The sequence below is a fragment of the Dactylosporangium aurantiacum genome, from assembly GCF_000716715.1.
In the GTDB taxonomy this organism is placed as follows: domain Bacteria; phylum Actinomycetota; class Actinomycetes; order Mycobacteriales; family Micromonosporaceae; genus Dactylosporangium; species Dactylosporangium aurantiacum.
On sequence record NZ_JNYJ01000024.1, the window covers coordinates 55,293 to 112,082 of the forward strand.

54 protein-coding genes and 1 pseudogene (2 of these 55 running past the window's edge) are annotated in these 56,790 nt (G+C 73.7%); 26 read left to right on the forward strand and 29 right to left on the reverse strand.

Features of this window, described 5'->3' with window-relative positions:
- On the reverse strand, window positions 1–26 hold the 5' portion of the coding sequence (locus OP18_RS26270; RefSeq protein ID WP_033361713.1) for a lysozyme. Its footprint begins 703 nt before the window's first position; only the first 26 of its 729 coding nucleotides appear in the window; its start codon is at window positions 24–26; the stop codon falls past the left edge of the window.
- 225 nt (window positions 27–251) lie between these two features.
- Here OP18_RS26270 and OP18_RS26275 point away from each other — a divergent pair, with 225 nt between their 5' ends.
- The 4 genes from OP18_RS26275 (at window position 252) to OP18_RS26290 (ending at window position 4,748) form a co-directional block, all read left to right on the forward strand.
- The gene (locus tag OP18_RS26275) at window positions 252–887 is read left to right on the forward strand and encodes a peptidoglycan recognition protein family protein (RefSeq protein WP_033361714.1); all 636 of its coding nucleotides are present in this window, start codon (window positions 252–254) and stop codon (window positions 885–887) included.
- A gap of 80 nt (window positions 888–967) precedes the next feature.
- Window positions 968–1,552: a PadR family transcriptional regulator gene (locus OP18_RS26280; protein ID WP_033361715.1), complete on the forward strand. Its 585-nt coding sequence runs from the start codon at window positions 968–970 to the stop codon at window positions 1,550–1,552.
- Window positions 1,549–2,274 (forward strand): ABC transporter ATP-binding protein, encoded by a 726-nt coding sequence (locus OP18_RS26285; RefSeq protein ID WP_033361716.1) that lies wholly within the window; start codon window positions 1,549–1,551, stop codon window positions 2,272–2,274. The genes OP18_RS26280 and OP18_RS26285 overlap by 4 nt, the downstream gene beginning before the upstream one ends.
- On the forward strand, window positions 2,271–4,748 hold the full coding sequence (locus tag OP18_RS26290) for an FtsX-like permease family protein (protein ID WP_063745592.1): 2,478 nt from the start codon (window positions 2,271–2,273) through the stop codon (window positions 4,746–4,748). The genes OP18_RS26285 and OP18_RS26290 overlap by 4 nt, the downstream gene beginning before the upstream one ends.
- Here OP18_RS26290 and OP18_RS26295 read toward each other — a convergent pair.
- A complete protein-coding gene (locus tag OP18_RS26295) occupies window positions 4,733–7,558 on the reverse strand; it encodes an AfsR/SARP family transcriptional regulator (protein WP_033361717.1) in 2,826 nt (941 codons plus the stop codon). The two genes, OP18_RS26290 and OP18_RS26295, sit on opposite strands and share 16 nt — an antisense overlap.
- Window positions 7,559–7,757: 199 nt before the next feature.
- On the reverse strand, window positions 7,758–7,952 hold the full coding sequence (locus OP18_RS57575; protein WP_156089795.1) for a hypothetical protein: 195 nt from the start codon (window positions 7,950–7,952) through the stop codon (window positions 7,758–7,760).
- Between the two features lie 133 nt (window positions 7,953–8,085).
- On the opposite strand from OP18_RS57575, the gene OP18_RS26300 reads away from it, so the two are divergent.
- From OP18_RS26300 to OP18_RS26330, 7 genes are all read left to right on the forward strand, one after another.
- Entirely contained in the window at window positions 8,086–9,756 is a 1,671-nt protein-coding gene (locus tag OP18_RS26300; RefSeq protein WP_156089796.1) for an NB-ARC domain-containing protein, read from the forward strand.
- Complete coding sequence (locus OP18_RS26305) at window positions 9,753–10,256, forward strand: TlpA family protein disulfide reductase (protein WP_052387348.1); 504 nt, start codon at window positions 9,753–9,755, stop codon at window positions 10,254–10,256. Before OP18_RS26300 ends, OP18_RS26305 begins: the two co-directional genes overlap by 4 nt.
- Complete coding sequence (locus OP18_RS26310) at window positions 10,253–12,052, forward strand: ABC transporter ATP-binding protein (RefSeq protein WP_033361718.1); 1,800 nt, start codon at window positions 10,253–10,255, stop codon at window positions 12,050–12,052. Before OP18_RS26305 ends, OP18_RS26310 begins: the two co-directional genes overlap by 4 nt.
- Window positions 12,049–12,525: a signal peptidase I gene (gene lepB / locus OP18_RS26315; protein WP_081971129.1), complete on the forward strand. Its 477-nt coding sequence runs from the start codon at window positions 12,049–12,051 to the stop codon at window positions 12,523–12,525. The genes OP18_RS26310 and lepB overlap by 4 nt, the downstream gene beginning before the upstream one ends.
- Entirely contained in the window at window positions 12,522–13,076 is a 555-nt protein-coding gene (locus tag OP18_RS26320; protein ID WP_033361719.1) for a MauE/DoxX family redox-associated membrane protein, read from the forward strand. Before lepB ends, OP18_RS26320 begins: the two co-directional genes overlap by 4 nt.
- A 64-nt stretch (window positions 13,077–13,140) precedes the next feature.
- Window positions 13,141–13,893 (forward strand): SDR family oxidoreductase, encoded by a 753-nt coding sequence (locus OP18_RS26325; RefSeq protein WP_033361720.1) that lies wholly within the window; start codon window positions 13,141–13,143, stop codon window positions 13,891–13,893.
- Between the two features lies 1 nt (window position 13,894).
- The gene (locus tag OP18_RS26330; RefSeq protein WP_156089797.1) at window positions 13,895–14,902 is read left to right on the forward strand and encodes a sigma-70 family RNA polymerase sigma factor; all 1,008 of its coding nucleotides are present in this window, start codon (window positions 13,895–13,897) and stop codon (window positions 14,900–14,902) included.
- Here OP18_RS26330 and OP18_RS26335 read toward each other — a convergent pair.
- The gene (locus OP18_RS26335) at window positions 14,873–17,860 is read right to left on the reverse strand and encodes an AfsR/SARP family transcriptional regulator (RefSeq protein WP_052387349.1); all 2,988 of its coding nucleotides are present in this window, start codon (window positions 17,858–17,860) and stop codon (window positions 14,873–14,875) included. The genes OP18_RS26330 and OP18_RS26335 overlap by 30 nt on opposite strands.
- A gap of 109 nt (window positions 17,861–17,969) precedes the next feature.
- On the opposite strand from OP18_RS26335, the gene OP18_RS53050 reads away from it, so the two are divergent.
- The 9 genes from OP18_RS53050 (at window position 17,970) to OP18_RS26380 (ending at window position 26,274) form a co-directional block, all read left to right on the forward strand.
- Complete coding sequence (locus tag OP18_RS53050) at window positions 17,970–19,847, forward strand: serine/threonine protein kinase (RefSeq protein ID WP_081971131.1); 1,878 nt, start codon at window positions 17,970–17,972, stop codon at window positions 19,845–19,847.
- Window positions 19,844–22,192, forward strand: coding sequence for an FHA domain-containing protein (locus tag OP18_RS26345; RefSeq protein WP_033361722.1), 2,349 nt, complete (start codon window positions 19,844–19,846; stop codon window positions 22,190–22,192). Before OP18_RS53050 ends, OP18_RS26345 begins: the two co-directional genes overlap by 4 nt.
- Window positions 22,193–22,215: 23 nt before the next feature.
- Entirely contained in the window at window positions 22,216–22,872 is a 657-nt protein-coding gene (locus OP18_RS26350; RefSeq protein WP_211273678.1) for a hypothetical protein, read from the forward strand.
- A gap of 78 nt (window positions 22,873–22,950) precedes the next feature.
- Window positions 22,951–23,412, forward strand: a complete 462-nt coding sequence (locus OP18_RS26355) for an SRPBCC family protein (RefSeq protein ID WP_033361723.1) — start codon at window positions 22,951–22,953, stop codon at window positions 23,410–23,412.
- Entirely contained in the window at window positions 23,409–23,762 is a 354-nt protein-coding gene (locus OP18_RS26360) for an ArsR/SmtB family transcription factor (protein WP_033361724.1), read from the forward strand. Before OP18_RS26355 ends, OP18_RS26360 begins: the two co-directional genes overlap by 4 nt.
- 2 nt (window positions 23,763–23,764) lie before the next feature.
- Window positions 23,765–24,202, forward strand: a complete 438-nt coding sequence (locus OP18_RS26365; RefSeq protein ID WP_033361725.1) for an SRPBCC family protein — start codon at window positions 23,765–23,767, stop codon at window positions 24,200–24,202.
- 132 nt (window positions 24,203–24,334) lie between these two features.
- Entirely contained in the window at window positions 24,335–24,937 is a 603-nt protein-coding gene (locus OP18_RS26370; RefSeq protein ID WP_033361726.1) for a hypothetical protein, read from the forward strand.
- 110 nt (window positions 24,938–25,047) lie between these two features.
- A complete protein-coding gene (locus OP18_RS26375) occupies window positions 25,048–25,521 on the forward strand; it encodes a response regulator (protein WP_052387350.1) in 474 nt (157 codons plus the stop codon).
- Window positions 25,522–25,605: 84 nt separating this feature from the next.
- On the forward strand, window positions 25,606–26,274 hold the full coding sequence (locus tag OP18_RS26380; protein ID WP_033361727.1) for a VOC family protein: 669 nt from the start codon (window positions 25,606–25,608) through the stop codon (window positions 26,272–26,274).
- 4 nt (window positions 26,275–26,278) lie between these two features.
- On the opposite strand, the gene OP18_RS26385 is transcribed toward OP18_RS26380, so the two are convergent.
- Window positions 26,279–26,674: a RidA family protein gene (locus OP18_RS26385; RefSeq protein ID WP_033361728.1), complete on the reverse strand. Its 396-nt coding sequence runs from the start codon at window positions 26,672–26,674 to the stop codon at window positions 26,279–26,281.
- Window positions 26,675–26,777: 103 nt separating this feature from the next.
- Here OP18_RS26385 and OP18_RS26390 point away from each other — a divergent pair, with 103 nt between their 5' ends.
- Window positions 26,778–27,764, forward strand: coding sequence for a helix-turn-helix transcriptional regulator (locus OP18_RS26390; RefSeq protein ID WP_033361729.1), 987 nt, complete (start codon window positions 26,778–26,780; stop codon window positions 27,762–27,764).
- A 129-nt stretch (window positions 27,765–27,893) separates the two neighbouring features.
- Entirely contained in the window at window positions 27,894–28,304 is a 411-nt protein-coding gene (locus OP18_RS60850; RefSeq protein WP_063745594.1) for a hypothetical protein, read from the forward strand.
- Window positions 28,305–28,368: 64 nt separating this feature from the next.
- On the opposite strand, the gene OP18_RS26400 is transcribed toward OP18_RS60850, so the two are convergent.
- Together OP18_RS26400 and OP18_RS26405 are read right to left on the reverse strand one after the other, a co-directional pair.
- Window positions 28,369–28,743 carry a MerR family transcriptional regulator gene (locus tag OP18_RS26400; protein WP_033361730.1) on the reverse strand — a complete coding sequence of 125 codons (375 nt, stop codon included), beginning with the start codon at window positions 28,741–28,743 and terminating at the stop codon, window positions 28,369–28,371.
- A gap of 26 nt (window positions 28,744–28,769) precedes the next feature.
- Window positions 28,770–29,528 carry an SDR family NAD(P)-dependent oxidoreductase gene (locus OP18_RS26405; RefSeq protein WP_211273679.1) on the reverse strand — a complete coding sequence of 253 codons (759 nt, stop codon included), beginning with the start codon at window positions 29,526–29,528 and terminating at the stop codon, window positions 28,770–28,772.
- A 575-nt stretch (window positions 29,529–30,103) separates the two neighbouring features.
- On the opposite strand from OP18_RS26405, the gene OP18_RS26410 reads away from it, so the two are divergent.
- Window positions 30,104–30,310, forward strand: coding sequence for a hypothetical protein (locus OP18_RS26410; protein ID WP_033361732.1), 207 nt, complete (start codon window positions 30,104–30,106; stop codon window positions 30,308–30,310).
- A 154-nt stretch (window positions 30,311–30,464) separates the two neighbouring features.
- A complete protein-coding gene (locus OP18_RS26415; RefSeq protein WP_156089798.1) occupies window positions 30,465–31,250 on the forward strand; it encodes a hypothetical protein in 786 nt (261 codons plus the stop codon).
- A gap of 101 nt (window positions 31,251–31,351) precedes the next feature.
- Here the strand turns inward: OP18_RS26415 and OP18_RS26420 are convergent, their stop codons facing one another.
- Window positions 31,352–32,242: a septum formation family protein gene (locus OP18_RS26420; RefSeq protein ID WP_081971132.1), complete on the reverse strand. Its 891-nt coding sequence runs from the start codon at window positions 32,240–32,242 to the stop codon at window positions 31,352–31,354.
- A gap of 35 nt (window positions 32,243–32,277) precedes the next feature.
- On the opposite strand from OP18_RS26420, the gene OP18_RS26425 reads away from it, so the two are divergent.
- Window positions 32,278–32,529: a hypothetical protein gene (locus OP18_RS26425; RefSeq protein WP_033361735.1), complete on the forward strand. Its 252-nt coding sequence runs from the start codon at window positions 32,278–32,280 to the stop codon at window positions 32,527–32,529.
- 164 nt (window positions 32,530–32,693) lie between these two features.
- Here the strand turns inward: OP18_RS26425 and OP18_RS26430 are convergent, their stop codons facing one another.
- The 13 genes and pseudogenes from OP18_RS26430 to OP18_RS62610 all read right to left on the reverse strand — a co-directional run.
- The gene (locus OP18_RS26430) at window positions 32,694–33,425 is read right to left on the reverse strand and encodes an SDR family NAD(P)-dependent oxidoreductase (RefSeq protein ID WP_033361736.1); all 732 of its coding nucleotides are present in this window, start codon (window positions 33,423–33,425) and stop codon (window positions 32,694–32,696) included.
- Between the two features lie 20 nt (window positions 33,426–33,445).
- Window positions 33,446–34,123, reverse strand: a complete 678-nt coding sequence (npdG, locus tag OP18_RS26435; RefSeq protein WP_033361737.1) for an NADPH-dependent F420 reductase — start codon at window positions 34,121–34,123, stop codon at window positions 33,446–33,448.
- 85 nt (window positions 34,124–34,208) lie between these two features.
- A complete protein-coding gene (locus OP18_RS26440; protein WP_033361738.1) occupies window positions 34,209–34,523 on the reverse strand; it encodes a VOC family protein in 315 nt (104 codons plus the stop codon).
- Entirely contained in the window at window positions 34,520–35,503 is a 984-nt protein-coding gene (locus OP18_RS53055; protein WP_052387351.1) for an LLM class flavin-dependent oxidoreductase, read from the reverse strand. The genes OP18_RS26440 and OP18_RS53055 overlap by 4 nt, the downstream gene beginning before the upstream one ends.
- Window positions 35,500–36,477, reverse strand: a complete 978-nt coding sequence (locus tag OP18_RS26450) for an enoyl-CoA hydratase/isomerase family protein (protein WP_033361739.1) — start codon at window positions 36,475–36,477, stop codon at window positions 35,500–35,502. The genes OP18_RS53055 and OP18_RS26450 overlap by 4 nt, the downstream gene beginning before the upstream one ends.
- 10 nt (window positions 36,478–36,487) lie before the next feature.
- Window positions 36,488–37,477 (reverse strand): LLM class flavin-dependent oxidoreductase, encoded by a 990-nt coding sequence (locus OP18_RS26455; RefSeq protein WP_052387352.1) that lies wholly within the window; start codon window positions 37,475–37,477, stop codon window positions 36,488–36,490.
- Window positions 37,474–39,006: a class I adenylate-forming enzyme family protein gene (locus tag OP18_RS26460; RefSeq protein WP_052387353.1), complete on the reverse strand. Its 1,533-nt coding sequence runs from the start codon at window positions 39,004–39,006 to the stop codon at window positions 37,474–37,476. The genes OP18_RS26455 and OP18_RS26460 overlap by 4 nt, the downstream gene beginning before the upstream one ends.
- Window positions 39,003–39,995: an LLM class flavin-dependent oxidoreductase gene (locus OP18_RS26465; protein WP_033361740.1), complete on the reverse strand. Its 993-nt coding sequence runs from the start codon at window positions 39,993–39,995 to the stop codon at window positions 39,003–39,005. The genes OP18_RS26460 and OP18_RS26465 overlap by 4 nt, the downstream gene beginning before the upstream one ends.
- Window positions 39,992–41,092: an LLM class flavin-dependent oxidoreductase gene (locus tag OP18_RS53060; RefSeq protein ID WP_052387354.1), complete on the reverse strand. Its 1,101-nt coding sequence runs from the start codon at window positions 41,090–41,092 to the stop codon at window positions 39,992–39,994. Before OP18_RS53060 ends, OP18_RS26465 begins: the two co-directional genes overlap by 4 nt.
- Before the next feature lie 84 nt (window positions 41,093–41,176).
- Window positions 41,177–42,136 carry an acyl-CoA dehydrogenase family protein gene (locus tag OP18_RS26475; RefSeq protein ID WP_033361741.1) on the reverse strand — a complete coding sequence of 320 codons (960 nt, stop codon included), beginning with the start codon at window positions 42,134–42,136 and terminating at the stop codon, window positions 41,177–41,179.
- Window positions 42,137–42,148: 12 nt separating this feature from the next.
- Window positions 42,149–43,315, reverse strand: coding sequence for an acyl-CoA dehydrogenase family protein (locus tag OP18_RS26480; protein WP_033361742.1), 1,167 nt, complete (start codon window positions 43,313–43,315; stop codon window positions 42,149–42,151).
- Window positions 43,302–43,811 (reverse strand): AMP-binding enzyme, encoded by a 510-nt coding sequence (locus OP18_RS59810; protein ID WP_052387355.1) that lies wholly within the window; start codon window positions 43,809–43,811, stop codon window positions 43,302–43,304. The genes OP18_RS26480 and OP18_RS59810 overlap by 14 nt, the downstream gene beginning before the upstream one ends.
- Before the next feature lie 127 nt (window positions 43,812–43,938).
- Window positions 43,939–44,775, reverse strand: a pseudogene (locus OP18_RS62610) (AMP-binding protein); the annotation flags it as partial.
- 68 nt (window positions 44,776–44,843) lie between these two features.
- Between OP18_RS62610 and OP18_RS26490 the strand changes: the two are divergent.
- The gene (locus OP18_RS26490) at window positions 44,844–45,845 is read left to right on the forward strand and encodes an MBL fold metallo-hydrolase (RefSeq protein ID WP_081971134.1); all 1,002 of its coding nucleotides are present in this window, start codon (window positions 44,844–44,846) and stop codon (window positions 45,843–45,845) included.
- Between the two features lie 118 nt (window positions 45,846–45,963).
- Here OP18_RS26490 and OP18_RS26495 read toward each other — a convergent pair whose 3' ends face one another.
- The 8 genes from OP18_RS26495 to OP18_RS26530 all read right to left on the reverse strand — a co-directional run.
- Window positions 45,964–48,591: a discoidin domain-containing protein gene (locus OP18_RS26495; protein ID WP_033361744.1), complete on the reverse strand. Its 2,628-nt coding sequence runs from the start codon at window positions 48,589–48,591 to the stop codon at window positions 45,964–45,966.
- 398 nt (window positions 48,592–48,989) lie between these two features.
- Entirely contained in the window at window positions 48,990–50,537 is a 1,548-nt protein-coding gene (locus tag OP18_RS26500; RefSeq protein WP_052387357.1) for a class I adenylate-forming enzyme family protein, read from the reverse strand.
- A gap of 53 nt (window positions 50,538–50,590) precedes the next feature.
- The gene (locus OP18_RS26505) at window positions 50,591–52,111 is read right to left on the reverse strand and encodes a class I adenylate-forming enzyme family protein (RefSeq protein ID WP_052387358.1); all 1,521 of its coding nucleotides are present in this window, start codon (window positions 52,109–52,111) and stop codon (window positions 50,591–50,593) included.
- A complete protein-coding gene (locus OP18_RS26510) occupies window positions 52,111–52,605 on the reverse strand; it encodes a VOC family protein (RefSeq protein ID WP_033361745.1) in 495 nt (164 codons plus the stop codon). The genes OP18_RS26505 and OP18_RS26510 overlap by 1 nt, the downstream gene beginning before the upstream one ends.
- Window positions 52,605–53,519 (reverse strand): SDR family NAD(P)-dependent oxidoreductase, encoded by a 915-nt coding sequence (locus tag OP18_RS26515; protein ID WP_033361746.1) that lies wholly within the window; start codon window positions 53,517–53,519, stop codon window positions 52,605–52,607. The genes OP18_RS26510 and OP18_RS26515 overlap by 1 nt, the downstream gene beginning before the upstream one ends.
- Window positions 53,516–54,700 (reverse strand): acetyl-CoA acetyltransferase, encoded by a 1,185-nt coding sequence (locus tag OP18_RS26520; protein WP_033361747.1) that lies wholly within the window; start codon window positions 54,698–54,700, stop codon window positions 53,516–53,518. Before OP18_RS26520 ends, OP18_RS26515 begins: the two co-directional genes overlap by 4 nt.
- Entirely contained in the window at window positions 54,700–56,103 is a 1,404-nt protein-coding gene (locus OP18_RS26525; protein WP_033361827.1) for a zinc ribbon domain-containing protein, read from the reverse strand. Before OP18_RS26525 ends, OP18_RS26520 begins: the two co-directional genes overlap by 1 nt.
- 17 nt (window positions 56,104–56,120) lie before the next feature.
- Window positions 56,121–56,790: the 3' portion of an ABC transporter ATP-binding protein gene (locus tag OP18_RS26530; protein WP_052387360.1), read on the reverse strand. It continues 170 nt past the right edge of the window; the window shows 670 of its 840 coding nt (coding positions 171–840); its start codon lies off the right edge, out of view; the stop codon is at window positions 56,121–56,123.

A 56,790-nucleotide genomic window follows, 5' to 3' on the forward strand; every position in this document is an offset into this window, starting at 1 on the left:
AGTGCGCCGAGCCGTCGTTTGGACACGGTGCGCCTCCTTCGGGGGGTGTGCTCCGGGGTTGGCAGATAGCTTCGCCGATTAGCTCACGACCGTCGGAAACTTTCAATAGGTGAGCGTCGAACTCCGCCGAGAATTTACAGTGGCTTCGATCGATGGACACAAGGCCGTGACCAGGTGTAGCGTGCCCCGCTGCAAGAAGTTTACAAACTTCTATGCGGACCGAAAGTTGGCACCGACAGCCGGAGGCACTCATGGTCACTCGTCGCGGCGTCCTGCGTGGCGCCGTCCTGCTCGGCGGCGCCGCGCCGCTGCTCGCCACCGCCGACCCGGCCGCCGCCGCGGTCGAGCAGCCCTCGATCGCCAGCTGCGGCGCCTGGGGCGCCCGCCCGCCGGCGGGCGCGGTCACCGTCGACCAGCACCGGCCGAACAAGATCATCGTGCATCACACGGCGATGGCCAACTCGACGGACTACTCCCAGGCGCACGCCTTCCAGAACTCGCGGGACATCCAGGACCTGCACATGGACGGCAACGGCTGGCTCGACAGCGGCCAGCACTTCACCAACAGCCGCGGCGGCTGGCTCACCGAGGGCCGCCACGGCAGCCTGTACGCCCTGCTGCACGGCCAGACCATGGTGCAGGGCGCGCACTGCAAGGGCCAGAACGACCAGGCGATCGGCATCGAGAACGAGGGCACCTACCTGACCGTGCAGCCGCCGGCCGCGCTGTGGAACAGCCTGGTGGCGTTCTGCGCCTTCACCTGCCAGCAGTACGCGATCCCGGCCACCGAGATCTACGGCCACAAGGACTTCAACGTCACCGAATGCCCGGGGCTGCTGCACGACCGGCTCCCGGAGCTGCGGGCCGCCGTGGCCGCCGCCCTCTGACCCTGGCACCTCGCAGCGGGCCTCGACAGACGGAGTATACCGAGTATTATACCCGTCATGATATCGAGGAAGGTAGCGCCATGAGCATCCGGCACGCGTTGTTGGCCCTGCTCAGTGAGGGTCCGAAGTACGGGCTGCAGCTGCGCGAGGAGTTCGAGGCGCGCACCGGCGACGTGTGGCCGCTCAACGTCGGGCAGGTCTACACCACCCTGCAACGGCTGGAGCGCGACGGGCTCGTGCAGTCCGACGACGACGCCGAGCCCGGGCCGCAGCGGGGCTTCCGGATCACCGCCGAGGGCGCGCAGGAGCTGGACGGCTGGCTGCGCACCCCGCCCAACCTGGAGTCGCCGCCCCGCGACGAGCTGGTCATCAAGGTCCTCGTCGCGGTGCGGCTGCCCGGCGTCGACGTCCACGAGGTCATCCAGACGCACCGCCGCTACCTGGTGGAGCTGATGCAGCAGTGGACCCGGCTCAAGGAGGAGGAGGGCGACCTCGACCTCGGGCTCGCCCTGGTGGTCGACGCCGAGCTGTACCGGCTGGACTCCGTCGTGCAGTGGCTCGACACCGCCGACGGGCGGCTCAAGCGCGCCGCCCTCGAGCCTCCCCCGCCGGCGCCGTCGCCGGCCACACCCCAGATCCGCCGCCGGACGGGGGTGCGGCGATGAGCGCGGTCCTGGTCATGCACGAGGTGTCCAAGACGTACCTCGACGGCGCCGACGAGGTGCACGCCCTGCGTGACGTCGAGCTGACCGTCGAGCCCGGCAGGATGGTCGCGGTCATGGGCCCCAGCGGATCCGGCAAGAGCACCCTGCTCACCATCGCCGGCGCCCTCGAGTCACCGACCAGCGGCGAGGTGCACGTCGCCGGGCAGCCGCTCGCGACCCTGTCCCGCGACGAGCGCAGCCGGCTGCGGCGCCGCGCCATCGGGTACGTCTTCCAGGACTTCAACCTGCTGCCCGGCCTCACCGCCGCGGAGAACGTGGCGCTGCCGCTGGAACTGGACGGGACCGGCGCCGGCAAGGCCCGCGCCGCCGGCATGCGGGCACTGGAGGAGCTGGGCCTGGCCGACCGGGCCGCGCGCTTCCCCGACCAGCTGTCCGGCGGCGAGCGGCAACGCGTCGCCATCGCCCGCGCCGTCGTCGGCGACCGGCGGCTGCTGCTCGCCGACGAGCCCACCGGCGCCCTCGACTCGACCAACGGCGAGGCGGTGATGCGGATGCTGCTCGCCGCCTGCAAACGCGGGCTCGCCGCGGTCGTCGTCACCCACGACGCGCAGCTCGCCTCGTGGGCCGACCGGGTCGTGTTCATCCGCGACGGGCGCATCGTGGACCGCACCTCGCCCCGCCCCGGCCCGGAGTCCCTGCTCACCGGCGAGCCGGCCCGGTGAGCGTCGCAGTGCAGGACCGGCCGCTGGTCCTCGGCACCGGCCACGGCGGGCTGCCCGCCCGGCGGGCCGTGATCCGCTGGGCGTGGCGGCTGTTCCGCCGCGAGTGGCGGCAGCAGTCGCTGGTACTGACGCTGGTGCTGCTCGCCGTCGCGGCCACCACGGTCGGTCTCGGGTTCGCCGGCAACGCGATCGACCCGCAGGCCGCCACGTACGGCACCGCCAACCGCATCGCGACGCTGCGCAGCACCGGCGCGCAGGCCGACGCAGACGTCGCCGCGCTGCGGGCCGCCTTCGGCACCGCCGAGGTCATCGACCACCAGAGCATCCCGCTGCCCGGCTCGGCGAGCGGGATCGACCTGCGGGCGCAGGACCCGGCGGGTCCCTTCGGCTGGTCGACGCTGCGGCTGCGCACCGGCCGCTACCCGCAGGGCCCGGCCGAGGTCGCAGTCACCGAACAGGTCGCGGCGCTGTTCCGGCTGACCGTCGGCGGCACCTGGGAGCAGGGCGGCCGCCGCCGCACCGTGGTCGGCCTCGTCGAGAACCCGCTGAACCTGCGGGACCGCTTCGCGCTCGTCGCCCCCGGCCAGGCCACCCCCGCCGAACGCTCCACCGTGCTGCTGCGGGTCACCGACGCGCAGTTCCGCAGCGTGTCGCGGCCGGACGGGATGTCGACCACGGTCCGCAACGAGGAGCAGGACCCGGCCACCATCGGCGTGCTCGTGCTCGCCACGATCGGGCTGCTGTTCGTCGGCCTGCTCGCCGCGGCCGGGTTCACGGTCATGGCGCAGCGCCGGATGCGCTCGCTCGGCATGCTCGGCGCGATCGGCGCCAGCCACCGGCACGTCCGGCTCGTCGTCGTCGCCAACGGCGCCGTCATCGGCGTCACCGGGGCGCTCGCCGGCGCCGCCGCCGGGTTCGCCGCCTGGGCGGCGTTCGGCCCGCGGATGGAGCCGCTGCTCGCCCACCGCATCGACCGGTTCGACCTGCCGTGGCTGCCGCTGCTGGGCATGGTCCTGCTGGCGATCGTCACCGCGATCGGCGCCGCGTGGTGGCCGGCCCGCACCGCCGCCCGGATGCCGGTCGTCGCGGCCCTGTCCGCGCGGCCCGTGCCGCCGCGCCCCGCGCACCGCTTCGCGCTGCCGGGCGTGGTGCTGCTGGCCGCCGGGCTCGGCGCGATCGTCGCCTCCCGCGGCCACCGGGCGCCGTACATCGTCGGCGGGGTCCTCGGCATCGCCGCCGGGCTGCTGCTGCTCGCCCCGACGGGCATCGCCGCCGGCGGCCGGCTGGCCCGGTTCGCTCCCCTGGCGCCCCGGCTCGCGCTGCGCGACCTGGCCCGGTACCGGGCACGCTCCAGCGCGGCGCTCGCCGCGATCGTCCTCGCCGTCGGCATCGCCGCCGCCATCGCGCTCAGCGCCGCCGTCGCCGTCGCCAAGGCCGCCGCGCCGACCGGCGGCAACCTGCCCGCCGACCAGCTGATCGTCTGGGTCGGCCCGTCCGGCCTCGACGGGCCCGTACCGTCGCTGACCCCCGAACAGGAGACCGCCGCGCGGCAGCAGGTCGACGCGATCGCCGCCGCCCTGCACGGCACGTCGGTGCTGCCGCTGCACGCCGCGCTGGACCCGGACACCCCCACACCCGGCGGCGCCGAGGGCGGGCGGCCGGTGCAGCAGATGGGCCGGCCGACCATCGAGACCATCGACGGGCGCACGCGGCACCGGTACAGCAGCGACGACGCCGACCCGCTGTTCGTCGCGACGCCGGAGCTGCTGCGCCACTACGGGATCGACCCGGCCGGCATCGCCGCCGACACCGACCTGGTCAGCTGGCGGGCCGGCTACGACGGGTACGACATCTTCCCCAACCGCCGGTCCGGCTGGCGGCCCAAGGTGCAGCAGGCGGACCTGCCCACCTACACGTCACTGCCCGGCACCCTGATCACCGCCCACGCCATGGAGACGCTCAAGCTCACCGAGATCCCCGGCGGCTGGCTGATCCACGCCCCGGCCAGACTCACCCAGGAGCAGATCGACCGGGCGGAGCGGGCCGCCTCCGCGGCCGGCCTCAACGTCGAGGCCCGCCCCACCGGCGCCGACACGGCCCGGGTCGCCGCGTACGCGACCGGGACCGGCATCGCGCTCGCCCTCGGCGTGCTCGCGATGACCGTCGGGCTGATCCGCGGCGAGAGCGCCCGCGACCTGCGCACCCTGACCGCGACCGGGGCGCCGCGGCGCACCCGCCGGGCCCTCACCGCCGCGACCGCCGGCGCCCTGGCCCTGCTCGGCGCGGTCATCGGCACCGGCGGCGCGTACCTGGCCCTGCTCGCCTGGCACGTCCGCGCACCGCACTGGCTGGGCCACCCGCCGGCGGCGAGCCTGCTCGCCATCCTGGTCGGCCTGCCGGCGGTGGCGTACGCGGGCGGCTGGCTGCTGTCCGGGAAGGAGCCGCCGGTCGTGGCGCGTCAGGCGCTGGACTGACCGGGCGCCGGCGGGCGGCCCGCGGTGTCGAGGAGCTTGCCGGCGACGGTCGCCGCGTCGCGGGAGCGGTGTTGCGCCTCGTACAGCGCCAGCGCCGCCCGCCACGCGTCCGCGGCGTCGCCGGTGCGGCCCTGGGCCCGGTACACGTCGCCGAGGTGCGCCAGGGTGTCCGCCTCCTCGTAGGTGTCGCCCAGCTCGCGGCGCAGCCGCAGCGCGTCGGCGTAGTGCCCCGCCGCGTCGGCGAGCCGGCCGCTGTGGTGGGCGACGTAGCCGAGACTGTCGCTGGTGTACGCCTCGCCCTCGAGGAACCCGAGCTCCCGGCACAGGGTGAGGGCGCGCCGGCAGTACTCGGCGGCCTCCTCGTGGTTGCCGATGCGGGCGTGGTACCAGCCGACCGCGTTGAGCGCCTCGGCCTCCCGCGCGGGGTTGCCCAGGGCGGCGCGCAGGCGCAGGCTCCGCTGCGCGTGGGTGAGCGCCTGCCGGTGCTCGCCGGTGTGCTCCCAGGCGAGGGCGAGGTTCAGCTCGGTCTGCGCCTGGCCGCCCGGGTCGCCGGCCGCCTCGTAGCCGCGCATCGCCTGCCGCAGGTGGTGCAGCGCGCGGTCGTGCCGGCCGAGCGGGACGTACGCGCGGCCCAGCAGCCGGTGGTTGAGGGCGGCCGTCGCCGGGTCCCGCAGCGCGGCGGTGGCCGGGACCGTCGCCTCGAGCATGGCGGCGCGCTCGTGCAGCCGGCCGCGCCGCCAGTGGAAGGTGTCCAGGGCCCAGGCGAGCCACCACGCCTCGGCGTGGCGGCCGTGCTCGACGGCGTCGCGGTGCAGGGCGAGCAGGCACCGGTGCTCGGCCTCGAACCAGGCCATCGCCGCGGCCGCGTCCGCCACCGGGACGGCCGACACGGCCGGTGGCGGTGGCCCGGTCGTGATCGGGGTGCGCTGCGGTGACAGCAGCCGGTCGGCGGCGACGGCGGTGGCGGTGCACCACGCCGACAGCCGTTGCCGAGCCGCGTCGACGACGGCGGCCGGCTGCTCGTGCGCGCAGCGTTCGGCGGCGTACAGGCGCACCAGGTCGTGCATGCGGTACCGGCCCGGCGTGTGCTCCTGCAGCAGGTACGCGGCCACCAGCCGGCGCAGCGCGACCCGGGTCCGGGCGGCCGGCCAGCCGGTCAGCTCGGCCGCGGCGGGCAGGCCGACGTCGGGGCCGGGCGCGTCGCCGAGCAGCCCGAACAGCAGCGCCAGGTCGGGGTCGAGCGCCCGGTACGACGAGGAGAACACGGCCCGCAGGTTGGCGTTGAGGTCGTCGGTGTCCAGCGCGTCCAGCCGCGCCGAACGGTCGCCGAGCTCGTCGGCGAGCACCGCCAGCGGCAGGTCCGGCTGGACGCGTGCCCTGGCCGCCACGATGCTCGTGGCCAGCGGCAGCCCGGCGCAGTGCGTGACGAGCGCGCTGGCCGCCTCGGGCTCCCGGGCCGCCCGGCGCCCGCCGAGATGGTGCACGAGCAGCTCCAGCCCTTCGGTGCTGGGCAGCGCGTGCAGGGTGACCGGCTGCGCACCGAACGCCGTGACCAGCCCGGTCAGCTGCCGGCGGCCGGTGATCAGGACCATGCAGGAGGCGCTGCCGGGCAGCAGCGGCTCGACCTGGGCGGTGCTGTGCGCGTTGTCGAGCAGGATCAGCATGCGGCGGCCGGCGACGAGGCTGCGGTACAGCGCGGTGCGGCCGGGCAGGTCCGCCGGGATCTCGCCCGGGGCGACGCGCAGCGCCTCGAGGAACCCGTGCAGGGCGGCGGACGCCGGCACCGGCGCGCCGGCGGCGTCGAAGCCGCGCAGGTCGACGTAGAGCTGCCCGTCGGGGAAGCGGTCGAGGTTGCGGTGCGCCCAGTGCAGCGCGAGCCAGGTCTTGCCGATGCCGCCGGTGCCGCCGATCGCCGCGATGCCCATCGCCTCACCCGCCGCCCCGCCCGTCCCGGCGACCCGGTCGAGGTCGGCGAGCTCCCGGGCGCGGCCGATCAGGACCGCGGGCGGCGCCGGCAGCTGCCGGGCGGTCGCCACCGGCGGTGCCGGCGGTGCCGCCGGTGGACCCGTCGCGTGCAGGGCCGGGTCGGCGGCGATCATCCGCTCGTGCAGCTGCTGCAGCGCCGCGCCCGGGTCGGCGCCGAGCTCCTCCTTCAGCCTGCGCCGGGTCAGCCGGTACTGCGCGAGGGCGTCACCGGCGCGGCCACTGCGGAACAGCGCCAGCATGTACTGGCCGGCGGCGCGCTCGTCCAGCGGGTGCGCCTCGGCGCGGGTGAGCAGCTCGGCGAGCAGCTCACCGTGGTGCCCCAGGCGCAGCCGCACGTCGCAGCGGTCCAGCTTGGCGGCGAGCCGCTCCTGCGCGGCGGCGTGCCGCTGCAGGTTGAAGAACGGGGTGTCCAGGTCGGCGAACGCGTTGCCGCGCCACAGGTCGAGCGCCGCACCGAGCAGGTCCGCGGCCGCCTCGTCGTCGGACGTCGACCGGGCCCGAGCGCACAGGTCCCGGAACCGGTGCAGGTCCACCGCCGACCGGTCGACGGCGAGCTGGTAGCCGCCGGCGCGGCGGTGCAGCAGCGGCGCGCCGGACGGCGACGTCAGCACGCGGCGCAGCCGGGACAGGTAGCTGTACAGGGTCGGCTGGGCCCGCTGTGGGGGGCGCGTCCCCCACACCCGCTCGACGAGCTGGTCGGTGCGCACCACGTCGCCGGCGTCGACGAGCAGCGCCGCGAGCACGCCACGCTGCCGCGCGTGCCCCACGTCGATCGTCGTTGCTCCGGTGAACGCCTCGATGCTGCCGAGCAACCGGAACTCCAACGTCGGCCCGACCCTCCCCCGTGACGACAACCGCGCAATGAGGGACGCCGATGCCGAAATGCCCGCCGAACAGGCGGTTCAAGGTTTCCACAATGATTCTACAACGCCGGTGGGAAACCCTTGGCACAGCCGTTCGGGGGGAGGACGCCGCCGGCGTCCCGGCCACGGGGGACGGGACGCCGGAGCTGCTGACCGTGTGTCAGCAGGAGCCGCAGGAGTTGCAGAACCCGTTGCGGTACACGCCGTTGCAGTACTGCGACCAGCACATCTTCCAGTAGCTGCCGCACTGCTGGCAGTACTGGTACGTGACGCAGGCCGCCGCGGCCGCGGCCGCGGTGGTGCGCGGGACGAATGCCGACAGCATCCGGTCCGCCACACTTCCGATTCTGGTCATGAGACCTCCTGTTCGACGCGATTACCAGGACGCCACCGACAATTCCGCGTCGCACAACGTCGCCGGTCGATCTCAGACCATCTCGGACGGCCGTGCTCAGGAACCGACCGATCGTCATCACGGGGGAAGACACATGCGAATGCCCGAACCGGAGCACGCGAACAGTCTGGACGACCTCGTCACCGCGCTGCGGCTGTTGAAGGCGTGGTCGCACGACCTGTCGTACGCGGCCATCACCCGGGCGGTGAACGACCGCTGGCAACGGGCGGGCCGGCCCCGCACCGAGCTGACCCGCAGGAGCACGGTCGCCGGCTACTTCACGTTCGGCCGCGCCCGCCTGGACGAGGACCTGCTGGTCGCGATCGTCCTGGCGCTGCACCCGGACGCCGGCTACGCCGAACGCTGGCGGGCCGCGCTGCGCGCGATCCGCGGCGACGCGACCACCGCGGCGCTCGTCGACGCCCGCGGCGACCTGCCGGACGCCCCGGACGGGTTCGTCGGGCGCCGCCCCGAGCTGCGGCGCCTCGACGCGCTCGCCGCCGGCGACACGGTGGTCATCCACGGCATGGCGGGCGCCGGCAAGACCTGGCTGGCGCTGCACGCCGCGCACCGCCTGGCGGGCGGCGCTCACGTCCGGCTGATGGCCGACCTGCGCGGGCAGCACCCGGAGGCGCCCGCCGCGTGCCCGTCGGCGGTCCTGGCCGGGTTCCTGCGGCATCTGGGGCTGCGGCCCGAGCAGATCCCGCACGACCTGGCCGGGCGGGCCGCGGCGTACCGGGCGCTGCTGCGCGACGTACCCGCGGTCATCGTCCTCGACGACGCCGCCGACGAGGACGGCGTCGCGCCGCTGCTGCCGGGCGGACCGCAGCACCTGGTGCTGATCACGAGCCGGCGCCGGCTGGGCGGGCTGCGCGGGGCCGCCCGCCTGCACCTGGGCGACCTGGACCCGGCCGACGCCCTTGACCTGCTACGCCGCGCGGCGGGGCGCGGCCGCGTCGACGCCGATGTCGCCGCCGCCCGCCGGATCACCGCACGGGTCGGCTGGCACCCGCATGCCCTGGCCGTCGTCGGTGGGCACCTGCGGGAGCACCCGGACTGGCCGGTGGCCGACTGCGCCCGGCCGGTGTGGCTGGCCCTCACCGGTGGCGTACGGTCCGCGCTCGCGGTCTCCTGCCGGGTGCTGCCGTCGGCGGCGCGGCGGGTGCTGCGGCTGCTGTCGCTGCACCCCGGCCACGACGTCGGCTGCCCCGCGGTCGCCGCGCTCGCCGGCACCGACGTCGGCAGCGTGCGCGAGGACCTGCACGCGCTGGTCGACGCGCACCTGCTGCGGCAGCCGGCCGACGGCCGGTTCGCGCTGCACGAGCTGGTCCGCGGCTACGCCGCCGAGCTCGTCGGCGTCGAGGAACGCGCCAGCCAGGTCACCGCGGCGACCGCCCGGCTGTTCGACTACTACCGGCGCACCGCCGCCGTCGCCGTCCGGCAGCTCGACACCCCCGTCGCTGCGGCCGTCGACACGGGCGCCGGTGACGGCCGGCACCGCGCCCGGCACACCGGCGAGGCGTGGCAGTGGCTGGCGCTGGAGCACGCCAACCTGCTGGCCGTCACCGCCCGGGCCGCCGACCGCGGCTGCGCACGGACCGCCCGGGACCTGGCCACCTCGCTGTGGCGGTACCAGCGGGCGAGCGAGGCCCGCCGCACGGTGGCCGAGATCGTCCGGGGTGGCACACCGCCACCCCGGACCTGGGTCACAGTGCGGACACGCAACGTCCTTGCCACGCGGAACTCTTCGAGGAGTAAGCCATGACCGCACTGACATTCGCAGTCGTCCTGGTCGGCGCGCTGTGCGTGCTCAACCTGCTGCTGACGTTCGGGGTGATCCGGCGGCTGCGCGACGGCGACCGTCCCGCCGCCGGCGCCGCGCCACAGCCGCCGATGGCACCGGTCGGCACCGCCGTGCGCGGCGGCCCCACCGGGTGGGACGGCGAGACCCTGGTCGGGTTCTTCAGCCCCGGCTGCGGCCCGTGCGAGCGGCAGCTGCCCACCTTCGTCGAGGTCGCCGGCGCCCGGCCCACGCACCGGGTGGTGGCCGTCGTCTACGACCCGGCCGGGCAGTCGGCGGCCCTCGTCGCGACGCTGCGGCAGGTCGCCCAGGTCGTCGTCGAGGACACCCCGCACGGCGCGCTGCAGACCGCGTTCCAGGTCAACGGGTACCCCAGCTACTGCATCGTGCGTGACGGCGTCGTCGTCGCGGTCGCGGGCCGCGCCGCGGACCTCGACGACCAGGTGGCCCGGACCGCGGCATGACCCGGACCTTCCGGCACGTCGTCGCCCTGGTCTGGCGCGCCGCCCCGCGCACGGCCGGCCTGTCGCCCCTGCTCGCCCTCACGGCCGGGCTCACCCCGGTGGTGACCGCGTGGCTGACCAAGCTCGCCATCGACGACCTCGTCGCCGGCGCGCCGGCGCGGCCCCTGCTGGGGCTCGCCGCGGCGCTGGTCGCCGTCGCCGTGACCGCCGCGCTGGTGCCGCACTGCGGTGAGTACCTGCGCGTCACCCTCGGCCGGACCGTCGGCGCGCACAGCCTGGACCGGCTGTTCACCGCGGTGGGCCGCTTCAGCGGGCTGGCCCGCTTCGAGGACCCCGCGTTCCAGGACCGGCTGCGGCTGGCGCAGCAGGCGACGGCGACGTCGTCGCAGCTGGTCGACGACGCCCAGCAGGCACTGCGCGGGCTGCTCACGGTCGCCGGGTTCGCCGGGTCGCTGGTCGCGCTGAACCCGGTGATGGCCGGCGTCGTGGCGCTCGCCGCGGTGCCGACGGTCGCCGCCGAGCTGTCCCTGGCCCGCCAGCGCGCCGACCTCATGTGGCGGGTCGGCCCGGTCGAGCGGCGCGAGGCGTTCTACGCGCAGCTGCTCGGCGGCACCGCCGCGGCGAAGGAGATCCGGCTGTTCGGGTTCGGCGGGTGGCTGCGCGACCGGATGCTCGCCGAGCGCCGCGACGCCGACCGGGCCAAGCGGGTCATGGACGCCCGCGACGCCAGGACCCAGAGCGTCCTGTCCGGCGCGGCGGCGCTCGTCGCCGGTGGCGGGCTGGTCTGGGCGCTGCTGGCGGTGCGGGCCGGCGGCCTCACCGTGGGCGACCTGTCGATGTTCGTCGCCGCGGTCGCCGGTGTGCAGGCCGCCCTGTCCGGGGTCATCAGCCAGTACGCCGGCATCCACCACCAGCTGCTGCTGTTCACCCACTACCTGGACGTGGTCACCGCCGGGCCCGACCTGCCCGAGCCGGACCGGCCGTGCGCCGTGCCACCGTTGCGCGACGGCATCGAGCTGCGCGACGTGTGGTTCCGGTACAGCGACGAACACCCCTGGGTGCTGCGCGGGGTGAACCTGCACATCCCGCACGGCACGGCGGTGGCCCTCGTGGGGCTGAACGGCGCCGGCAAGAGCACCCTGGTGAAGCTGCTGTGCCGGTTCTACGACCCGACCGCCGGCACGGTGTACTGGGACGGCGTCGACATCCGCCGGTTCCGCCCCGAGGACCTGCGGGCCCGGCTCGGCGCCGTCTTCCAGGACTACGTCACCTACGACCTGACCGCCCGGGAGAACATCGCGGTCGGCGACCTGGGCGCCCTCGCCGACGACGAGCGCATCACCGGGGCGGCCCGGCTCGCCGGCGTCCACGACGTGCTGCGAGGGCTGCCCCGCGGGTACGACACGCTGCTGACCCGGATGTTCTTCGACCACGCCGACAAGGCCGACGCCGACACCGGGGTCGTGCTGTCCGGCGGGCAGTGGCAGCGCCTCGCACTCGCCCGGGCGTTCCTGCGCGAGCGGCCGGACCTGGTCATGCTCGACGAGCCCAGCGCCGGGCTGGACGCCGAGGCCGAGCACGAGCTGCACCGCCGGATCCGGCGGCACCGGGGCAGGCACACCAGCCTGCTCATCTCGCACCGGCTCGCCGCCGTCCGCGACGCCGACCTGATCGTGGTCCTGGCCGACGGCGTGGTCGCCGAGCTCGGCGCGCACCCGGCGCTGGTGGCCCGCGGTGGGCAGTACGCGCGCCTGTTCGCGTTGCAGGCGTCCGGGTACCGGGAGGAGGCGGCGTGACACCGGCACTCATCGGCGCCGCCGCCCTGGCCGCCGTCGTTGCGGGCGGGCTCGGCTGGCTGCGGCTGCGCTGGCTCACCGTCACCGTCGCCGGGCCCAGCATGCTGCCGGCGCTGCGCCCCGGCGACCGGGTCCTGGTCCGGCGGACCCGCGCCGGCCGGGTCCGGACCGGGCAGGTCGTGGTCCTCGACACCGGGCCCGTGCCGATCATCAAGCGGGTGGCGGCGCTGCCCGGCGACCCCGTGCCGCCCGGCCTCACCGAAGTCCTCACTGCCGCCACGGGCTCCGGGGCGGGCGGCGGGACTGGCGGCGGGGACGGTGCGGCGTCCACCGGTGGCCGGGTGCCGCCGGGGCGGCTGCTGCTGCTCGGCGACAACCGCGGCCGCAGCGTCGACTCCCGCCAGCACGGCTACTACGACGCCGCCCACCTGGTCGGCGTGGCCGTCCGGCCGCTGCCGAGGAGGCGGCCGTGACGTACCTGCTCATCTGCTGCCGGCTGCTGCTCGGCGTCGTGTTCCTGGTCGCGGTGACCGGCAAGCTGCGCGGCCCGGCCGCCTTCACCGCCTTCGTGTCGTCGGTCCGCCGGATGCGGGTGCTGCCGGCGGCGCTGGCCCGTCCCGCGGCGACGGCGGTGGTCGCCGCCGAGGCGACGATCGTGGCCGCGGCGGCCGTACCGGTGCACGCGGCCGGCGTGCTCGCGTTCGCGACGGCGGCGGCCCTGCTCACCGCGCTCACCGCCGGCATCGTGACGTCGCTGGCCCGCGGCGGCCAGGAACCGTGCCGCTGCTTCGGCACCGCCGACACCCCGCTCGGCGCCCGGCACGTCGCCCGCAACGCGGCACTGGCCGCGGTGGCCGGCACCGGGCTGCTCGCCGGCCTGCTCGCCGCGCCGACCGGCGCCGGGCCGCTCGCCGCGCCGGTCGACCCGGCGCTCGCCGCGGTGGCCGCGGCCGGCGGCGCGGTGGCGGGCGCGCTGATCGTCATGCTCGACGACATCGTCGCGCTGGCCCGACCGCACCGGTGACTTTTCCGGCCGGGATCCGTCTGTACCCGCATGAGACAGCAGCGAGAGGTACTGGAGGCGACCGGTGGCTGAGTCGTGGGGTTCCACCGCGGTCGTCACGGGGGCGAGCCGCGGGTTCGGGCGGGCGGTCGCGGGCGCGCTCGCCGGCCGGGGCGCCACGGTCGTCGGGGTCGGCCGCACCGCGCCCACCCTGCGGGCCACGGCGGCGCAGCTCGGGCCGGCGTTCCTCGCCGAGCCCGGCGACGCGACGGATCCGGCGCTGGCGCAGCGGATCCTGCGCGAGCACCGGCCCGGCCTGGTGGTGCTGAGCGCGGGCGCGCAGCCGCCGGCCGGGCCGTTCCACGAACTGGCGTGGGCGGACTTCGCGCGCAACTGGGAGATGGACGTGCGGCAGGCGTACGAGTGGTGCGGCGCGGCGCTGCGGCTGCCGCTCGCGCCGGGCAGCGTCGTGGTGGTGCTGTCCAGCGGCGCCGCGCTGGGCGGCTCCCCCGTCAGCGGCGGGTACGCGGGCGCGAAGGCCACCGTCCGGTTCGTCACCCGGTACGCGCAGGAGGAGTCGCGGCGCGCCGGGCTGGGCATCCGGTTCGTCGCACTGCTGCCGCAGCTGACCCCGGACACCGGGTTCGGGTTGGCGGCGGTCGCGTCGTACGCGCGCCGCCGCGGCGCCGACCTGACCGCCACGATCGACGGGATGCGGCCGTACCTGACCGCGGACCAGCTCGCCGACGCGGTCGTCGCGCTCGCCGGGGGCGGGGACCAGGACGCGGTGTCGTACACGGTGAGCGCGGCGGGATACTCGGCCGTGGAGGGGGGCTGAGGTGACGGTGGAGTTCCAGGCGCGGACCGAGCCGTTCCGGCGCGAGCTGCTGGCGCACTGCTACCGGATGCTCGGCTCCTTCCACGACGCCGAGGACCTGGTGCAGGAGACGTACGTGCGGGCCCTGCGCGGGTACGCGGGATTCCAGGGCCGCTCGTCGGTGCGGGTGTGGCTGTACCGGATCGCGACCACCGCCTGCCTGGACCACCTGGAGGGGCGGCGGCGCCGGGCGCTGCCGTCCGGGCTCGGCGCCCCGGAGCACGACCACCGGGTCCGGCTCGTGCCCGGCGCCGCCGACGTGCCGTGGCTGGGGCCCGCCCCGGACCACCGGCTGGGCGTCGGCGACGACCCGGCCGACATCGTGGCCGCGCGGTCCGGGGTGCGGCTGGCGTTCGTCGCGGCGCTGCAGCTGCTGCCGGCCCGGCAGCGGGCGGTGCTGATCCTGCGTGACGTGCTGGCGTGGCGGGCCGCCGAGGTGGCCGAGGTGCTGTCCACGACGACGGTCGCGGTGAACAGCGCGCTGCGCCGCGCCCGGGACACGCTCGCGCCGGTCGTCGCCGACGACCTGTCCGAGCCGCCCGACCCGGCGACCCGGGCGGTGCTCGACCGGTACGTGACCGCGTTCGTCCGCGCCGACGTCGACGCCCTGGTCGGGCTGCTGCGCGCGGACGTGGAGCTGGAGATGCCGCCGATCCCGACGTGGTTCACGGGCGCCGACGCGGTCGGCCGGTTCCTGGCCGAGCGGGCGGCGCTGTGGCCGGACCGGTGGCTGGTGCGGCACACCAGGGCCAACGGCGGCCCGGCCCTGGCCATGTACGTGCTGGACCCCGGGCGTCACGAGTACGCGGCGCACGGGATCACGCTGCTGTCGCTGCTCGGCGGCAGGGTCTCGCGGGTCGTCGTGTTCAACGACGAGACGCTGTTCCCGGTCTTCGACCTGCCCGTCACCGAGCCGGCACGGGCCGCGGCACGGGCCGCCTCACGGGCGCAGGGTGAGGCCCGCCGGTAGGTGCAGGGCGGACTCGTCCAGCCCCAGCCCGCCGAGCACCGACCGCCACCTGCCGCGGTACGCCGCGGCCGCCGCCTCGTCGCCGGCGGCGGCCGCGACCCGTTCGAGGCGGGCCAGCCCGCGGGCGGTCTGCACTGTCGCGCCGATGCGCTGCCAGATGCCCACGGCCTGGTGCAGGGCGGCGGTGGCGTCGGACCAGCGGCCCTCGGCGGCGGCCAGGTCGCCGAGGGCACGCAGGGTCTCGGCATGGCCGTCGGGGCGGTCGACGGTGCGGTGCACGGCGAGGGAGCGCTCCAGTCGCTGCGCCGCCTCGGCGAGCCGGCCCTGCCCGGTCGCCACGTCGGCGAGTGCCTGCTCGACGTACGCGGTGCCGAGGTCGTCGCCGACGGCGAGGCTGGTCCGCAGCGCCGCGGTGAGCGCGTGTCCGGCGTCGTCGAGCCGGCCGGCGGCGGTGAGTGCCAGGCCGTAGTGGTACCGGCGCAGCGCCGCGCGCAGCGAGCCGGGCGGCGGCGTGTCGACGGCGAGGGCCTCCTCCAGCAACGACACGGCGGTGGCGGCGTCGCCGGTGTCCCAGCGGGCGAAGCCGAGGGTGTCCAGGGTCTCGCCGAGCAGCGGACCCGGCGCGGCCCGGCCGCGCGCGGTGGCCACGGCGCGTTCCAGGCGGTCGAAGGCCTCGTCGAACCGGCCGAGGCGCAGTGCGCCGAGCCCGGCGTTGCGCAGGGCGAGGACCTGCAGCTCCACGTCGCCGAGCGCAGTGGCGACGGCGAGCTGCTCGGCGGCGACGGCGGGCAGCCGCGGGTGCTCGTCACGCTGCAGGTGCGCCTTGAACAGCGCGTCGAGCAGCCGCGCCAGCAGCCGGTGCGAGCCGCCGGCCCGCGCGCCGCGGATCGCGGTGCGCAGCGTGTGCTCCCAGTCGTCGGCATAGCCGCGGTTGCCCAGGAACGTCGACATCCGCAGGGCGAGGGCGGCGGCGACGTCGGGCAGGTGCGCGGCGGTGGCCTGGTCGACCGCGGCGACCAGGCCGGCGCGTTCGGTCTCGAACCAGTCCAGGGCGCCGGCGCGCACCGCCCGGGCACCGTCCTCGGGCGGCGACGCGGGCCGCGGGCCGGGTGCGCCGGTCGCGTCGCCGAGCAGCTCGTCGGCCGCGCCGGCCAGCGCGAGCCAGCCGTCCAGCAGCCGGTGCACGGCCCCGTCCCGCTCGGCCGGCGGCTCGTCGGTGCGGTGGCGTTCGCGGGCGTACTCGGCGACGAGCTCGTGCAGCCGGAACCGGTCCTGCCCGGTGGCGTCGCGGCCCAGCGGCTCCACCAGGTGCACCTCCGCCAGCTGGTCGAGGACCGTGCGGGCGTGCGGGGCGGGCGCGTCCAGCAGGGCCTGCGCGACCCACCGCGGCCAGTCCGCGGCGGTGACCAGGCTCAGCCGCAGCAGCAGCCGCCGGGCGTCGGCGGGCAGCGCGTCGTGGCTCAGCGCGATGCTGGCCCGCACGTCGAGGTCGCCGACGGTGAGCTCGTCGAGCCGGCCGCGCTGCGCGGCCAGGCGCCGGCGCAGCTCGTCGAGGGGTGTGCCGGGGCGCACGGCGAGGCGGGCGGCGACGATGCACACGGCGAGCGGCAGCCCGCCGCAGAGCCGCACGATCTCCCGCGCGGCCGCCGGGTCGGCGGCGACGCGGGCCTCGCCGGCGCCGGTGGCCAGCAGCCGGACCGCGTCGGCGGCCGGCAGCGCCGGCACCACGAACCGGGCCACGGGCAGCAGCGCCGCGAGCTGCCGGCGGGAGGTGACCAGGACCCCGCCGGACCCGGTGAGCAGCGGCCGCAACTGCGCCTCGTCGGCGGCGTCGTCGAGCACCACCAGCATCCGGGCGGCGGCGAGGTGGCTGCGGTACAGCGTGACCCGCTCCTCCGGGTCCGCGGGCAGGTCGGCGGCGGGGACGCCGAGCGCCCGCAGGAACCGCTCCAGGATCCGGTGCGGGTCGGCCGGGGTGCCGTGGCTGCCGCGCAGGTCGGCGTAGAGCTGCCCGTCCGGGTACACGGTACGCAGCCGGTGCGCGACGGCCACGGCGAGGCCGCTCTTGCCGACCCCGCCGGGCCCGACGAGCAGCACCACGGGCGCGCCGGTGCCGTCGAGCCGGCCGGCGATCTCCTCGAGCAGCGGGCCGCGGCCCGCCAGCTCGACCGCCGGCGGGAGCTGCCGCGGCACCGGCCGGGCGGGTGGCGCGGCCGGCGGGGCGACCGGCCGCCCGTGCAGGATGCGCCGTTGCGTGGCACGCAGCAGGGGACCCGGTTCCATGCCGACGTCGTCGACCAGGCGCCGGTACGCGCGGCGGTACACGGCGAGCGCCTCGGCCCGGCGGCCCGCGCCGGCGAGAGCCAGCATCTGGTGGCGGTACAGGCGTTCCGCGTACGGGTGCGCGGCCACCAGCGGTTCGACCTCGCGCAGGACGGTGTCGTGGTCGCCGAGGGCGAGCGCCACGTCGAGCTTGACCTCGGCCGCGGCGAGCCGCTCCCGGTGCAGCGTCTCGCGGAGCGCCGCGACGCCCGGGCCGTCGAGGTCGGCGAGGGCCGGCCCGCGCCACAGCGCCAGCGCCCGGTCCAGCAGGGCCAGCGCGGCGGTGTGGTCGCCGGCCTCGGCCGCGGCGCGCCCGCGTTCGGCGAGCGCGCGGAAGTCGGCGAGGTCCAGCCGGTGCGGTCCGAGGCGCAGCGTGTACCCGGTGGGGCGGGTCTCGATCAGCGCGGGGTCGACCGGCCGGTACCGGCGGCGCAGCCCGCTGACGAGGTTGTGCAGCTGCGCCTTCGCCGAGCTGGGCGGGGCCTGCCACAGCGCGGCGATGAGCAGGTCGGTGGGGCTGAGCCGGTCGGCGTCGACGAGGAGGCAGGCGAGCACCAGCCGGGCCCGCCCGCCGCCGGCGGGCAGCAGCCGGCCTTCCTCGCGGACCTCGACCGGCCCCAGCAGTCCGAAACGCACAGGCCATTGATACCGCACGCGGCCGCTAACAAGGCGCTAACAACGACCTGATCGGGGCGCTGCGGCTCCGTTACGCTCGCCCGGCATTCGCCCGGAGCTGAAGGAACTGGTGAGAGATCTCGTGTCGACGGACGGGGGCCCGTGCTACGTCGGTCCGGTGGACGCGCCGCAGCGGTACGAGCTGGTGGAGCGGCGGGCCGCCGGGGGTGAGGGCGAGGTCTGGCTGGCCCGCGAGCATCACGGCGCCGCGTCGTTCCGGTACGCGGTGAAGATGATCCGCATCGATGACGACGCGGTCGCCGAACGGCAGCTGGAGGACCTGCGGCTGCAGGCGGCGCTGGCCACGCAGGTGGAGCATCCGGCGCTGGTGAAGGTGAAGGAGGTCTTCGTCGGCCCGCCGCCGCACGCCGCGGGCCAGGAGACGGCCGGCGGCCGCCGGCTGTACTTCGTGATGAAGTGGATCGACGGCCACGACCTGCAGGAGGCCCTGGAGCGCGGCGAGGTCCGCGGCCTGGACGTGCTCGCGTCGCTGGAGCCGGTCGCGGAGGCCGTCGACCACCTGCACAGCGGCCGGGACACCAACGGCGCGGCGGTCATCCACCGCGACATCAAGCCGGCGAACGTCCTGCTCGCCGCCGACGGCCGGGTGTACCTGGTGGACTTCGGGCTGGTCCGGCTGCGCAGCACCGACCGGACCTCGCGGATCTTCGGCACCGCGCCGTTCATGGCGCCGGAGTCCCTCGCCCGCGGCGAGTACACGCCGGCGACCGACCGGTACACGCTCGGCGCGACGGTCTACTACGCCGTGACCGGCGAGGCGCCGGTGGCCGGGGACGTCGACGGCATGACGCAGCGGCTCGCCGCGGCGCTCGGGCCGGGCCACGACCGGCAGATCCGCGGCGTCGTGGCGATGCTCGCGATCCAGCCCGACGCGCGGCCCGCGTCGGCCGCCGGCTGGATCCGCGCGCTGCGCTCGGCGCCGCCGCAGACGACGGCGGGCCTGGGGCTGCCGGCGCTGCCAGCGACCACCGGCCCCGGGTACGCGTCGCCGCCGACCACCGGTCCGGGGTACCCGTCGCCGCCCACGTCCGACGCCGGGTTCGCACCACCGCCGACGTCCGGGCCCGGGTTCGCGCCGCTACCGGCGTCCGGGGGCGGGACGACGGCGTATCCGTTGCCGCCCGGTTCGTTCGCCGGGGCGCCGGCGTCGCCCCGGCCGGTCGACTACCCGATGCCGCCGACGGCGCCGCCCGGCGGGCACCTGGGCGCCGGCCAGCCGAAGACCGGCACCGGCAGGACCCTGCTGGTGACGATGGGCGTGGTGCTGGCGCTCGTCGCCGGGTGCTGCTTCTCCCTGTACAAGTTCGGCTCGTCGCTGGACGGCTCCGGCGGCGGCGGCCCGGGCTCGGGCCGGCCCGGCGCCACCCGCTCGTTCGACAAGAGCCGCCCGCCGCCGCCGGTGACCGAGCTGCGCTCGGCGCTCGTGTCGGTCGGTGACATCGCCGCGGTCATGAGCGCCGCGCCGAACACGGTCGAGACCCGCTCCGAGGACTCGTACCTGCGGGGCGGGCTGGCCAAGCTGCAGCTGTGCGCCGGCGGCGCGGTCGCCGGGGACGCCATCGCCGGCACCGAGACCAACAACTTCAAGGTGACCGGCGCTAAGGGCTACCCGTTCGTGGGATCGGCGGTGGCCGGGTTCTACAGCGACGAGGCGAAGGCCTTCTTCACCGCGCTGCGCGCCACGGCGGGGCGCTGCGGCTGGTCGCAGATGCAGACCCCGGCGCTCGGCGAGGAGAGCCTCGGCATCTTCTCCGACAACGGCGACACCGACAAGGTCGCGATCGTGTTCGTGCGCGGTGGCCAGGTCGTCGTCGAGGTCGCGGTCACCGGGGCGTATTTCCTGTCCGGCACCCGCGGCAGCTACCAGTCCGACGCGATCCAGCTCGCCACCGCGATGGCGAAACGGCTGCCGAAGGGCGGCTCGTGACCGTGACGGCGCTGCTGATCGGCACCCCCGACGGGGTGCGCCGCGTCGGCCCGGAGGAGCAGGTGCTGCGCATCGGCCGGGACCCGCTGTGCCGGATCGTGGTCGAGGACCCCCGGGTGTCCCGTGAACACGTCGAGGTGCGGTTCGGCGCCGGTGGGTGGCGGCTGCGCGACCTGGGCAGCCGCAACGGCACGTTCGCGGCGGGCGCGCGGATCGACGAGCTCGACCTGGCGCGGCCGTGCCAGATCCGGCTGGGCGCGGTCGACGGCCCGACGCTCACCCTGCGCCTCGAGCACACCGCACCGCCGCCGACCGTGGCGGCCGAGCACGCCGCGCTGCCGCGGACCGTGGCGGCCGCACCGGCCCCCGCCGCGTCCGGGCCGCGGTTCGAGGCGGGCCGGGTGCCGTCGGCGACCTACCGCGCGGCGCGGCGCACCAGGATCGGGCGCGCCCCGGACAACGACATCGTGCTGGCCGACCTGCAGGTGTCGCGGTACCACGCCGAACTGGTGCGCACCGACGGCGGGCTGCGGCTCGTCGACCTCGGCACCCGCAACGGCTCGTTCGTCAACGGCCGCCGGGTCGGCGAGGCCGACCTGCGCTCCGGCGACCTGCTGTCGTTCGGGCGGCACCAGCTCGTCGTGGACGGCGCGCAGCTGCGCGAGTACGTCGACACCGGCCGGGTCTCGCTGCGGGTGCAGGGGCTCGGTGTCACGGTCGCCGGTGGCAAGCGGCTGCTCGACCGGGTCGGCTTCGAGCTCGGCGAGTGCCAGCTGCTCGCCGTGGTCGGGCCGAGCGGGGCCGGCAAGTCGACGCTGCTGGGCGCGCTGACCGGGTACCGTCCGGCGAACGAGGGCGCGGTCGTGTACCAGGGTCGGGACCTGTACGCCGAGTACGACGACCTGCGCCAGCGGATCGGCCTGGTGCCGCAGGACGACATCCTGCACGCCGCGCTGAGCGTGCGCCGGGCGCTGCGGTACGCGGCGGCGCTGCGGTTCGGCGCCGACGTCACGGCCGGCGAGCGGGAGCAGCGCATCGACGAGGTGCTCGGCCAGCTCGGCCTGAGCGGCCACGCCGAGCAGCGCATCGACACGCTGTCGGGCGGCCAGCGCAAGCGCACGTCGGTGGCGCTGGAGCTGCTCACCGAGCCGTCGCTGCTGTTCCTGGACGAGCCGACCTCCGGGCTGGACCCGTCGCTGGACCGGGACGTGATGCTGAGCCTGCGCGACCTCGCCGACCGTGGCCGCACCGTCGTCGTGGTCACGCACAGCCCGTTGCATCTCAACGTCTGCGACCGGGTCCTGGTGCTCGGGCGGGGCGGCAAGGTCGCCTACTTCGGCCCGCCCGCCGACCTGCTGGCGTTCTTCGGCGCCGACGAGTACGCCGACGTCTTCAAGCGGGTGTACGACGACCCGGACGGCTGGGCCGCGCGGTACGCCGTCATGGTGACCCCGCCGCCGGTGAGCACCGGCGCCCCGGCCGGCGGCGACGCGCCGGCACCGGCGGAGCCGCCACCGGCGAGGCAGGGGTGGTGGCGGCAGCTGACCATCCTGACCCGGCGGATGGCCGCGGTGACCCTCGCCGACCGGATGTACGCGGCGCTGCTGCTCGGGCTGCCGCTGGGCCTCGCCGCGCTGCTGTACGTGATCCCCGGCGGCGACGGGTTCGCCCGGCCGGACAACCCGCTGGGGCGCAGCGCCGAGGCGGCGCAGCTGACCGTCGTGCTCATCATCGGGGCGGTGTTCTTCGGGCTCGCCGGCGGCGTGCGGGAGCTGGTGCGGGAGCGGCCCGTGTACCGCCGGGAACGCGCGGTCGGGCTCGCGCCGGGTGCGTACCTCGGCTCGAAGGTGCTCGGGTTCGCCGCGGTGAACGGGGTGCAGGCGGCGCTGTTCGTGCTCGTGGGTCTCGCCGGGCGGCCGGGGGCGCAGGAGGCGCTCGCCCTGCGCTGGCCGCTGCTGGAGCTGATCGCGGTCGTGTGGCTGACCGCGCTGGTCTCCACCGTGACCGGGCTGCTCGTCAGCGCGTACGTCTCGACCGGTGAGCAGACGATGCCGGTCCTCGTGGGGCTGGTGATGGCGCAGCTGGTGCTGTGCGGCGGCCTGTTCGCGGTGGTCGGCCGCGCCGGCGTGGAGCAGCTGTCGTGGCTGGCCCCGGCCCGGTGGGGGTACGCCGCGGCGGCGGCCACCGTCGACCTGCGGGCGCTGGCGGTGGACCCGAGCGCGGACGCGCTGTGGCGGCACACCGCGGCGGCGTGGTGGTGGGCGGTCGGTGTCCTCGCGCTGCAGGGCGTGCTGGTCACCGTCGCCGGCAGGTGGGCGCTGCGGCGCCACGAGCCGGGCCGTTGACCGGCCGGGAAGCGGAGGTACCGGTGCGGCGCAAGAGCGAAGACCCGCGGCAGGCAGCGTTGCGCGAGGGGTGGAGCAGCGCCTGCCAGCTGTACGGGTACCTGCACGGCGGCGGTGACCTGGTCGCGCTGCCGCCGGGCGCGGTCCGGCTCAACCCTGACGAGGTGGCCTACGGCGACGCCCTGCTCGGCTACGCCCGCTTCTACGGCACCACGGTGACGTACCAGCAGAGCAGCACGATGCTGATGGGCTCGACGACGTTCGTGGCCGCCGGGCTGGCCGCGAACGCGATCGGCAACGCCGCGGCGCGCAACCGGGCGCAGGCGCAGGCGGCCCACCAGTGGCGCGACCACGCGACGGTCCGCACGATCCTCACCAGCCAGCGGGTGCTGTGCGACTACCGCGGCAAGTGGCTGAGCTTCTGGCACACCGGGGTCGTGGAGCTGCAGGGCGACGTGGCGCAGTGGCTGTTCGTGCTGCGGTACGAGGTCGGTGACCCGGTCATGCTGCACGGCCCGGCGGCGCCGTGGTTCGCGGTGAGCGTCGCCCGGCTGGTGTACGGCCCGGGTGGGCTGCACCTGCCGGCCCTCGCACCGCTGGCCCGCGCGTACCTCGAGGCGACGGGCGGCCAGCGGATGCTCGGCGGCCCGCCCGGCCCTCAGGCGCTGCCTCCTGCCTGACATTGCGCAACTTTTGGTTGCACATCTGCCCGTCGCGGGTTAGGTTGTGAAGCAACCAAAGGTTGCAGGAGGCATGACATGGAGCTCGGCACGATCGAACGCGAGATGTACGTCGAGGCACCGCCGGAGGTGGTCTTCGACGTGGTGAGCAACCCCGAACACATCAAGCAGTGGTGGCCCGACGACGCCCGCTACGAGGCGACGCCCGGCTTCACCGGCGACATCGTCTTCGGCGACTGCAACGACGGCGGCACGGTGGTGCCGTTCACGGTCGTCGACGTCGAGCCGCCGCACCGGTTCTCGTTCCGCTGGACGCAGCCGGTCGACCAGCCCGCCGCGGAGGGCAACTCGCTGCTGGTCACCTTCCAGCTCACCGCGTCCGGCGCCGGGACGCTGCTGCGCTTCAGCGAGACCGGGTTCCGCGAGCTGGGCTGGGAGGCGGCCGTGCTGGAGGAGCAGTACCGCGAGCACGTCGCCGGCTGGGACCACTTCCTGCCCCGCCTGACCACGTACGTCGCCGCCCTGCGGGTGCGGCAATGACCAGCCCGGCGCCCGTCGTCGACGACGAGCTGTGGTCGGCGATCGGCGACCCGGTCCGCCGCCGGATGCTGGACCTGCTGCTCGCCGAGGGCGTCGGCACGGCCACGACGCTGAGCCTGCAGCTGCCGGTCACCCGCCAGGCCGTCGCCAAGCACCTCACCGTGCTGGACCGGGTCGGCCTGGTGCGCTCGACACCGGCCGGGCGGGAGAAGCGGTACCACGTCGACGACGCGCAGCTGGCCCGCGCCGTGGCGCAGCTGTCCTCCGTCGGCGCGACGTGGGACGCCCGGTTGCGCCGCATCAAGCAGATCGCCGAGGCGATCCACCGAACCCAGACCAAGGAGGAATGACCATGACCGACATCCTGCACCGCATCGGGGTCAAGGACGCCACACCGCAGCAGGTGTACGACGCACTCACCACCGTCGAGGGCCTCGCGGCCTGGTGGACCGACGACACCAAGGAGCACGACGGCGTCCTGCAGTTCCGGTTCCCGCCCGTCGGCGGGTTCGACATGCAGGTCGTGGAGGCCCGCCCGGCCGAGCGGGTCACCTGGCGGGTGGTGGACGGCCCCGAGGAGTGGATCGGCACCACCATCGACTGGAAGCTGCGGCGCGACGGCGACTACACGATCGTGCTGTTCGAGCACCTCGGCTGGAAGGAACCGGTCGAGTTCATGTACCACTGCAGCACCAAGTGGGCGTCCTACCTGCTGAGCCTCAAGTCGCTGGTCGAGACCGGCCAGGGCGCGCCGGCCCCGCGGGACGTGCGGATCAGCGACTGGCACTGACCACCTCCCTCACGTTGCGTCGATTCTTGCGTCGGTATCCGTGATCGGCACAGAATCCGAGGGAGCGCGGGCCATCGGCGGCCCGCAGGTCGCACCGCCGGACCACGGCCGGCGTTGCCGGAGAGGTGTGCCATGGACCTGGACGACCTCTCCGGCACGACGCCCCTGCAGCAGATCGCCGGGCGGGTGAGCCGGCAGCTGCACGACCGCGGCATCCTGGCGCCGTCCTGGCTGGTCCAGATCATCGTCGAGCAGCACCTCACCGGGGCCCACCCCGCGGCGGCGCTGGAGATGGACGCGCTGGACGCCGCGACCGCGCAGGACCTGGCCAGCGCGATCGCCGACAGCGTCGTCGCGTCCGTGTCCGGGCCGGCGGCGGCCGGCTCCCCGGCCGCCCTGGACCTCGACGACGCCGGGCGGCTCCTGATGACCCTCGGCGTCACCACCCACTGCGCGCTGCTCAACGCCGGCCGGCTGCAGCCGGCCCTGGCGGCGGTCCTCGGCCGGGTGGCGAGCTGCATGATGATGATCGGGTCGGCCGCCCAGGACGCGCACCGCGCCGGCGACGCCACCCTCCTGCTGCCGCCCGACACGGTCGAACTGGCGCACCAGGCGGTGGCCGGCACCCTGGCGGAGCTGCTGGCCGGCCGGTGGACGGTCGTCGGCGACGAGGACGCGCGCACCGCCGTGCTCGTACTGCTGCAGGACGGGCTGTCCCGGCTGCGCACGAGCTGAGCGCGGGTCGCCTCGCTCCGTGGTGGTGAGCCGGTCCGCGGGCATCCCCCGTACGATGTCGTGGAGCGCGCCCGCCCCCGGCGGCGGACCGACCACGAAAGAGAACCGCGATGCCGACTGAGCCAGCCGTCCTGCAGGTCCTGCTCGTCGAGGACGATCTGGCCGACGTGGCCCTGATGGAGAGCGTCTTCGAGGATCACCGCATCAACAGCGAGCTGCACCACGTGGCCGACGGCGAGGAGGCGATGGCGTTCCTCTACAAGGAGGAGCCCTACACCGACGCGCCGCGCCCCGACCTGATCCTGCTGGACCTCAACATGCCGCGCGTCGACGGCCGCCAGGCGCTCACCCTCATCAAACAGGACGACAAGCTCAAGTCGATCCCGGTGATCGTGTTCACCACGTCGTCGACGGACAGCGACATCATGGCCAGCTACAGCCGCAACGCCAACGCGTTCATCACCAAACCGATCGACCTCGACCAGTTCGAGCACGTCGTCGCGGAGATCCGCAACTTCTACGGGCACACCGTCACCCTGCCCAGCCGGGTCTCCGACCCCACCCGGCTCGACGAGGCCGACTGACCGCGCCGCACCGGCCGCATTCCGGTTGCGTCACGGCGGACCCACCGACGAGCGGTCCGGTACCACGGCCGGTAATCTCGCGCCGTGCTGCCAACCGTCGAGGCCTCGGTGCCGGTGCTGTACGTCAACGACATCGACCGGTCCCAGGCGTTCTACGCCCTGCTGGGCTGGTCCGTGCTGCGCACCGGCGGTGGCGGGACGGCCAGCTGGCGCTACCTCGGCAGCGGCGAGCACACCATCCTCCTCGCCGCCGTGCAGCCCCGGCTGATCACCGTCGAGCTGCCGCTGCTGGTGTACTTCTACCTCGACGACCTCGAGGCGGCGCTGCGCAGCCTCGCCGACGGCGGGTACCAGGCGGAACGGGTCGGCTACCCGGACCACGCGCCCGGCGGCGAGGCCCGCGTCCTCGACCCCGACGGCAACGTCGTGCTGCTGGGCCAGCGCACCGCGGTCGCCGCCGCCGACCGCAAGGCCGCCACCGGCGCCGAGGCCAGGTTCTCCCTCATCCAGCGGGCGGCCGAGGCGGTCAGCCTGCGCGGCGGCGCCCCGGAGCGCTGCCAGGTCGGCCAGCTCGACGGCACCCCCTGCACCGCGGCCGCCCAGGTCAAACTCACCGACTCCTGGGGCGACTCGGTCTGGGGCTGCACCGACCACAGCGAAGAGGTCCTGCTGACGGTCCGGGGCGCCTTCATCGCCGTGGAGGACGCCGAGGGCCTGGGCCGGTTCCTGCAGGGCCGGACCGCCCGCCGATAGCCGGCTACCCGACGGCGGTCGCCTCCAGCTCGACCATCAGGGTGGGGATCGCCAGCCGGGCCACCCCGAGCATCGTCGTGGCCGGCGCGACCTTCGCCGCGCCGAGCCGCGCGGCCAGCACGCCGTAGTGCGCGAACAGCGCGTCGACGTCGGTGGTGTAGACGTTGAGGCGCACCACGTCCGCCAGGGACATGCCGGCCTCGCCGAGCACCGCCTCCAGGTTGTCGAGGCTCAACGCCAGCTGCGCCGCCAGGTCACCGGCGTGCTGGGGCTCGCCGTCGCCGCTCATCGCGGTCTGCCCGGCGCAGAACAGGGTGCGGGTGTGCCCGGCGACGAGCTCACCCTGGTTATACCCCAGCTCCACCGACCACGACCACGGGTTGACCGCCGACCGATCCATCTCAGCTCCATTCCGTCGTGCGCGGGCGCCGTGCCCACGTACCGGTGAGCCTGCCAACGAATCACGACAACCTGTGTCGTGTATTTCTGGCATAGTCTCGACCATGCGGGCCGACCGGCTGGTCTCGCTGGTGCTCCTGCTGCGCCAGCGCGGTCGGCTGACCGCGGACACCCTCGCCCGCGAGCTGGAGGTCTCCACCCGCACCGTGCTGCGCGACATCGAGGCCCTGTCCGCCGCCGGCGTCCCCGTCTACGCCGAACGCGGCCGGCACGGCGGGTTCGCCCTGCTGCCCGGCTTCCAGACCGAGCTCACCGGCCTGAACCACGACGAGGCGCTCGCCCTGCTCATCGCCGGCTCCCGCCGCGGCGCGCAGGCGTTCGGCCTCGGCTCGGCGCTCGCCTCGGCGATGCTCAAGGTGCACGACGCGCTGCCCGACCGCTACCGCGACACCGCCGCCGGCGCCATCGAACGGCTCCTCATCGACCCCGAGACCGATCTGCTGTCCCGCCGCCTCCCCGCCGACGAGGTGCCCGACACCGTCGTGGCCGAGGTCCGGCGCGCCGTGCTCACCGGACACAGGTTGCGCATCCACTACGCCCCCTTCGGCAAGCCCCCGGCGTGGCGCACCGTCGACCCGATCGGCCTGGTCACCGTCCGCGAGCAGGGGTACCTGCTGGCCACCAGGTCCGGTGAGGACCGCACGTACCGGCTGACCCGGATCCATGCCGCCGAGCAACTCCCCGAACCCGCCCAACGCCCGGCCCGCGTCGACCTGGACCGCGCCTGGCAGGAGCGCAGCACCCGCTTCCGCACCGGCGGCGACACGGTCACCGCCCTGGTCCGCGTCCACCCCGACCGCCGCGAGGACCTGGTGGGCACGGCCCTGGCGGTCCTGGCCGAGGACACCGACGCGGACGGCTGGCTCCGCCTGGAGGTGACCTTCCAGGACCGCCGCCACGCCCAGTGGGCCCTGTGGCAGCTCGCCCTGCAGGCCGAGGCCCTGTCCCCCGCCTGGCTGCGAGCCGCCCTGCACGACCGCGCCACCGCGATCGCCAACCGCTACGCCGACGGCCGGTCCGCCGGCGCCTAGTGCGGTGACGCGGCCCACGATCGACGGGAAGCGGCCCGTCGTGCTGCTCCAGGGAGGTGCGGGGCCGGATTCCTGGCCATACGGCTCGTCGAACCGGCCACCCCAGAGCGGAAGCTCGGGTTCGTCCTGATGTCTGGCGAGCGGGCGGTAGACGTCGAGGAGGCCGGACCGGACCCACGAGCCATCGGCATCGAGGTCTTCCTCGGAGCCGAGGAGGGCCCGGCGGACAGTGGCGCGGTCCGAGTGGTGCTGCCTCAGGACGGGAAGGTCTTCTGCACCTGGGGCACGACTGTCAGCGAAGCGTCGCTGATCAGGCGGATCGGCGCTCTGACCCCAGCCAAGCAGCACTGGTTGGATGTCGCCTTTGCGCTCAGTGTGACTGCCCCAGCGGCCACCGGCACTGATCGCGGTCGTGTGGCAGGCCGGCCGAGCCGGGCAGCGGCCCGCCGCGCCTCACTGACGGCGCTGGGTGAGGCATCCGATCAGGATCGGCACCATCCGCTCATGCAGTTGGCCAGCCTGCTGCCGGCGCGGGCGTGAGTGGTGGTTGATGCGGTGAAGCGCGCCAGCTTTCCGGCGATGTGAGCAAGCCGTCAGACAAGCGTCAGGCGGTCAGCGGGTGGATGCGATCGGCGGTCCTCTCCCGAAGTGCGGCTTCCAGCCGGTCGCGGGCGTCGGCCTGGGCGGCGATCCGTTCGTTGAGGACCGCCAACCGTGCCAGCGCGACCCGCAGGCCCGTGTCCGAAGGCGGCGCGGCCGCGACATCGCCGTCCAGGCATGGCAGGAACACGCGCACGTCGTCCAGGGTGAGCCCGGCGGCCAGCAGATGACGGATGTTTCGGACCCGAACCGGGGCCCGCTCGTCGTAGATGCGGTAGCCGTTGGAGGCTCGTTCGGAGGAGATCAGCCCGGCCTGCTCGTAGTGCCGCAGCGCACGAGCGGTCGTCCCAGTTGCTTCGGCCAGCTCACCGATCCGCACCCCATCCCACCTCCCGTGCCGCTCCGTCAGGCTACAACCGCGCCCCCGTCGACCGGGAGCACTACCCCGGTGACGAACGATGCTGCCGGCGCGGCGAGCTGGATGATCGCCCAAGCCACCTCCTCGGGACGACCGATCCGGGCCAGCGGGGTGTGCGCGAGTTGCCACTGCCGCACCGCAGCCATCCGCTCCGGCGTGAGGCCTTGATGCTCGCCGATGGGGGTGTCGATCGCGCCGGGAGCGACCGCCACCACTCGAATCCCGCGGGGGGCCAGTTCGACCGCCCAGCTGCGGGTGAGGAGTTCCAGGGCGACCTTGGTCGCGGCGTAGATCGAGTTGCCGGGCCAGGCCCGCTGTCCCACCGCCGTACTGACGTTGACGATCACCCCGCCGAAGGCCTCCAGCAGCGGCAGCGCGGCCTGGGCCAACAGGATCGGCGCGACGAGGTTGGTAGCGACCTGCGCCGCGATCAGCTGCGGGGTCAACTTGCCGAGGGTGCCGCCGCGTACGATGCCGGCGTTGTTGACCAGCACGTCCAATCGGCCGTATGTCTCCGACACCGATTGGACGATCTGCTGCGGCCCGTCCTCGGCGGTGATGTCGACGGGCAGCGGCGTGATCCGGCAATGCCCGGCCGCGGTCTCCCTGAGCGGTTCGCTTCGCCGTCCGATCGCGACGACGTGGGCGCCATCATCGGCGAAGGCGCGGGCGGTGGCCCGGCCGATGCCGCTGCCGGCTCCGGTGACAGCGACGATCCTGACGCTCTGCGGTGCGGTGCTGTTCATGCCGGTCATCGTGCAACCCTGCCGCCTGCGGCAAGGTCAATGTTCGCAACCGCGCGAGCAAGCTGTCCGGACGTGGCAGGCCGCCCAGCGCCTCGCTCCCCGATCACGTATCCGCTCATGGCACCCCTCTGTGTCAAGAGCCCGTGAGTGGGGGTGTTCTGGAGTGGGTGGCGGCGGGTCCGGGAAGTGGCTCCTCCGACGTGCTGGCCGTCGGGATTGAGCCGGCCGCGCTGGATTCCAGTGTCGCTCCCGCTTGCCCTCCCGGGCCCGTCCGCCTGCGTCGTGCGTCCTTGACCATCTATTGACAGACCACTGCCGCAGACCACTGCCGCAGACCGCTGGCGCATAACGCGGCGACCGCCACGCAGTGCGCGTCGGCCGGGTCGGTCTTGCGGCCCTGCGCAGTGTCGAACAACCGCCGACCCGGCCAACCAGCTCCACGAGTACGGCGACGTCTCCGTGCACTTCGCGGCGGCGTGCCGGAAGCGGGAAGGCACCGACAACGACCGTTGGGCGCTCACCGCGGCGGGCCGGGACTGGCTCGCCCGGCACGACACCGGACCGAAGGAGACGACATGACCCGCCGCCTGCAGCAACGCCGAACCGTCATGGTGGTGCTCACCGCGCTGCTCCTGACGCCGAGTCTCAGCGGCTGCCTCCGGACCACGTCCGGCACATGCGACGCCTTCACGATGGCGGTCGCGGGCAAACCGCGCGGCAGCAAGGGCAGCGGCAGCAAGTCGAAGAACGGTACGAAGTCGAAGACCGTTGGCGGTGACTGATGATCCCTGGCGTCGCGGTTGGCTCTGGACATTCCCGCCCTGGATCACGGCCAGCTCGCCGTCCCGCGGGTCGAGCCCGCGTAACGAGATGGGCGCGCGACGACGCGGAGCGGAACTGGTTCCCCGTCCGCGCTGCTGTGCGATGCTGCCCGGCATGCGTTGGCGGGTGAGCGTCGCCGGGGCCGGGTTCGTCGTGGTCCTGGTGCTCGTGGAGGTGCTGTTCGGCGTCGGCGGGCCGAGCGAGCGGTGTGCGACCGTGTTGGCGGCGGTTGCGCCGCTGGGTTGCGCGGTGATCCTCGCGCAGCGCCCGCGTGTTGCCGTCGCCGCGGTGGCGGTGCTGGCCGTGGGGCTGCTCGCGCTGGGCGTCTGGGTCAGGCCGCCGGAGGGCGCGCTGTTTCCGCCTCCGCAGGATTGGCTGGTGCCCTACTACGGGTTCGCGCTGCTGGTGGTCCTTGTGCTGCTCGGCATGCTGCTGTCGGGCTGGCAGCGGCTGGTGGTGGTACCGGTGGCCGCCGTTGGGGTGACGACGCTGTTCTGCTCGGCTCAAATGACGTTCTTCGTCGTCCCGCTGAACCCGTCTGGCGGCCGCCCGTCGAGCGAGGTCCGGGAAGCTGATTTCCTGCCCCTGCCGGACGAGCTGGCTGTGCACGAGTTCAAACCCGACTGCAGCGGTGCGCATACTCCGTGCACACGGTTTTACGAAGTATGGAGCCGGCACGGCGCGTCGGCCGCGCAGGTCATGGACCGTGCCGCTGCGGCCTTGCGGGACCGGGACTGGCCGATGACCGCCAGCGGCGACGTGTACGAAGGTTGCCGTCCGGTCCGTGGGGTGTTCACCTGGGAGCGGCAATGTCTGTCGCTGTATGCAACCGACCGGTTCATCCAGCCGCGTCGCACCAGCCACCCCGGCGCCATCGTGCTGTGGGCATCTACCGGTTGATCAGACGCCTGTCCGGGAGTAACGGCCGCTCAGGACCACATGCTCACCTGCCGCCGATGAGCGGTCGCGTGCTGCTGACCGGTTGGCTCTCGACGCGGCGGTCAGGGCTTGAGGGACTTCGCGATGGGCTGCTCGACGACGAGCACGCACCGGGCGCTGCGCTCGCCGGCGTCCCAGTTGTGGTCCGACACCCGCCACCACAGCAGCCCGATCCGCTGCCCGATCTGCGTGGCGAGGTTGGCGAAGGAGCGACCCGTATACCGGTCGACCAGCTGGGAGCACGCCCGGCGCAGGTGGTCGCCGGTGGCCTGGGCGGTGGGGGCACCGGCCGGCGCGCGCACGGTCCCGATGTACTCACCGTTGTGCGGCTGGTCGCAGGCGGCCGGCCGCATCCACAGCGGCGTCCGCTTCGGGTCGGTGTTGTACACGACCGTGCCGCAGGCCAGGCCGATCGGACGTGCGCCGCGCAGGCTGTCCTTGAGTGAACCGGTGCGGAACGACGACGCGTCGTTGATCTCGCGCCGCTCGACGAGGTCGCAGCGGAACGCCCGGACGCTAGCGTCCCACCTCGCTTCCGTCGGCAGCAACAGCAGCAGCGCCAGCCGGCCGTCGTGCCAGTCCGCGCCGAGGAAATCGGCCGCCTTCGCCTCGCACTCGGCGTACACGCGCTGCACCTCGGGGTCCGCGGGCGGCGTGTCACCGGGGAACGTGCCCACGTGGAACGTCTCGGTCAGGTGCCGCCCCGCGCAGTCCGCCACCGGCTGCAGCTCGTCCACGGTCAGCTCGTTGATCTTGTCGCCGTTGAACGTCGCGGTGTACGACGTCCAGCACTTGCCCACGGCCGGTTTGGCCGCGGCACCGGCAGCCGTCGACGGCGCCACCGACGCCGAGGGGCTCGCCGACGCGGCCGGCGCCGGATCCTTCGCCTGCTGACACCCCGCCAGCACCGCGCCACTCACCACGAAGACCGTCAACGCACCCGCGCGCCGCATCCGCGACTCCCCTCGTCGCGCTGGCCGCCGTCCTGGTGGGCGGGCTGCTCCTTCGACGCCCCCAGGCCGCCGGCGACACGCCCACCATCTGCTTCGACTACCGGCACATGCAGCCAGGCTTCCGCACGTCGCCCGAGCAGGCCACCCTGGACGCGGAGATCCTGAAGTCCTACGACGGCACGGGCGAACCGGCCGAAGCGGAAGCCGCCCGCCGCGCCTGGGCGGCTGCGTACGCCAACCGCATCCGCCCGCCGGCCGAGCGCGCAACCGACCGGGCCTGGACCTGAAGCCCTTCGACGCCAGGGACTCCGCCAGCGCCGGCCACCGGGCGCCGCCATGCGGGGCGATCCCGTCGAGGCGGAGGTCGCCCTGGAGAAACTGACCGGATCCTCCACCGTGCAACGGCCCAACCTGTCCACGATCGCCGAGGTCAGGACATCGGGGCGGCGGATCATCGGGGGGCCATCCGCAGGGCGCCGTCGAGGCGGATGACCTCGCCGTTGAGGTAGTCGTTGGCGATGATGGACAGGGCCAGGGCGGCGTACTCGGCGGGGGTGCCGAGGCGGGCCGGGAACGGCACGCCGGCGGCGAGGCCGGTGCGGTACTCCTCCGAGACGGTCTCCAGCATCGGGGTGAGCATGATCCCCGGGGCGATCGTCATGACCCGGATGCCGTGCTGGGCGAGGTCGCGGGCGGCCGGCAAGGTGAGCCCGACGATGCCGCCCTTCGAGGAGGAGTACGCGGCCTGCCCGACCTGGCCCTCGTACGCCGCGACCGACGCCGTGTTCACGATGACGCCCCGCTGACCGTGCCCGTCGGGTGCGGTGGCCGCGATGCGCTCCGCGGCCAGGGCCATGACGTTGAACGTGCCGATCAGGTTGACCTGGACGACCTTGGCGTACATGGCGAGGTCGTGCACGCCGGCACGGCCGAGGATCCGGGCGGACGGGGCGATGCCGGCGCAGTTGACCACCACCCGGAGCGGTGAGGGGCCCGCCGCCGCGACCGCGACGGCCTCACGGACGGCGTCGGGGTCGGTGACGTCGACCTGGATGCCGTCGAAGTCGGCGGCCAGGTCGAAGCCGTGCACGGTCGCTCCGGCCGCGGTGAGCGCGGCGGCCGTGGCGGCGCCGAGGCCGGATGCGGCGCCGGTGACGATGGCGGCGGTGTCGGTGAGGTCCACCGGGGCTCCTGTCGTGAGTGTCAGAGATCGGTGATGCGCAGGCCCGCATGGGCCTTGTACCGGCGGTTGACGGAGATGAGGTTGGCGGTGAGCGCCTCGACCTGGTGGGCGTTGCGCAGCCGGCCGCCGTAGACGCCGCGGACCCCGGGTATCGTCCCGGCCAGCTCCTGGACCAGGTCGGTCGCGGCCCGGTCGTCGCCGAGCACCAGCACGTCGGTGTCCACAGTGGACCGGTCGGGGTCGTCGAGGTGGACGGCCGAAACGTTGTGGAACGCGCCGACCACGGTCGAGGCGGTGAGGATCGCGGCGGCCTGCTGGGTGGCGGAGCCCTCCTCGACGGTCAGCGCGTAGGCGCCCTGTTGGTCGAAGCCGAGCGGGTTCACGCAGTCGACCACGATCTTCCCGGCGAGCGCCGGAGCCAACGCGGCAAGCAGCTCGGCGTGCCCGTCCCAGGGCACCGCCACCACCACGATGTCCCCCGCCGACGCGGCGTCCGCGTTGGAGGAGCCGCGGACCCGGCCGGGCAGGTCCGCGGCGGTGGCCGCGGCCCGTGCCGGGTCCCGGGAGCCGAGCACGACGTCCAGGCCGGCCGCGGCGAACCGCCGGGCCAGCCCCCGCCCCTGCGGTCCGGTCCCACCCAGCACGGCGACGGTCATCTGCGAGATGACCGGCCCTCCGCTTCGCTCCGCGCCGGTCATGACGTCACCTCCGCTGCGCTTCGGCGCCGCCCTGACCACCAGACTGTGCCCATGATGACCGGCCCTCCGCTTCGCTCCGCGCCGGTCATGGCAGCCGCTCGTACAGCACGACCGGGTTGCCGGCCGGGTCCGTCACCAGCACGCGCCGCTCGTGGGGTCCGGTCACCACGTCGTCGCCGGAGTGGCCCAGTGCGGCGAGGTCGTCGACCTGGATGCTGAGCACGGTCCGTCCGGGGACGGGTTGCTGCGAGGCGTCGGCGAGCCCGATGGTGACGGCGCCGTCGGTGACCGCGGCGTACCGGTCGCCGTCGCGGAACCGGGTCGCGAGCCCGAGCGCGGTGTAGAAGGCCAGCTGCGCGTCGAGCGCGTCGGCCGGGACGATGATGTGACCAATCTTCATGGGCGGAACCTCGGCATGACCTCGCGGGCGAAGCGTTCGACGATCTCGATGGAGCGGGCGATCGGCAGGCCGAGCCACTGCGCCCGGAAGACGAAGTGGTTGTAGCCGGCGTCGGCGAAGTCCCGGACCTTGGCGGCGATGTCGTCGGGAGAGCCGAAGAACAGCGCCTTGGACTTGATGCCTTCCCACTGGGTCTCGAAGTAGTCCATGCCGTACTGGACGTACTCGCCGTAGGAGCGGCGCACGGCGGTGCCGGCGATGTCGTAGGCGGCGTCGAAGGAGTCGGCGACGCACAGGTCCCGGTGGATCGGGAAGACCGCGCCGTCGTCGGAGAATCCCGCGGCGCGACGTTCGGCGCGGTAGTCGGCGAGGTTGCCGACGGCCCAGTTGCGGCGCACGTTGGACGGCGCGAGCCACGGCAGGCCCTGTCGCGCGATCCGGGCGATGCCGATCGGGCCGTTCGCCCCGACCCACACCGGCGGGTGCGGCCGCTGCACGGGCAGGACGCTGCACCGTACCCCGTCGAGCTGGAAGTGCTGGCCCTTGTGGGTGACGGGTTCGCCGGTCCACAGCTGGCGCATCACGTCCAGCGCCTCGTTCATCCGGGACACCCGGGTGCGTCGTTCGATGCCGAACGAGGCGAACTCGTCGTCGCGGTAGCCGGAGCCGATGCCGAGGACGAACCGGCCGCCGGACATCTGGTCGATGGTGGCGATCTCCTCCGCCCAGTGCACGGGGTGCCCGAGCGGCAGGATGAGGATGCCGGTGCCGAGCTGCATCGTGCCGGAGTGGTCGATGAGGCGGGACAGCAGCGGCAGCGGCTGCGGCGTGGACAGCGACGACAGGTAGTGGTGGATGCCGAAGACCGAGTCGTAGCCGAGGTCGCGGACGTGCTGGACGTACTCGACGATCTCGCCGGTGCGCCGGCGCAGGTCGTCGCCGGGCTCGTACTGGTGGTCCAGCAGGATGCCGAACTTCACGCGGGTTCCTCGTTGGAACGCGACTCGCTGAGCCGGAAGTACGGCGCGACCATCCGGTCCCGGTCCTCGAGGGCCTGCCGGATGCCCTTCTCGCGGCGCTCCTTGAGGAAGTTCCAGTCGCCCTCGTCGAAGCTGACGTTGGTGGCCCAGCCGTGCCCGACCCAGCCGGTCATCGCGCCGAGGCCCTTGCCGCGGGCCTCCATGACGACCTGCATCATCGACTTGCCCATCATCAGCGAGTCCAGCGGCATCACCGCGATCGCGTCGGCGTAGTCGTCGACCCAGCGCTGCAGGTCCTCGCGGGGCACGACCTTGGTGACGAGGCCCTTGCGCTCGCCCTCCTCGGCGCCGATGGCGCGCATGGTCAGCATGACGTCCTTCATCGTGGTCAGGCCGACCTTCTCGATCCAGTGGTACATGTCCTGCGGCGCCGGGCCGAGGTAGCGGAACGCCGGGTGGGTGAAGCGGGCGTCCGGGGCGGCGATGACGATGTCGGCCGACAGCGCGATCTGGAAGTGCCCGCCGTAGCAGTACCCCTGGACCTGGCAGATGGTGGCCTTCAGCGACTCGATGATGGGCCGGGTGAAGCCGGAGCTGAGCACGTTGCGGTCGGGCAAAATGCGCTGCCGTTGCGCCGGGCGGCGCCGCGACGCCTTGTCGGTGCCGGCCTTGTAGCCGATGTAGTGGCCGAGCTCGGCAGCGTCTGCGCCGGTACCGAAGTGCTCGCCCTCGCCCTTGAACACGATCACCTTGACCCGGTCGTCGGCCTCGGCCCCCCGGACCAGGTCGCCGACCCGCTCGAAGGCGGCGACCGGGATCGCGTTGAGCCGGTCCGGGCGGTCGAAGGTGATGGTGGCGACGCTGCGTGCCTCGTCGACGTCGTAGCGGACGTACTTGGCGAGGACCTCCGGGTCGACCTCCATGTTCTCGACGTCCCACTGGTTTTCCAGGAGCTCGGCTTCGGTCTTCTTCACAGCGGGTTCCTTACTGACGGAAGGCGGGGAACACTTCGGAGGCGAACAGTCGCAGGGAGGCACGGACCTGGTCGGTGGGCATGCCGAGCCAGCCGGGCCGGAAGATGAGGTGGTCGAAGCCCAGGTCGCGCAGCGCGCTGATGCGTTCGATGAGGAACTCGGGCGAGCCGAGCAGCAGGGTGTTGCGGACCAGCTCGTCGAAGCGGTCGCGCTGCCAGCGCAGCGCCGGGTACTCCGCGTAGGTGGAGTACTCGACCCGGGCGTGCGGCAGCGCCTCTTCGACGGCCCGTTCGGTGCTCGGCGCGCAGTACAGCTCGACGCCGACGGGTCGCGACACGCTGCCGGGGTCGCGGCCGTACTCGGCGAGGGCGTCGTTGTAGACGGCGAGGTGCTCGGGCAGGAACCGGCGGCTCGGGGAGTTGCCGGGCGCGTACCAGGCGTCGCCGAGCCGGGCGGCGCGGCGCACCGCCTTCTTGCCGCCGGCGCCGATCCAGATCGGCGGCCCGCCCGGGGTGAGCGGCCGGACGCCGATGGTGGCGTCGGTCTGCGGGTAGAACTCGCCGTCGGTGGTGACCGGCCCGCCGCCCCACAGGGCCCGGATGAGGCGCAGGCTCTCGTCCAGGCGGCGGAAGCGGGTCTCGGGGTCGATGCCGAACGCGGCGAACTCGTTGTCGCGGTAGCCGGCGCCGACGCCGAGGACGACCCGGCCGCCGGACAGGTGGTCGAGGGTGGCGAACTCCTCGGCGATGTGCACCGGGTGGAACATGGGCAGCAGCAGGATGCCGGTGCCGATGAGCATATCGCCGGAGCGCGGGATGAGGCTGGCCGTCATGGAGATCGGCTGCGGGGTGTTGAGGTTGGACTGGAAGTGGTTGATCGTCCAGACCGAGTCGTAGCCGAGCTCGGCGGCCAGCTCGACGGTGCCGAACAGGTCGCTGAGGTGCCGGCCGAGGTCCTCGCCGTGCCGGTACTGGTGCGACGCCATGATGCCGAACTTCATCCGTGCCCCTCTCCGGCGACCCGGCTGATCTTGCCGGTGCTGCTGCGTTCCAGGGCGGGCACGAACTCGATCCGCCGTGGGGTCTTGAAGTGCGCGAGCCGGTCCCGGGCGAACGCGACGATCCGGTCGGCGAGGTCGTCGTCGGCAACGGTGTCGTCGGCGGCGCGCACGACGAGCGCCACCGGGATCTCGCCGAGCCGGTCGTCGGGGCGGCCGAGCACCCGCACGTCCCGCACGAGCGGGTGCTCGCGCAGCTCGTCCTCGATCTCCTCGGGCCAGACCTGGAACCCACCGCATTTGATCATGTCCCGTTTGCGCCCGACGAGGAACAACACGCCGTCCTCGTCGACGTAGCCCATGTCGCCGGTGTGGACCCAGCCGTCGCGGACCAGCTCGCGGGACGCCTCGGCGTCGTCGACGTAGCCCTTGGTCAGCTCGGAGCGCACGACGACCTCGCCCTCGGCGCCGGTCGGCAGGGCCGTGCCGTCGCCGTCGCGGATCTCCAGCTCCACGCCGGGGTACACCCGGCCGGCGGAGCCGGGTTTCCACCGGCCGGCCTTCATGTCCCGGCCGGTCCAGCCGGCGATGTGCCCGGCCTCGGTCGAGCCGTAGTTGACCAGGATCGGCACCCGGTAGCGCTCCTCGAAGGCGCGCCGGACCGGCCACGAGATCGCCTGCCCGGCGACCAGGACGGACTTGACGCCGGCGAACGGCAGGTCGCGGTCGGCGTGCACGATGTCGAAGACCATGGTGGGCAGGAAGAAGAAGTTGTCGAAGGCGAACCGGTCCATCAGCTCGGCGAGCCGGTCGACGCCGAAGCGTTCCCAGACGACGGCGGGCCGGCCGACGAAGAACGCGAAGAGCAGCGAGTGCTGGCCGCCGCTGTGGAACAACGGCAGGGCGATGAGGTTGACCTTGGCATCGGTGGCGGCGGTGCCTTCGGCGTCGCTGCCGGTGGAGACGCGGGCGAGGCGTTGCAGGGAGGCCCGGGTGCCGCCGTGGGTGACGCTGACCGACTTCGGACGGCCGGTGGTGCCGCCGGTGGACAGGATGCAGGCCTCGGCGTCGTCAGCGACGTCCACGGCCGGCACGGCGACCTGCTGCCGCCAGGCCAGGTCCGGCACCCCGGCGACCGGCCCGCCGACGGCCCGCACGTCGGCGTCGACGCCGCCGGCGAGCAGGTCCGCGATGACGTCCGGGCGCCGGTCGTCCACGAGCAGCAGCCGTGGCGCGGTCTTGGCCAGGGACTCGGCGAGCTCGGCGGCGTTGTACAGGCTGCTGACGGTGACCGGGACGGCGCCGATCTTCCAGGCGCCGAACAGGAAGAACACGATCTCGGGGCCGTTGGTGAGGTAGCAGGCGACCCGGTCCCCCGCGCCGACGCCTTCGGCGCGCAGGGCGGTGGCGACGCCGCCGGCGAGCCGGTCGACCTCCTGGAACGTCCAGGACCGGCCGTCGTCGCCGTGCAGGGCCGGCACCTGCGGCCGGTCGGCGGCGCGTCCTTCGAGGATGCGGGCGAGGTTGGTCATCGCGGCGCCCCCTCGCTCACCCGCGGGATGATCTCGGCGCCGAAGCGGGCGAGCTGCTCCATGGCCTCGTCCTGGCCGGCGCCCACGAACTGGTGGCGCAGCGACACCTCGGTGATGCCGAGCTCGGTCTCCCAGCGGCGCAGCTTCGCCACGATCTCGTCCGCGGAGCCGACCAGGCAGTCCTCGGCGAGGTACCGGTCCACGTCGATGGCCTGGGCGTCGTCCCAGGACTTGTAGCCGGCGTACTGGCGTCGCAGGTGCGGCCGGACCGCAGCGGCGGCACCGGCGTAGCTGTCGCCGATGCAGGCCTCGCGGCTCATCGGGTACTCCCGTTCGGGGCTGTGGCCGTGTTCGGCGAGGACGTCGCGGTAGACACCGAGCAGGCGGGCGAGCTCGGCGTCGTCGCCCTTCGGGCCGATGAGCCAGGGGGTGTCGAGGCGGGCGGCGCGGCGCACGGCCGGTTCGGCGAACGCGCCGATCCACAGCGGCGGCCCGCCGGGCTGCACGGGGCGCAGGGCGAGGGAGGCGCCGGGGACCTCGCCCCAGCTGCCGTGCGCGTCGACGGTGGCGCCGCTCCACAGGGCGCGCAGCAGTGGGACGTAGTCGGTGAGGCGGCGCAGCCGGTCCTCCCACGCGACACCGAAGGCGGCGGTCTCGCGTTTGCGGTACCCGGCGCCGAGGCCGACGGTGAGCCGGCCGCGGGACAGCACGTCCAGCGTGGCGAGCTCCTCGGCGAGCGCGATCGGGTTGAGCAGCGGGGCGAGCAGGACGCCGAAGCCGATCCGGACCCGGCTGGTGGCCTGGGCGAGGTAGCCGGCGAGCGGGACCGGCTGGACGAACGCGGACCTGGCCAGGTAGTGGTGGCCGAGGTACACGGCGTGGAACCCGGCGGCCTCGGCCACGGCCGCCTGGGCGAGCACGTCGTCGATCCCGGCGGTGGCGGGGACCGACGGGTCGAACTGGGCGCTCAGGAAGCAGCTGATCCTCACCCGACGACCGCCGCGGCCTGGTCCTGGGTCTGGGAACGGGTCTGGGTCTGGGTCTGGGCGCGGAAGTGCGGGATCACCTTGGTGGCGAACTCCTCCATGGAACGCAGCGCTGCGGTGCGCTCCAGCGTCGGGATTCGCAGCCAGCCGATGTAGTGGTTGATCCCGAGCTGCTCGCGCAGCATCTCGATGGTGTCGATGACCTGCTGCGCGGAGCCGAAGTTGCCGCCGTGGGTCAGCGTCTGCTCCAGGGTCAGCAGCTCGATGTTCTTGGCGACGGCCGCGTAGTAGGCGCGTTCCTTCTCGATGGCCTCCTCGGAGCCGGGGATGACCTTGCCGACCGACTTGTAGTACTGCATCGCGGCCTGCGCGGCCTGGCGCAGCCCCGCCTCGCCCTCACCGCACCAGACCTGCTGCATGAACGGCAGGTCGTAGGTGGTGATGTCGAAGCCATTGTCGCGCATGGCCTGCTGGTACAGGCTGAAGTTCTTCTGCATGATGCCCAGCGGGGTGAAGTTGGGCGAGGTGATGATGGACTCGCCGACGGCGCCGCGCTCGCGGAAGCTGTCCGGCGAGACGGTGCCCTGCAGGATCGGTGGCCCGCCCGGGGTGAACGGCCGCGGGTAGGTGGTGATGTTGTCGTAGTGGAAGATCTCGCCGTGGTAGGAGAAGTTCTCCTGTGACAGGGCGAGCCGCAGGATCTCCAGGGTCTCCTGGTAGCGCTGCTTCGACTCCTCCAGCGGCACGCCGAAGCCGGCGAACTCCGACGGCTGGTAGCCGCGGCCGACGCCGATGGAGACCCGGCCGCCGCTGAGCACGTCGAGCGCGGCGATGTCCTCGGCCAGGCGCAGCGGGTGGTGCAGCGGCAGGACGAGCACGGCGGTGCCGATCGTGATGCGCTTGGTCCGCTCCGCGACGGCCATGCCGAAGTTGATCGGGCTGCCGAGGATGCCGTACTTGGAGAAGTGGTGCTCGGCCAGCCAGATCGAGTCGAAGCCGAGGTCGTCGGCCAGCTGGATCTCGTCGAGCGTCTCCCGGAGCACCTGGTGGTCCGAGGTGCCCTCGTTCACCGGGAACAGGTTCATGATGCCGAACTTCACGATCTCTCCTCGTTTATTCCGACCAGCCGGTATGTTACTGCCATCGTGCTTGGAGAAGCAAGATGACGCAGGCCAGCGCCTATCTCAGGACGATGCCGAACGCGCCTGCACCCGCAGGGCGCCGACGCGGCGGCGGTGTGCGGCGCCGGAGCCGAGCACCGCGTCGAGCACCAGCGCGCGGCGCAGGAACAAATGCGGGTCCGCCTCCATGGTGATGCCCATGCCGCCGTGCACCTGGATGCAGCGTTCGGCGGCGAACACCGCCGCCCGGCCCGCCGCGGCCTTGGCGGCGTGCACCTGCAGCTGCGCGTCGGGCCGGTCGTTGTCGACCGCCCATCCGGCGTACAACGTCAGGTCCCAGGCGGCCTTGCGGGCCGTGGCCGCCTCGGCGAGCTGGAACGCGACGCCCTGGTAGGAACCGATGACCCGGCCGAACTGCTCGCGGGTGCGGGCCTGCTCGGCGGCCAGGTCGATGGCGCCCTGGGCGACCCCGCACAGCTCGGCGGCGACGACCAGGACGGCCCGCCACGGCCCGGTGCCGGCCGGGGTGAGCGCCTCCGGTGCGGCGAGGGTGACGTCGGACAGCGGCACCGACGGGTCGAGGGACTGCCGCGCGACGACCGCCTCGGCGACGGCGATGCCCACCCCGTCGGGCCGGTGCACCGCGAGGCCGTCCGCCTGCGCCGCGAACCGTACCAGGGCATCCATCGCCGGCGTGAGCACCCGCTCCCCCGACAGGACGTCCTCGGGCAGCGGTGCCGCGCTGAGCAGCTGCACCGCGGCGGCGTGCGCCGGGAACCGGCTCGGCACCAGGTGCTCGCCGAGCACCTCGACGGCGACGAGCAGGTCGATGAGGTCCGAACCGATGCCGCCGGCCCGCTCCGGCACCCCGAGCAGGCCGAAGTCGCGCAGCAGCGGGCCGTCGCACGCCGGGGCCCGCCAGCCGTCGTCGAGAGCGGTGCGGGCGGTGACCCCCTCCCCCTCGACGAGGGACCGGACGGTCTTGGCGATCTCCAGCTGTTCCTGGGTGAATGTCGCGCGCATGCCGGGCTCCGCTCAGCGTGAACGGGGCAGGTGCAGGACCCGCTCCGCCAGGATCGACTTCTGGACTTCCTCGGTGCCGCCCTCGATGGTGTGCGCGCGGGCGCGCAGGTAGCGGCGCATCCGGGCGGCGGCGCCCGGACCGTCCAGCAGCACCCCGCCACCGTCGTCGAGCTGCACCGCGAGCCGGTTGGCCTGCTGCACGACGCCGGCCCACAGGCTCTTGAGCGCCGAGGTCTCCGGCCCCGGCACCCCGCCGGCCCGGGCCTCGCCGAGCATCCGCATCGAGCCGATCCTGACCGCCTCGGCGTCGCACTGCAGCTGGCCGACCGTGTCCAGGAACGCGGTGTCACCGCCACCGTCGCCGTCGACGACACCGCGCTCCAGGGCGACGTCGATGACCCGGTCGACGGCCTGCCGGGCCCACACCCACAGGTTCAGCGCCATGCTGCCGCGTTCGAACGCGAGGGTGGTGAGCGCGACCTTCCAGCCGTTGCCCACCCCGCCGAGCACGTCCTCGTCCGGCACGAACACGTCGTCGAGGAACATCTCGTTGAACTCGGTGTCCCCGTTGATCATCACCAGGGAGCGCACGGTGAACCGGTCCATCGGGGCGAGCAGGTAGCTGATGCCCTGATGTTTTGGTGCGGCGGCGTCGGTACGGGCCAGCAGCAGGCACTTGGAGGCGTTGTGCGCGTTGGACGTCCAGATCTTCGAGCCGTTGACGAGCCAGCCACCGTCCACCTTCGTCGCGGCGGTGCGCAGGCTCGCCAGGTCCGACCCGGAGCCGGGCTCGCTGAAGCCCTGGCACCAGTACTCGTCGCCGCGCAGGATGCCGGGCAGGTGCCGGGCCTGCTGCTCGCGGGTGCCGTGGGCGATGATGGTCGGCCCGGCCAGCATCATGCCGACGCCGTTGAGCGGGTACGGAGCGCCGCGGACGGCCGCCTCCTCGTTGAAGATCGCCTGGGCGAAGGAGTCCAGGCCGCGGCCGCCGTGCTCGGCCGGCCACGACAGCCCGGCCCAGTTGCCGGCGCACAGCCGGTCCTGCCAGACCCGGGACCAGTGCTCGCGCTGTTCCTGGCTCAGGTCCTCCTGGTCGGGCACGTCCCGCAGCGCCTCGTCGAGCCAGTCGCGCACCTCCCGCCGGAACGCCAGGTCGGTGTCGCTGTCATCGAAGTCCATGGGCGCTGACCTCGCCTTCCCGCTTGAGCCGCGTCTTGTACAGCTTGCCGTTGGGGTCGCGCGGCAGCGCCTCGTGCAGCACGTAGGAGACCGGGCGCTTGGGTTTCGCCAACCGGGTCTCCAGGTGCGCGCGCAGCGCCGCGACGACCGTGTCGCGCCCGGGCGCACCGTCGCGCAGCGCCAGGTGGGCCTGCGGGACCTCGCCGAACTCGGGGTCGGGCGCGCCGATGACGGCGGCGTCGGCGACCCACTCGTGGGTGAGCAGCGCCGCCTCGATCTCGGCCGGGTAGACGTTGACCCCACCGACCAGGATCAGCTCGGCGGCCCGGCCGGTGATGTACAGGAAGCCGTCCTCGTCGACGTGCCCGACGTCCCACACCGTCATGAGGCCGTCGCGGCGGGCGCCGTCGGTCTTGCCCGGGTCGTTGTGGTACTCGACCCGGTCCTCGCCCTGGCGCATGTACACGATGCCGGTCTGCCCGACGGGGACCTCCATGCCCCGCTCGTCGAGGATCTTCAGGGTGGAGATCGAGGCGGGCCGGCCGACGGTGCCGGGGCTCGTAGACCACCGGGCCGAACCAGTCGAGGATCCGCTGCTTCACCTCGCGCGGGCACGGTGCCGCGCCGTGCAGCACGTAGGCCAGCGAGGAGACGTCGTAGCTGTCGCGCACCTCGGGGGGCAGCTGCAGCAGGCGGTAGAAGTGGGTCGGGACCATGCTGGTGCCGGTGACCCGCTGGTCCTGGACGCGGCGCAGGAACCCTTCCGGGGTCCAGCCGTCCATCAGCACCAGGGTGCCGCCGGCGTGCAGGGCGCCCATCGCCGGGGTGATGTTCGCGGAGTGGTAGAGCGGCGCGGACACCAGCCACGACGCGAACGCGGCGCGCTGCATCCCGAACTCGTTGAACAGCCAGATGTAGGTGCGCGCGCCGGTGTCCGCGTCGATGCCGCTGAGCGGGCGCTTCACCCCTTTGGAGCGGCCGGTGGTGCCGGAGGTGTACATCATCAGCGAGCCGGCCGGGGTGTCCTGCGGGCTGGTGTCCGGCATGCCGTCGGTGAGCTCGGTGAGGTCCTTGCCGTCGACGTACACGGGGACCCCGGCCGGGGCGGCGGCCTTGACCACGTCCTCGACCCGCGCCGAGCAGACGACGACCCGGGCGCCGCTGTCGCCGAGGATGTAGGCGACCTCGGGCTCGGTCAGGTGGTAGTTGAGGGTTACCAGGTACAGCCCGGACTGCATCGCCGCGAGGTAGAGCGCGACCATGCCGGGGCTGTTGGTCATCACGGCCGCGACGGTGTCGCCGACCTGCAGCCCCAGGCGGGTGCGCAGCGCGTGTGAGATCCGGTTGACCTCGGCGAACAGCGCACCGTAGGAGATCTGCCGGTCGTCGGCCGTCACGATCGCGCACAAGTCCGGTTCGGCGGCTGCCCACCGCCGGAAACCGGTCCGGTCCTCGGTCATCGGACTCCTTGAGCTAAATTCCGACCATCCGGTATGTTGTGGCCCAACAGTAAGGGAGCTCCCCCGCGATGTCCATACCCGTGAGCGAGGCGCACGCCGCCAGCTACCGCGCCCGTGAGGTCCCGGCCGCTGCCCAGGTCGTCGACGGTGTGTGGGCCGTCCCCGTCCCCCTGCACGGCAGCGCGCTGCGCGCCGTCACCGTGTTCCTGATCGAGACCCGGGCCGGGCTCGTCCTCGTCGACGCCGGATACGACCACCCGTCGTGCTGGGCGTCATTCCGGCGGTCCCTGACCGCGATCGGGCACCGCGTCGAGGCGATCAGTACCGTCCTCATCACCCACAACCACCCCGACCACGTCGGCTTCGCCGACCAGGTCCGCACCGTGTCCGGCGCCCGGGTGCTGATGGGCGCCGCCGACGACTTCGCCGCGATGCACCGGGTCCGCGGCGCCTTCCTCGACCAGCTCGGCACCGCGCTGGACCTCACCGGCGCGCCGCGCGACGTCGTCGACGGCATGTACGCCGACGCGGTGAAGGTCGCCGAGCACCACGAGCGGCTCCAGCTGGACGCCGCACTGCCGGCCGGTGACACCGGGCTCGACTTCGGCGACGTGACGATCCGCGCCGTGCACACCCCGGGCCACACGTACGGGCACACCGTCTACTACGACACCCGCGGGGTGGTCTTCACCGGCGACACGATGATGGCCGAGGGCCCGACCCAACTCGCCATCGTCAGCCGCCCCGGCGACGACCCCGCCGGGGACCTGTTGCGCTCCCTGGACCGCATCCGGGACCTCGGCGCCACCATCGCCTGCCCGGCCCACCAGTACCCGTACCGCGACGTCGCCGGCCGCGCCGAGGAGCTCACGGCCTTCCATCAGGCCGAGGTCGACCGGGTCCGAACCCTCGCCGGCCCCGGCGACACCGCCTGGGACGTGGCCCGCCGCATGCCGTGGAAGAAGCCGTGGGACGAGCTCGGCCGCGGCACCCGCCGCTTCTCCCTCATCCACACCCTGGCCCTGCTCCGGGCCTCCGGGCAGGGCGGGGCCGGCGCCCGCCTCCCGTGACTGGTGACCGAACCAGCGCCGCCGGATGGCGCACACGCCGGGGCACGGCCGAACGGCCACCGGTGCGGGTCGCACCGGTGGCCGCCTGGTTCACGTCAGTGTCGCGTCGGGGTTGGGGTCAGGGGTAGGTCACGACCTGGCGCGGAGTGGTGTTGCCGGCGGGGTTGGGGACGGCACCGCCGGTGTCGTTCACGACGTTGGCGATGGTGCCGACGTCGCCGAGGGACACGGTGATGACGCTGTGGAGCCGGACCCCGGTCCGGTTGGGCACCTCAAAGCCCCGGTCCACACGGACGGCGGGGTTGACGTTGAAGTAGCAGTACACGCCGCCGCCCCACAGTTCGTGGTCGGTGACGCTGTCGGCGACCTTGTAGGCGGCGTAACCGTTGCCCCGGGGGCCGATCCAGGCTGCCTGGTTGGGCACGTCGTACGGCTTCTCGTTCTGGAAGAAGATCGTCTTGCCGCGGTTGCCGTTCCAGATCACCTCATACTTCTGGTAGTGCTCGACGAACAGGCCGGTGGCCAGGACGTCGTCGCCGTTCACGAGGAGACCGGTGTCGCCGGTGTTCACCGTCCAGCCGGTCGGCGCGCCACCATGGTCGGCCCGCCAGGCCCAGATGTGGTCGATGATCGTGTCGTCGCTGTGCACGGCAAGGGTGGTGGTGGCCTTGCCCTGGACGCTGCTGCCGATGCGGAAGAACACGTCCTGGATGCTGATCGGGTTTGCCGCGTGGTCGGTGTGCGCACCGGCCGTGCCGACGGTCATCAGCGTGGGGCTGTTGGTCGTGCCGGCGTCGAAGGTCAGGCCGCTGACCTTGACCCCGTTGACGTCGGCGATGTTCAGGGCCTCGACGCCACCGACCGGGATGAGGGTCGGGTAGCCGATGCCGGTGACGACCGTGTCGGCCCGGGTGACCCGGATCGTCTGGTCGAGGGAGTAGGTGCCCGGGGTGAAGAACAGGTTCAGGCCCTGGGCGAGGGCGGAGTTGATCCGGGCGGCGCTGTCACCGGGCTTGGCGACGTAGAAGTTGCGCATCGGGATCGAGGTGCCGGGGGTGTTCGGCCAGGTGGCACCCGCGGAGTTGCGCCGGATGGACGGCACGAAGACGCGGTACAGGCCGGCGCCGTCGACGTACAGGTACGGCTTCTCCCGGGTGACCGGGGTGGTGGCGAGGGTGGTGTGCGGCGGGTTCGGGAACGCGTTGGGCGGGGCGCCCTGCACGCCGGAGTAGACCATGTTCCACACGCCGCCGTCCCAGCGGGCGATCCGGCTGTCCCGGCTGTACCACTGCTGCTGCGACCCGGAGGTCACGTAGCCGTCGACGACGGAGTCGGCGAGGTAGCCGCCGCTGGAGTAGCCCTGCCCGCCGTCCTGGTTGGACGGTGCCAGGCTCAGGTTGCCCTTGATGTGGATACGCCGCATCGGGGCGGCCTGGGAGACGGCCCACCGGTTGATCCCGCCCTCGGGCACGATCGACAGGTTCTCCATGCTGCGCCAGAAGTTCTGGGTGGCGTTGAGCTCGTCGCCGTAGTTCCACCCGGAGTCGACGTTGACCGCGCCGTTGATCGTCACGTCGTCGGGGTTCAGGCCGAGACCGGCGACCGTGGTGTAGAAACCGACGTTGGCCCAGACCCGCCCGTACGTGCCGGGCTTGAACAGGAACACGTGGCGCTGCGTGCCGAACTGCGCGGTGGGGCTGCGCAGCTGCGCGTTGAACGCCGCGTCGACCGCGGACTGGATGGTCGCCGCCGGGGTGGACTGGTCGAAGATCCGCACGTTCGGGCCGAAGTCCGGCGTGTCGGAGGTCGGGAGCGTCGGGGTGCTGGAGGACGTCGAGGGCGACGGCGAGGTCGGGTTCGACGGGCCGGAACCGGTGAACACCTGGAACTCCCACAGCGAGTAGCCATAGATGGTGGCCCGGGCAGCGCCGTTCATGCGCACGTAGCGGCCGGCGGTCGCGGTGACCACGGGGTTCTGCACGCCACCGGTGCCGGCGGTCGTGCTGTAGATGTTCGTCCAGCTGGTGCCGTTGGTGGACACCTGGATCTGGTACGCCGTCGCGTACGCGGCCTCCCAGTTCAACCGGACACCGCAGACGGTCACGGTGCTGCCCAGGTCGACCTGGAGCCACTGCGGGTCGGCGGCGGCGCTGGACCAGCGGGTGCCGGTGTTGCCGTCGACCGCCGCGGAGGCGGGCGTGCCGGCGTTCTCCGTCGACGACGCGGTCGCGGTCTTGCCTTGGGCGGCGTTGGTGGTGCCGCAGGTACCCGGGGTGTCGGGGGTGCCGCCGAAGACCTGGAACTCCCACAGCGAGACACCCCACTGGGTCGCCTTCGCGGTCGCGTTGACGCGTACGTAGCGGCCGGTGCCGGTGACCGGCAGGCTCTGCTGGCCGCCGGTGCTGGTCGTGGTGGAGTAGACGTTCGTCCACGTGCTGCCGTCGGCGGAGGTCTGGATCTGGAAGGCGGTGGCGTACGCACCCTCCCAGTTGAGTGCGACCCGGGTGATCGACTGGGCGGAGCCGAGATCGACCTGGATCCACTGCGGGACGCTGAAGGTGCTCGACCAGCGGGTGCCGGTGTTGCCATCGGTCGCGCTGCTGGCGGGGGTGCCGGCGTTCTCCGTCGACGAGGCGGTCGTCGGCCGGCCCTGCGACAGCAGGGTCTCGGCCGCGTCGGCGCGGGTCGTGACCACGACGATGTACGTCACCAGCATGGCCGCCACCGCGGTCACGATGGCGGCCATGCGCAGGGTGCGCCGGCTCGTCAATGATCCGGATGAACGTCTATGGCCGGGGCGGGGTTCCGACCATTCCATAGGGACTCCTTCGTGAAGCTGGGGTGTCGGCGGTGTTTCACGGGTGTGAGAGAGCGCTCTCGCAGACGCCACTGTGACGCTTCCTTGGAGAGGAGTCAATGCTTCGCGAGGAACGACTGTCCTCTGAGCACCACTGAACTACGCGCAGGCCAGGCCAGCGTGACGAAACGCTGATCAACAATGTCCGCCGATTGCCGACCTCTGGGAGCGCTCTCTGAAGCGCTTCGGCACGGCCGGAAGTATCCGGGCCCGACTGCGGTGGCGAGCGCTGGCAGACCCGGAATCTCCGCCTGCCACCGGCGCGTTGCCGCGGGAGCCGAGCTCTGTCAGTCGTGCGGAAGCGGCTCGTAGGTCCAGTCGGGGCGCAACATGGGGCGCTGGTCGCGGAGGGTGCGTTTCAGTACCTTGCCGGACGGGTTGGTCGGGAGCTCGTCGACGAGGTAGAGCGCCTTCGGCACCTTGAACCTGCCGAGCCGCTGCCGAGCGTGTTCGATGAGCGACTCCGCGGTGAGGCCGGGCCGGCCGATGACGAACGCGACCGGGACCTCCTGCCACTTCGGGTGCGGCGCACCGACCACCGACGCGGCGAGGACGAGGGGATGGTCGGCCAGCACGTTCTCGATCTCGGCGCTGGACATGTTCTCCCCGCCGCTGCGGATCATGTCCTTGAGCCGGTCCCGGATGTACAGGTAACCGTCGGCGTCGAAACAGCCGACGTCGCCGGTGTGGAACCAGCCGCCGCGGAACGCGTGCGCGGTGGCGGCCGGGTCGTCCAGGTAGCCCGGGCTGACCTTCGGGCCCCGGGCGACGACCTCGCCGTCCTCCCCGACAGGCACGTCGTTGTCGTCGGCGTCCACGACCCTGACCTGGACCCATGGCACCGGGATCCCGACGGAGCCCTGCTTGGACGCCATGTGGGCATGGTCGAGGTACGTCAGGCCGCTGCAGGTCTCGGTGAGGCCGTAGCCCTCGATCAGCCGGGCGTTCGGGAACAGCTCCCGGGCCACCGCGAACAGCGCTGAGGTCACCTGCGAGTAGATGAGCCAGCGCACCGAGCCGAGGTCCGCGTCGGTGCCGGTCTCGCGGCGGACCATGTCGAGCATCGTGGCCGCCATGACCATGCCGGTGATGCGTTCGGCCTCGATCGCGCGTTTGACCGCGGCCGGCTCGAAGCGGCGCTGCAGCACCATGCACCCGCCGACGTGCCAGATGCCGTACCCCGGCAGGTCGGTGCCGCCGACGTGGTACAGCGGCGCGAAGTTGAGGATCCGGTCGGTCGGGCGCAGGCCCAGCTCGACGATCTGGGCGTGCATGTTCATGTTCACGTTGCCGTGGGTGAGCATGACGCCCTTGGGCAGGCTGGTCGTGCCGGAGGTGTACACGATGCGCTGCAGCGCGTCGTCGGGCAGGTCGGCGTCGGCGACCCGGGCACCGCGGTGCGTCTCGACGAGCGCCCGCAGGTCGCTCCACCCGTCGATCGGCTCCAGCGCGAACCTGCGCACCTGGGGCAGGCCGGCGACTGCGGCGGTGGTCAGCTCGGCGAACTCCGGCACGGTCGCCACCGCCTGCACCCGGGCGTGGCCGAGCAGCTGGGCGAGCTCACCGGCGGTGAGCCGGTAGTTGAGCGGGACGAAGACGGCGCCGAGCTTCGACAGCGCGAGGGACAGGATGAGGAACTCGGGCACGTTGTTCGCGACGATCGCGACCCGGCTCCCCCGCTGGATGCCCTCGGCGCCGAGGCCGGCGGCGAGGGCGTTGACGTCGGCGTCGAGCTGCCGGTGCGTCCACCGCCGGCCCTCGAAGACGAGCGCGTCGGCGTCGCCGAACCGCAGCGCGTTGCCGCCCAGCATCGCGGCGATGTTCGCGGTGCCCACGCCGCCACCTCCGCTGCGCCGCGGTCCGCTCATGCCGTCACCTGCGCTGCCGCTCATGGCTGCCGCAGCTCGCGCTTGAGGACCTTGCCGGAGTCGTTGCGCGGCAGAGCCTTCACCACGTCGACGTACTTCGGCACCTTGAAACGGGCCAGGTGCAGCCGGCAGTGCGCGCGGATGTCCTCGCCGGTGGCCGTCGCGCCGTCGCGGAGGATGACGAACGCCTTCGGCACCTCGTCCCACTGCGGGTCGGGGACGCCGATGACGGCGACCTCGGCGACGTCCGGGTGCTGGGCGACGACCCGCTCGATCTCGGCGCCGGCGACGTTCTCGCCGCCGGACTTGATGAGGTCGGTGCGCCGGTCGACGAACCACAGGTAGCCGTCCTCGTCGAGGCGGCCGACGTCGCCGGTGAGGAACCACCCGTCGCGGCGGGTGCGCTTGTTGGCTTCCTCGTCATTCCAGTACCCGGGCGAGATCTTCTCCCCACGGATGATGATCTCACCGTCGGTGCCGGGCGGGACCGGCCGGAAGTGCTCGTCGACGATCCTGATGTGCACACCGGGGAACGGGGCGCCGAGCGCGCCTATCTTGCTGTCCTCGTGGGCGGCGTCCATGTAGCACACCCCGTTGCACAGTTCGGTCATCCCGAACGTGTCGATGAGCCGCACGTGCGGCAACCGCCGTTTCACGTCGCGCCGCACGGTGGGCGCGACCCCGGCGAACAGCAGGTACCGCAGCGCCGACAGGTCCGGCGGCTGCGGCAGGTCCAGCAGGTCGAGCAGGCCGAACAGGATCTGCGCGGCGAGGACCATGCCGGTGACGCGTTCCCGCGCCGCGATGCGGGCGATGTCCTCGGCCTTGAACGTGGGCGTGAGCACCATCGTCGCGCCCGCGGTGAAGACCGCCAGGCCGGGTGCCTCCAGGCCGCTGACGTGGAACAGCGGCGCGGAGACCAGGATCCGGTCGTGCTGGGTCAGCTCCAGCTCGAGGACCTGGGCGAGGTGGTTGGCGGTGAGGTTGCCGCAGGTGTGGATGACGCCCTTCGGGTGTGCGGTGGTGCCGGAGGTGTACAGCAGCCGGTGGATGTCGCCGGGCGCCTTCTGCGCGTCGGGGACCCGGACCCCGGCCGGCTGCCGGTCGAGCAGCCCGGCGAGGAGCTGCGCGCCGGGGACCGCCTGGCCGCCGTTGGCGACCGCGACCCGGATCCCGGTGGCGGCGACCAGGTCGGCGGCGGTGCCGGCGAAGTCGTCGTCGTAGAGCAGACCGGTGATCCCGGCCTGCTCTACGACGTAGGTCTGCTCGCTGGTGTGCAGCCGCCAGTTCAGCGGCACCGAGATCGCGCCGATGCGGGCGATGGCGAGCAGCTCGATGACGTAGGTGGCGGTGTTGCGCCCGAGCACCGCGACGAGGTCGGCGGGGGTGATACCGGCGTCGAGCAGGGCCGCGGCGTGCCGGTCGACGTCGGCGTCGAGCTGGGCGTAGGTCCAGCGGTCGGCGCCGTCGACGAGCGCCTCCCGGTCCGCGCGGCGCAGCGCCTGCAGCCGCAGCGTCTCGGCGAAGTTGCTGGCGCCCATCAGCTGCCGTTCCCGCTCCGGTACGCCAGGATCTCCTCCCGGCTGGGCAGCGACACGAACTCCAGCAGGTTGCCGTCGAGGTCGCGGGCCGCGAACGCGGTGATGTACCCGTAGTTCTCCAGCAGCACCCGGTTGGGCTCGCCGAGGCATTCGGCGCCGAGCTCGGTCATCCGCCGGTGCAGCTCGCCGATCTCCTCGACGGGCACCTCGAAGCTGAGCAGGAACGTGCCGAGCTCGAGGTGGCCGGCGGTGGCGGTGCGGGTCTTGGTGCCGTTCCACTCGATGAGCTCGAGCTGCCCGATCTTGCTCGGGCCCTGCATGTACTGGACCCGGCCGGTGGTCCCGGCCGGCAGCCCGAGCGACACCTCGATCCCGGGGCCGCCGACGTCGGTGCGCAGGGTCCTGCGGTAGCCGAGGGCCCGCTCATAGAAGTCGGCGGCCCGGTCCACGTCGGACACGGTCATGGCCACGTGGTGCACTTCGCTGACCGGCATCAGTCACTCACTTTCCGACTCAGGACCTTCTGGATCAGTTCGACCTCGTCGGCGCCGCTGTCCGGGACGATGAAGTCGTCGAGGGAGCAGATCTCGTCGAGCGCGCCGAGGATGTCGTCGGGCGAGGCGGGGTCGGGGCCGCCGTACCAGCCCGGGGTGACCCCCAGGAAGATCCGGCCGACCCGGCCGCCGCCGACGGTGAGGATGTGCCGGTTGAGGGTGCACTGCTCCGAGGCGAGGAACGTGCCGACCGCGGCGACGTGCCGCGGGTCGAACCGGTCGGCGAGGTCGCCGAGCAGGCCGTCGGTCATCCGGGTCGCGGCGGTCGGGGCGATCGTGTTGACCAGGATGCCGCGGCGGGCGCCTTCCAGGGACAGCACCTGCATCAGCCCGGCGAGGCCGGCCTTCGCGGCGCCGTAGTTGGACTGGCCGAAGTTGCCGAGCAGCCCCGACGACGAGCTGGTGAGCACGACCCGGCCGTACCCGTGCGCGGCCATGACCGGCCAGGCGGGGCGCAGCACGTTGAACGCGCCGGTGAGGTGCACGTCCAGGACGGCCCGCACGTCGTCGTCGGTGAGCTTCGCCAGCGTCCGGTCGCGCAGGATGCCGGCGTTGTGGATGACGGCGTCGACCGTGCCGTACGCCTCGACCGCGGTCCGGACCAGGGCCGCCCCACCCTCCGCTGTCGCCACGGAGTCCGTGGACGCGGTCGCGGTGCCGCCCGCCGCGCGGATTTCCGCGACGACCTGGTCCGCCGCGCCGCCGGTGCCCGTGCCGTCGACCGCGCCACCGAGGTCGTTGACGACGACGGAGGCGCCGTGCTCGGCGAGGGACAGGGCGTGCGCCCGGCCGATGCCGTTGCCCGCGCCGGTCACGATGACGACCCGGCCGTCCAGCCTGACCCGGGCGCTCATCGCTCGCTGCCCAGGACGGCGACGAACGCGACGCAGGAGCCCGGCTGGCCGCCGAGGTTCTGCGCGACGGCGAGCCTCGCGTCCGGCACCTGCCGGTCACCGGCCTCACCGCGCAGCTGGGTGAAGCACTCGAACATCATCCGCAGCCCGGTCGCGCCGATCGGGTGGCCGAAGGACTTCAGGCCGCCGTCGGTGTTGACCGGCAGCGCCCCGCCGAGGTCGTAGCGGCCGTCGAGCAGGTCCCGCCACGCCTTGCCGCGCTCGGAGAACCCGAGGTCCTCCATGAGCACCACCTCCGTCGGGGTGAAGCAGTCGTGGACCTCCGCCAGGGAGATCTGCGTGGCCGGGTCGGTGACGCCCGCCTGCTCGTACGCCTGCCGGGCCGCGGCGACGACCTCCGGGAAGCTGGTGAAGTCGTAGCCGTCGGACGCCAGGCCCGCACCGGAGCCGGCGACGAAGCTCATCCCCTTCAGGTAGACGGGTTTGTCGGTGTACCGGTGGGCGTCCTCGGCCCGCACGATGATGGCGGCGGCGGCACCGTCGGACACCCCGGAGCAGTCCATGACGCCGAGCGGCCCGGCGATACGCGGGGAGCGTTCCACGGTCTCGGCGGTGACGGCCTTGCGGAACTGGGCGCGGTTGTTGAGGGCCCCGTTCGCGTGGTTCTTCATCGCGACCTTCGTCAGGGCGCTGCGCATGTCGCGGGCGTCGACGCCGTACGCCTCCTGGTAGGCCGGGGCCAGCAGGGAGAAACCGGCGGGGGCGGTCCAGTCGACGTCGGTGCCGTCTGCGGGCGGGTACACCGCGGACAGCCCGGAGTAGGAGGAGTCCTTGAGCTTCTCCACGCCGGTCGCCATGACCATGTCGTAGGCGCCGGACGCGACCGCGAACACGGCGTTGCGGAACGCCTCGGAGCCGGTGGCGCAGTAGTTCTCGACCCGGGTGACGGGTTTGCCGGTCAGCCGCAGCGGCCGGGCCAGGGTCTGCCCGGACATGCCGGAGCCCTGGGTGCCGACCCAGAACGCGTCGACGTCGTCGAGGGTGACCGACGGCAGCGACCCGACGCACTCCTGGACGGCGTCGACGAGCAGGTCGTCGGCGGAGGCGTGCCAGTGGTCGCGGAACGGGGTGCATCCCATCGCGACGATCGCGACGTCGTGGGTGGTGCGCCTGCTGCCCATCAGTGCGTTCCTTCCGGGGTCTGGGGCTGAGTCACAGCCGGGCGGAGCTTCCAGAAGTAGTTGTGGATCGCGTCGGTGGTCCACAGCCGGCGGAACGTCGGTGTCATCGGCATGCCGACGGTGACGTCGCCGGGCGGGACGTCGGTGGCGTAGGCGCTGAGCCGGCCGCCGCCGTCGACGTCGGCGATGACGACGGCGACCTCCGGCTCCGGCATCGTGGTCAGGTGGTCGCGGGTCACGGACACGACCCGGGCGGTCCGGTCGCGCAGCGACACCTTCGCCTCGCCCGCCCCGGCGATGCCACAGGCGGCGCAGACCCGGCTCGGCGGGGTGGTGACCCGGCCGCACGCGCCGCACTGGCTGCCTTCGAGGCGGTACTTCCAGCCGGCCCGGCGGTGCATCGGCGGTGCCGCCGGTGCGGGCGCCGCGGGGCGGGCCGGGCCCTGCACGTCCAGCAGCCCGCGCCAGCGCAGGTACCGGCCGTAGCCGAGGCGCTGCCGGGCGGCCAGCTGGTCGCGCACCGACGGGCCGCGGCGGGCCGCGCGGATCGCGTCGCCGGCGCGGAACACGAACGCGTCGGCGCCCTCGGTCGCGGACACCAGCAGGATCGTCTGCCCCGGCTCGGCGTCGTCGAGGGCGGCGGCGAGCAGCAGCCCGGGGTGGGCGGCGCCGGTGAAGCCGGTGGCCCGTTCCAGGGCGGCGTCCTGCTGCGAGGGCACCGTGCCGCGCAGCGCCCGGCGCAGCGCGGCCGCCGCCCGCGGGTTGGACGACGACACCACGACGTGGTCGACGGCGTCCGCGGACGCGTCGGCGAGGGCGCGGCGGGCCGCGTCGAGGCCGGCGGCGGCGAGGATTTCGGCGGTGAACCGCTCGTCCCAGACCCGGTCGTGGCGTTCGCCGGGCAGCCGCCACCGCTCCAGGATCTCGGTGGTGTGCCCGGCCCGTCCCAGCAGTGCCGCGGCCCGTGCGCCGCCACCGGCGAACGCGGCGGCGGCGTCGCCCTGGCCGAGCTCGTCGGGGGCGCCGGGGCGGGTGGTGCGCACGTCGGCCGCGGCGGCGAGGGCACCGGCGCGCAGCACCAGGTCCAGGGCGGTCGCCCCGGAGCGGTGCCCGCGCAGGTCGGCGGCGCTGACGCCGGGGTCCAGGCCGAGGGCCTCGTGCACGATCCCGGCGGCCGTCTTCGCCTCGTAGGGCGCGGTCGTCGTGGCCAGCAGCAGCGGCCCCTGGGCGGCGCCGAGGTGCCGCAGCGCCTCGACGGCCATCGTGACGACGTCCTCGTCGTAGCCGGCGACGCTGCGGGCCGGGCCCGTCGACGCGGGCGGGCCGGCGGGGTCGAGCCGGTTGTCGGTGAGCACGTAGGCGGGCAGGTAGGCCGCGTACGCGTCGATACCCTGGTCAGGCAAGGAGAACTCCACTGAGGTCAGGTCCACGAGGGGATCGCGGCGAGCAGCCGCCGGGTGTATTCCTGCCGCGGCCGGTCCAGCACGTCCTCGACGCCGCCCTGCTCGACGACCCGGCCGCGGCTCATCACGGCGATCCGGTCGCAGAGGTCGCTGGCGAGCATCAGGTCGTGGGTGACGAACAGCAGGCCGATGCCGAGCTCGTCGACCAGGGTGCGGAACAGCCCGACGACCTTGGTCTGGGTGGTGACGTCCAGCGCGGTGGTGCACTCGTCGGCGATGACGAGCGCCGGGCGGGTGACCACGGCCAGGGCGATCGCGACCCGTTGGCGCAGCCCGCCGGACAGCTGGTGGGGGTAGCTGTCCAGGACCCGGGCCGGGTCGCTGATCCGCATCTGCCCGAGCACCTCGACCGAGCGCTGTTCGACGTCTACCTTGGTGAGGCCGCGGACGTGCCGGCGCAGCACCTCGCTGAGCTGGGTGCGGACCTTCATCAGCGGGTTCAGCGACCGGGACGCGTCCTGGAAGACCATGCCGACGGCGGAGCCGCGGATCCGGTCGGTGCGGTCGACGCCGGGCGCGACCACCACGTCGCCGGCCAGCTCGATGGCGCCGGACTCGACGGTGACGTTGCGTTCGAGCAGGCCGACGACGGCGCGGGCGAGGGTGGTCTTGCCGCTGCCGGACTCG

Bases quoted from the DNA above. Each gene is read 5' to 3' on its own strand.
- OP18_RS26305 (WP_052387348.1), top strand. From the start codon at position 9,753: ATGACCGCACTGACATTCGCAGTCGTCCTGGTCGGCGCGCTGTGCGTG.
- OP18_RS26440 (WP_033361738.1), bottom strand. From the start codon at position 34,523: ATGAAGATTGGTCACATCATCGTCCCGGCCGACGCGCTCGACGCGCAG.
- OP18_RS26310 (WP_033361718.1), top strand. From the start codon at position 10,253: ATGACCCGGACCTTCCGGCACGTCGTCGCCCTGGTCTGGCGCGCCGCC.
- OP18_RS26475 (WP_033361741.1), bottom strand. From the start codon at position 42,136: ATGCGCGCGACATTCACCCAGGAACAGCTGGAGATCGCCAAGACCGTC.
- OP18_RS26415 (WP_156089798.1), top strand. From the start codon at position 30,465: ATGCGTTGGCGGGTGAGCGTCGCCGGGGCCGGGTTCGTCGTGGTCCTG.
- OP18_RS26370 (WP_033361726.1), top strand. From the start codon at position 24,335: ATGGACCTGGACGACCTCTCCGGCACGACGCCCCTGCAGCAGATCGCC.
- OP18_RS26490 (WP_081971134.1), top strand. From the start codon at position 44,844: ATGTCCATACCCGTGAGCGAGGCGCACGCCGCCAGCTACCGCGCCCGT.
- npdG (WP_033361737.1), bottom strand. From the start codon at position 34,123: ATGACCGGCGCGGAGCGAAGCGGAGGGCCGGTCATCTCGCAGATGACC.
- OP18_RS26385 (WP_033361728.1), bottom strand. From the start codon at position 26,674: ATGGATCGGTCGGCGGTCAACCCGTGGTCGTGGTCGGTGGAGCTGGGG.
- OP18_RS26275 (WP_033361714.1), top strand. From the start codon at position 252: ATGGTCACTCGTCGCGGCGTCCTGCGTGGCGCCGTCCTGCTCGGCGGC.
- OP18_RS26460 (WP_052387353.1), bottom strand. From the start codon at position 39,006: ATGACCAACCTCGCCCGCATCCTCGAAGGACGCGCCGCCGACCGGCCG.
- OP18_RS26515 (WP_033361746.1), bottom strand. From the start codon at position 53,519: ATGAGCGCCCGGGTCAGGCTGGACGGCCGGGTCGTCATCGTGACCGGC.
- OP18_RS26285 (WP_033361716.1), top strand. From the start codon at position 1,549: ATGAGCGCGGTCCTGGTCATGCACGAGGTGTCCAAGACGTACCTCGAC.
- OP18_RS26455 (WP_052387352.1), bottom strand. From the start codon at position 37,477: ATGAAGTTCGGCATCATGGCGTCGCACCAGTACCGGCACGGCGAGGAC.
- OP18_RS26510 (WP_033361745.1), bottom strand. From the start codon at position 52,605: ATGCCGGTCAGCGAAGTGCACCACGTGGCCATGACCGTGTCCGACGTG.
- OP18_RS60850 (WP_063745594.1), top strand. From the start codon at position 27,894: ATGTCTGGCGAGCGGGCGGTAGACGTCGAGGAGGCCGGACCGGACCCA.
- OP18_RS26495 (WP_033361744.1), bottom strand. From the start codon at position 48,591: ATGGCCGCCATCGTGACCGCGGTGGCGGCCATGCTGGTGACGTACATC.
- OP18_RS26355 (WP_033361723.1), top strand. From the start codon at position 22,951: ATGGAGCTCGGCACGATCGAACGCGAGATGTACGTCGAGGCACCGCCG.
- OP18_RS26480 (WP_033361742.1), bottom strand. From the start codon at position 43,315: ATGGACTTCGATGACAGCGACACCGACCTGGCGTTCCGGCGGGAGGTG.
- OP18_RS26405 (WP_211273679.1), bottom strand. From the start codon at position 29,528: ATGAACAGCACCGCACCGCAGAGCGTCAGGATCGTCGCTGTCACCGGA.
- OP18_RS26410 (WP_033361732.1), top strand. From the start codon at position 30,104: ATGACCCGCCGCCTGCAGCAACGCCGAACCGTCATGGTGGTGCTCACC.
- OP18_RS26360 (WP_033361724.1), top strand. From the start codon at position 23,409: ATGACCAGCCCGGCGCCCGTCGTCGACGACGAGCTGTGGTCGGCGATC.
- OP18_RS26375 (WP_052387350.1), top strand. From the start codon at position 25,048: ATGCCGACTGAGCCAGCCGTCCTGCAGGTCCTGCTCGTCGAGGACGAT.
- OP18_RS26300 (WP_156089796.1), top strand. From the start codon at position 8,086: ATGCGAATGCCCGAACCGGAGCACGCGAACAGTCTGGACGACCTCGTC.
- OP18_RS26390 (WP_033361729.1), top strand. From the start codon at position 26,778: ATGCGGGCCGACCGGCTGGTCTCGCTGGTGCTCCTGCTGCGCCAGCGC.
- OP18_RS57575 (WP_156089795.1), bottom strand. From the start codon at position 7,952: ATGACCAGAATCGGAAGTGTGGCGGACCGGATGCTGTCGGCATTCGTC.
- OP18_RS26365 (WP_033361725.1), top strand. From the start codon at position 23,765: ATGACCGACATCCTGCACCGCATCGGGGTCAAGGACGCCACACCGCAG.
- OP18_RS59810 (WP_052387355.1), bottom strand. From the start codon at position 43,811: ATGGAGGTCCCCGTCGGGCAGACCGGCATCGTGTACATGCGCCAGGGC.
- OP18_RS26520 (WP_033361747.1), bottom strand. From the start codon at position 54,700: ATGGGCAGCAGGCGCACCACCCACGACGTCGCGATCGTCGCGATGGGA.
- OP18_RS26420 (WP_081971132.1), bottom strand. From the start codon at position 32,242: ATGCGGCGCGCGGGTGCGTTGACGGTCTTCGTGGTGAGTGGCGCGGTG.
- OP18_RS26505 (WP_052387358.1), bottom strand. From the start codon at position 52,111: ATGGGCGCCAGCAACTTCGCCGAGACGCTGCGGCTGCAGGCGCTGCGC.
- OP18_RS26280 (WP_033361715.1), top strand. From the start codon at position 968: ATGAGCATCCGGCACGCGTTGTTGGCCCTGCTCAGTGAGGGTCCGAAG.